This window comes from Nonomuraea antimicrobica, assembly GCF_039536965.1.
Taxonomy (GTDB): domain Bacteria; phylum Actinomycetota; class Actinomycetes; order Streptosporangiales; family Streptosporangiaceae; genus Nonomuraea; species Nonomuraea antimicrobica.
In genome coordinates this window covers 1-56,305 of the sequence record NZ_BAAAZP010000086.1, presented here as the reverse complement: position 1 = coordinate 56,305, position 56,305 = coordinate 1, and the positions used below count along the sequence as shown (strand labels likewise).

The following is a 56,305-nucleotide window of genomic DNA, read 5'->3' as shown; positions in this document are numbered from 1 at the left end:
CTCCTTCTCGAGCTGCCTGATCCGCTCCCGGGTCAGCCCGAGGTGCTTGCCGATCTCGTCGAGCGTGTGCGGCTTGCCGTCCACCAGGCCGAAGCGCAGGGCCATGATCTTCGACTCCCGCGGCGAGAGGTTGTCGAGCACGCCCCTGAGCTGGTCGCCCAGGAGCTGGCGGTCGACGATCTCCGACGCCTCGGGGGAGTCGACGTCCTCGATGAGGTCGCCGATCGTGGTCTCGCCGTCCTCGCCGATCGTCGCGTTGAGCGAGATCGGCTGCCGGCTCGTGCGCAGCAGCTCCTCGATCTGGTCGGGCGTCTTGTCGAGCTCGACGGCCAGCTCTTCCGGCGTGGGCTCGCGGCCCAGCCGCTGGTGCATGTCACGCTCGACCCGCGACAGCTTGGAGAGCATCTCCAGCACGTGCACGGGCAGCCGGATCGTACGGGCCGAGTCGGCGAACCCGCGCTGGATGGCCTGCCTGATCCACCACATGGCGTACGTGGAGAACTTGAAGCCCTTGGTGTAGTCGAACTTCTCCACGGCCCTGATGAGCCCCAGGTTGCCCTCCTGGACGACGTCCAGCAGGGACATGCCGCGATCGGTGTACTTCTTGGCCACCGAGACCACCAGGCGGAGGTTGGCCTCCAGCATGTGGTCCTTGGCCTCCTTGCCGTCCTCGACCACCAGGCGCAGCTCGTCCTGGACGGCTGACGAGAGGTCGGGCTGGCTGTCCAGCTTGTACTCGGCGTAGAGCCCGGCCTCGATGCGCCTGGCCAGCTCCACCTCCTGCGCCGCGGTGAGCAGCGTGCGGCGGCCGATGGACTTGAGGTAGGTGTGCACCGAGTCACCCATGACGGACTGGGTGTCGTCGAGGTCGATCGGCTCGTCCTCGGCGTCGTCGGCGGCGGTGACGGCGAGGTCGTCGGGGACGTCCTCCATGTGCTCCGGCTTGGGCTCGGGCGGCGTGACCGCCCTGGCCGCCTCGCTCGCCACGGGGGACGACACGGACGACGACACGGACACAGTGGAGGTTTTTGCCTCGCCCGCCTTGCGGCGGGTAGTCTTTGCCCGCGAGTCCTTCCTGGCGGAAGTCTCCTTTTTCGGGGTGTTCTTCTTGGGGGCGGTGGTGCTGAGAGACGGCTTGTTCTCGGCGGCCAGGCTCACGCCGGTCTCCGACAGCTCACGCAAGATAGTGCGGCCTTCAGAGGGGCTGATACCGGCCCTCGCGAATGCGTCACGCAGCTCCGCCAGAGAAAGGTGACCCTGGGCTCGCCCTCGTTCAATGAGTTGGTCGAGAGTCGCGGGTGGGGTCGCCACGGCGGTTCTGGGCATGAGGACACCTCCTCCGTACGGAGTGGAAGCGATCAGGCAGGTTGTGGTGGGCGGCTTCGCGTCCGCACGGCGCACCAGTATCAATAACGCCCATCGCCGTCATTTGTTCCCGGGTGTCCATGCGAGATGAAAAAGGGGCGGATCCGCCCTACAAGAGCTGAACCGCCCCGGGACACGTCCTATTCCCGCACCTCGACATCGCCCGACCCGACCGCGTAGTCGCCGGGCGACACCTCGGGCATCGGCATCGGCTGGGCGTCTTCCATGCGATGGTCCGTCCAGTAGTCGACGACCGCGTCCGGATCGGGGTTGACCTCCTTGGAGACCACGAATCCGTCGTCATCGCCCTGATTGGGGCTCGGCGTCTGCTGCTGCGGTGACTGGCCGGACAGTGGCGCCTTCTCCACCTCTGCTCGGGTCTCCCTCGCGACCTCGTCGAGCTTTCCCGCCGAGGCAGCCGCCGCGACCGAGGCGCCGCCGACGACGATGACGCCGACGACGGCCGCGGATGCCCACATCTTGCGGGTCTGGTTCATGAAGGCTCCCTCCTTCTCCCCACTATGACGCAGCGGCAACTCGTCAGGTTCCTGCCTTCAGCCGGACCAGGTCGGTCTTGCCGTTGGGCAGCAGTGGCAACCGGGAGACGAGCCGCAGCCCGCGCGGGGCGGCGTAAGTAGGCAGCCTATCGCGGCAGTATGCCCGCAATTGCGGAAGCGTGAGGGGCGTGTCGGGGTCGGCGGGGACCACGACGGCGGTGACCAGTTCGCCCCACTCGGGGTCGGGCACGCCGATCACGGCCGCGTCGGCGATCTCGGGATGGGTGCCCAGGACGCCGGCCACGGACCCCGCCACCACCTTCTCGCCGCCGGTGATGATCACGTCGTCGGCCCGGCCGAGCACGCGCAGCCGGCCGCCGCTCAGCTCGCCCAGGTCGGAGGTGACGAACCAGTCGCCGTCGAGCGGGGCGGGCGGGTCGTCGAAGCGGTAGCCGCTGAACAGCACCGGGCCCGCGACGCGGATCAGGCCGTCCGCGCCGATCTTGAGCTCCACGTGGTGGAGGGGCCGGCCGTCGTAGACGCAGCCGCCGGACGTCTCGCTCATCCCGTACGTCGTCACGACCCTGGCGCCGAGGTCGCGCGCCTGTTCGACCAGCCCGGGCCGGGGCGCGGCGCCGCCGAGCAGGATCGTACGGAACACCGAGAGGTCCGCGCCCAGCTCGACCAGCCGGTGGAGCTGGGTGGGCACCAGGGAGACGTGGTGGGCGCCGGAGGCCAGGACCGCGTGCGGGTCGAAGGCGGGGTGGATGATCGGGTCGCTCTCCGACAGCAGGGCGCGTACCAGGACCTGCAGGCCGGAGACGTGGGAGACGGGCAGGCAGCACAGCCAGCGCTCGCCCTTGGACGCCTCCACGCGGCGCAGCGAGGCCGCGGCCGAGGCGCGCAGGGCGGTGGCCGAGAGCAGCACGCCCTTGGGGGCTCCGGTGCTGCCGCTGGTGGCGATCACGACCGCCACGTCGCCGGGGACGCCGGCGCCGTCGCTGCGCGGCTCGCCGTCGACGTGGGTGGGGCGCAGGGCGGCCAGGGCGGTGGCGGCGGAGTGGCCGGGAGACAGTGGGAGCACCGCGGGGCCGTCGCCCGTGAGCGCGTCGCGGATCGCCGTGAACAGGGCGGGGCCCGGAGGCTGCACAATGGCGTGCAGCGGACGGTCCGGATGCGACGGGTTCCTCCACATGCTCGTAAGGTTAATGGCGACAGGTCGGACAGCGGCGCAGGGAGGGTCGTGAGGCGTTCCCCCATGGCTCGCATGGCTCCCGTGACTTGCGTGCCGCCTTCGGCTCGCGTGCCCTCTGTGGCTTCGGTGCCTCCTGCGGCTCCCGTGACCTTCGTGGCTTGTGTGCCTTCTGTGGCTCGCATGCCGTCTGGGGCCGTCGTGTCTTTTGCGGTTTCCGCGTCTCGTGTGACTCCCGTGGTTCGGGCGCTCCCCGCGCGCGCGTGGTTCCGGGGGCGGGCCGCCGGGGAAGGGGTGCTGCTGGGCGGCCCGGCGGGGCGGGGCGAGCCCTTTCCGCCTCCCGACCGGCGCCCCGTAGTGAATTTTCAGCATTTGTCGGCATTTGAGATTGAATCTCCCCAGTGGCTTCGCCGGATGCAGGAGGCGTCACGTTGAACCCCGCTACCGCGCTGGCCACCGTACTGGTCGACGAGCTGGTGCGCTGCGGCCTGACCGACGTGGTGCTGGCCCCCGGCTCCCGCTCCGCCCCGCTGGCGCTGGCGCTGCACGCCGAGTCGCGGGTGCGCCTGCACGTGCGCATCGACGAGCGTTCCGCGTCGTTCCTGGCGCTGGGGCTGGCCAAGCGGTCCGAACGGCCGGTCGCGCTGATCTGCTCCTCCGGCACCGCGACCGCCAACTTCCACCCGGCCGTCATCGAGGCCGGCGAGTCGGGCGTGCCGCTGCTGGTCCTGACCGCCGACCGCCCGCCCGAGCTGCGCGGCACCGGCGCCAACCAGACGATCGACCAGGTCAAGCTGTACGGCACCGCGATCCGCTGGTTCGCCGAGGTCGGCGTGCCTGAGGAACGTCCCGGCCAGGTCGCCTACTGGCGTTCGCTGGCCGCCCGCGCCTACCAGCGCGCGGCCGGCGCGGGCAACCCCGGCCCCGTGCACCTCAACCTCGCCTTCAGGGAGCCGCTGATCCCCGACGGCGACGCCACCTGGTGCGAGCCGCTCGACGGCGGCGCCGGCGGCCCGTGGGTACGCACCAGGGTGGCGCCCCCGCCGATCGCCCTGCACATCCCGCCCACCAGGCGCGGCGTCCTCGTGGTCGGCGACGGGGCCGCCAACGTGCGCCGCTACGTGGCCGCGGCGGGCATGGCGGGCTGGCCGGTGCTGTCGGAGCCGAACGGCGGCGCCCGCTACGGCGACCACGCCATCTCGACCTACCACCACCTGCTGGGCACGCCGGAGTTCGCCGACGCGCACCGGCCCGACGTGGTGGTCACGCTGGGGCGTCCCGGGCTGTCGCGGCCACTGCTGTCGTGGCTCAGGCGGGCCGGTGAGCACATCGTGGTGGCCCCCGACCTCGACCGCTGGCCCGACCCGACCCGCTCGGCCACCCAGGTGGCGCAGGCCGTGGAGATCCCGGTGGCCTCGGGCGACGACACCTGGCTGCACGACTGGCGGCAGGCCGACCAGGCGGTCAGAGCGGCGCTGGACGAGGTGCTCGACGTGTCGGGCACCAGCGAGCCGCGCGTGGCCAGAGACCTGGTCGACGCGCTGCCGAACGGGGCGCTGCTGTTCTGCGGGTCGTCCATGCCGATCCGGGACCTCGACCAGGCGATGCGGCCCAGGCGCGGCATCCGGCTGATGGCCAACCGGGGCGCTTCGGGCATCGACGGGATCGTCTCCACGGCGATGGGGGCGGCGCTGGCGCACAACGGCCCCTCGTACGCGCTGATCGGCGACCTGTCGTTCCTGCACGACCAGAACGGGCTCATCCTCGGGCCCAGGGAGCCGCGGCCCGACCTGTGCCTCGTGGTGGTCAACAACGACGGCGGCGGCATCTTCTCGCTGCTGCCGCAGTCGGCGGTGCGCGACCCGTTCGAGCGGGTCTTCGGGACGCCCCACGGGGTGGACCTGGGCTATCTGGCGGCGGCGACGGCGACGCCGTACACGCTGGTGGGGGACGTCGGCGACCTGCCCAAGGCGCTGCGCGGGGAGGGGCCGCGGGTGGTGGAGGTGCGTACGGACCGGGAGGAGAACGCGCTCGTGCACGCCCGGCTGCGCGACGCCGCCCAGGACGCCGTACGGGCCCTCATGACCGTCTGAGGCCCTCCGCGACCGGGCGGCGGGTCGTCAGCCCCGCGAAGCGTCCGGGCGAATCAGCCCTTCAGGCCCGCGAAGCTTCCGGGTGGCTCAGCCCTTCAGCGCGTCCATGAGGCGGTTGAGCGGGCCGTCGAGGCCGTAGCGGTCCGCCAGGGCGACCAGGGCCTCGGGGGAGCGGGGCTTGTCCGGCAGTGTGAGGTCGGCGGCGGGCAGCGGCGCGTCGGGGGCCACCTCCACCACGGCGGGGGCGGCGCGCAGGTAGTCGCGGGCGGCGGCCAGACGGGTGCGCGCCCCGGCGGCGAAGCCCTCGGTGGCGCCCGCGTCGAGGGCGTCGAGCAGCGCCCCCAGAGAGCCGAACCGGGTGATCAGGGCGGCGGCGGTCTTCTCGCCGACCCCGGGCACGCCGGGCAGGCCGTCGCTGGGGTCGCCGCGCAGGGTGGCGAAGTCGGCGTAGGCGCGGCCGGGGATGCCGTACTTGCCGGTGACGAACGCCTCGTCCACGATCTGCAGGTTGCGGATGCCGCGCGCGGTGTACAGGACGCGGACCGGGCGGGAGTCGTCGACGAGCTGGAACAGGTCGCGGTCGCCGGTCACGATGTCGACCGCGCCGCCGGCCCGGTGGGTGAGCGTGCCGATCACGTCGTCGGCCTCGTAGCCGGGCGACTCCAGGCGGGCGATGCCGAGGGCGTCGAGCACCTCGTGGATGACCGCGATCTGCGGGACGAGCGCCTCGGGCACCTCCTCGATGTCGCCGTGCGCGACGCGGTGCGCCTTGTACGTCGGGATCGCCGCGACCCGGAACGCGGGCCGCCAGTCGGCGTCCATGGTGGCCACCAGCTCGTCGGGGGAGTGCCCGCGCACGAGGGTGGCGATCATGTCGATGAGGCCGCGTACCGCGTTGACGGGCGAGCCGTCGGGAGCCTTGATCGACTCGGGCACGCCGTAGAAGGCGCGGAAGTAGAGCGACGGGGTGTCCAGGAGCATCAGCACTAGGCCAGTATGCCCACCGCCAGCAGGCACGCGTCGTCCTCCGGGTTGGGGCCGCCGATGTCGGTGAGCAGGCGGTCGAGACCGGCGTCGAGGTCGTGGCCGCGGATGCGGCGGGCGGCGGCCAGGGTCAGGTCGAGGCCGACGTCGATGTCGCGGGTGCGCCGCTCGACCAGCCCGTCGGTGAACAGCAGCAGCAGGTCGCCGGGCTGCAGCCGGGTGGTGGCCAGCTCGTACGGGCTGCCGGACGCGGCCCCCAGCAGCACGCCCCTGGGCTTGACGAGCTGGCTGGCCACCCCGTCGCGCACCAGGATCGGCGCCAGGTTCCCGGCCTGGCCCCAGGCGAACACGCGCGTCTCGGGGTCCAGGTGCCCGATGATCGCGGTGGCGGTGGTGTCCTTGAGCTGGTGCATGACCAGCTCGTTCAGCCAGTCGAGCAGCCGGTTGCCGGCCTGCCCGGTCATCGCCAGGCCGACGAGGGCGTGGCGGAGCTGGGCCATGCGGGAGATCGCGGGCAGGCCGTGGCCGGAGACGTCGCCGATGGCCAGCAGCAGGCGCCCGTCGGGGGAGGGCGCGGCCTCGAACCAGTCGCCGCCCAGGTTCGCGGTCTTCTCGGCCGGGACGTAGCGCACCGCGACCCGGGTGTGCGGCAGGTCGAGACAGCCGGCCGGCTCGGGCAGGATGGCCTCGCGCAGGGCCAGCATCACGTGGCGTTCCTCGGCGGCCTGCTCGCGGGCCTCCAGGAGCTGGCGGCGCGACTCCGTCACCATGCGCTCGGCCCGGCGGCGTCCGGTGATGTCCTGGATGACGCCGTGCATGCCGATCGTGCCGCCGGGCCCGGCCAGTGGTTCGAGCACGACGCGCAGGTCACGCAGGTCGCAGGAGCCGGCGCCCCGGCGGATGCGGAACTCGGCCTGCACCGGCTCGACGCCCTGCACCACCGACCACAGCAGGCGGTCGAGCGTGGCCACGTCACCCGGCTCGACGTGCTCGGCCAGGTCGGGCAGGGCGATCGGGCCGTCGCCCGGGTCGCGGCCGAAGATCACGTACACCTGGTCGGACCAGATCGTCTCGCCGGAGTGCAGGTGCCACTCCGCCCAGCCCATGTTGCCGAGCCGCTGGGCGTGTGCCAGCCGTACGGCGAGGATCTCGGCCTCGCCCTCGTGCCCGAGCAGCTCGGCTGCGCCTATGACGTCGACCATGGTCTCACTCTCGAAGCGCAGTGGAACTGGACAATTGGCCCCACAATACGTGATCGATCGTGAACGGTGTGTAGTGCGGGCTTGCGGCGTGGTGAGACCTTTCCGCGGATTTTAGGACGGGTGGTCCGAGTAGATTGTCGGCTGTGACGTCCTCTGATCTGTACCCCGTGTCCCGGCTCGCCGCCGCCCAGGAGGCCACCGCCAAGGCCGGCCTCGACGCCCTGCTGCTCACCCCGGGCCCCGACCTGCGCTATGTCAGCGGTTACGACGCCAAGCCGCAGGAACGGCTGACGTGCCTCGTGGTGCCCGCCTCCGGCGAGGCGTACATGATGGTGCCCCGCCTGGAGCTGCCCGCCGCCCAGGCGTCGCCGGCCGCGCGACTGGGTCTGGAGTTCGTGGCATGGGACGAGACCGACGACCCGTACGCGATCGCGGCGGCCCGGCTCGGCCAGGTGGCCAAGGTGGGCCTGGCCGACCGCATGTGGGCCATGGCGTCGCTGCGCTTCCGCGAGGTGCTGCCGAAGGCCGGGCAGGTGCTGGCCGGAAGCGTGCTGCGGGAGCTGCGGATGCGCAAGTCGCCCGCCGAGGTGGCGGCGTTGCGGCAGGCCGGAGAGGCGATCGACGCGGTGCACCGGCAGGTGCCCGACCTGCTGCGGGCCGGGCGCACCGAGCGCGAGGTGGGCCGCGACCTCGCCGAGGCGATCCTGGCCTCCGGGCACGAGACCGTCGACTTCGTGATCGTCGCCGCCGGCCCGAACGGCGCCAGCCCGCACCACGACGTGTCCGACCGGGTCATCCAGGCCGGTGAGCCGGTCGTGGTGGACATCGGCGGGCAACTGCACAACGGCTACTGCTCCGACTCCACCCGGACCTACAGCGTGGGCGAGCCGCCGGCCGAGTTCGCCGCCTACTACGAGGTGCTGCGCAGGGCCCAGGACGCGGCCTGCCGGGCGGTGCGGCCCGGTGTGTCGTGCGAGTCGATCGACGCCGCCGCCCGCGACGTCATCGCCGAGGCCGGGTACGGCGACCACTTCATCCACCGCACCGGCCACGGGATCGGCATCGAGACGCACGAGGAGCCGTACATCGTGGCGGGGAACGGGGAGGCCATGGAGACCGGGTTCGCGTTCTCGGTGGAGCCGGGCATCTACCTGGCGGGCCGCCACGGGGCCAGGATCGAGGACATCGTGGTCTGCACCGAGGACGGCGCCGAGCGGCTCAACCACACGCCGCGCGAACTCGTGATCGTCTGATCGCGGCCCCGCCCCTGGCGGGGTGCCGGTGTGACACAGTCGCTGTCATGTTCGCGGAGATCACGTACGCCACCAGGCCCGGGTCCGGGCGGCCCAACGAGGATCTGGTGATCGCCGGGCCGTCCTGGATCGTCGTCCTCGACGGGGCCACGGCGCCGCCCGGGGTCGACAGCGGCTGCGTGCACGACGTGGCCTGGCTGGTGGGGCGGCTCGGGGGCGCGCTGGCCGAGCGGCTGGCCGCCGGTGACGGGGCTCCGCTGGCGGCGCTCCTCGAGTCGGCGATCGAGGCGACCGGGGCGGCGCACGCGTCGTCCTGCGATCTCGCCAACCCCGACTCGCCGTCGGCGACGGTGGCCATGGTGCGCTCCCGTGAACGGCTGGAGTACCTGGTGCTGGGGGATTCGCCGGTGGTGTTCTCGCTGGTGGGCGGTGGGACGCGGGTGGTGTGCGACGACCGGCTGGAGCGGTTGCCGGGCGGGCGGCCGTACTCGCTGGAGCTGGTGCGGCGGCTGCGGAACGCGCCGGGCGGGTTCTGGGTGGCCGGGGCGCGGCCCGAGGCGGCCCGCGAGAGCGTCACCGGCGAGGTGGACCCGGACGGGGCCGGGGCGCGCGGGAGCGCGGTGCGCGGAGTCGGGGTGTTCACGGACGGGGTGGGACGGCTCGCCGACTGGTACGGCTGGAGCTGGGCGGACGTCCTGGAGCTGCTGTCCGGGCGCGGGCCGGGAGCGTTGATCGCGGCGGTGCGGGAGCTGGAGACGGCGCGCGGGCCCGTCTGGGGCAAAACTCACGACGACGCCACGGCCGCCTGGGGACGCCTGGGAGACTGAACCGCCGTCACCTGGGGACGGGCTCACGCCGCCTGCGCCGAGGTGTATGCCGAGGGGTATGCCGAGGTGTATCAGGCACGGCCTGCGCCGCTCTGGGATTTCGAGGGCGGCGGAGGGAGTGCGCATGTTCGTCGGCAGGACACGAGAGGTCGCCCTACTGCGCACGGAGCTGCGTGCGGCGGCCGGTGGTGCCGCGCGGAGGGTGCTGGTCGAAGGGCCGGAGGGCATCGGCAAGACGGCGCTGGTGCACCGCGCGCTCGACGGGGAGGCGGGCGCGCGGGTGCTGACGGTCAGCGGCGAGGAGGGCGAGCGGGACCTGCCGTTGGGGGTGCTGCGGCAGATCGCGGAGGAGGCGGTGCGGCTGGGGCTCGGCGCGACGGGGGCGCCGACCGGCCGCCGTTCCGGCCGGGGTTCCTGTTGCGATTCCGGTCGCGATTCCGGACGGGGTTCCGGACGGGGGCCCGGCGGCGGTTCCGGCTGTGGTCCCGGCTGTGGTCCCGGCCGGGACGATCGGCTTGTCGAAGCCGTGACGGGGCCGGTGGGGGAGCCGGACGCGTGCGCTGCCGGGCAGGCGATCTGCGAGGTCGTGGCCCGGGTTCCGGAGGGGGAGACGCTGGCGCTGGTCGTCGACGACGCGCAGTGGGCGGACCGGCCGTCGCTGCGGGCCCTCGGTTACGCGCTGCGGAGGGTACGGTCGGGGCGGGTGCTCGTCCTGGTCGTCTGCCGGGACGCGGCCGATCCCTGGCTGCCGGAGGGGCTCAGGCGGCTGCTTCGCGGTGACGGCACGCTGCGCGTCGCGCTCGCGGGGCTGAGCGCGTCCGAGCTGGCCGCGCTCGTCGCAGGGCTCGCGCCGTCCGCTCACGGGCCGGGTACGGACGGGGCGACCGCGGTGGTGACCCCGTTCATGGCCCCGTTCGTGACCCCGTTCGTGGCCCCGTTCATGGTCACGGCAAGGGCGGAGGTCGTGGTCACGGCGACGTCGGGGATGGAGGCGGCGGCGCGGACGACGTTGGGGGCGGAGGCGGCGGCGCGGTTGCGGGAGCACACCCTGGGGAATCCGCTGCACGCCCGTGCCCTGCTGGACGTGCTGCCCCTCGCGGTCCTCGACGACTCCGGCGCCCGTCTCCCGGCGCCCGCGACGTACCAGCGGCCCTTCGCCCGCCGCCTGCACGCCTGCGCCCCCGCCACCAGGCGGCTCGTCGAGGCGTGCGCCGTGCTGGGCGGACGGTGCCCGCTGCACGTGGCCGCCGCCGTCGCCACCGGGATCGACGAGCCGCTGAACGCCCTGGAGGAGGCCGTCGCCGCCGGGCTGCTGCGCGAGCTGCCCGGCCGCCTGATCGGCTTCCCCGAGCCGCTGGCCGTGGCCGCCGCGTACGACGGCATCGGCGTGGGTGCGCGGGCACGGCTGCACCTGGCCGCGTCCCGGCTGGCCGAGGACACCGGCGCCGGGCTGCGCCACCGCGCGGTCGCCGCCGGAGGGCCCGACGAGGTGCTGGCCGAGGAGCTGGCCAGCTTCGCCGCCAAGGCCGCACAACACGGGCAGTGGCAGGAGGCCGCCGCCCATCTGGAGCTGGCCGCCGGGCTCACCGAGTCGGCGGGGCGCCGCGACGAGCTGCGTACGGCCGCGATGGAACACGTCCTCGTCGGGGGCGACGTGATCCGCGCGGCCGCGCTGGCCGCCGTGCACAACGCCGACCCGCGCCCGGTACGCCGGTACGTGCTGGGCCGGCTCGCCCTGGCCGCCGGGCGCTTCGACGAGGCGTACGAGCTGCTGGCCGAGGCGTGGCGGCACGCCGAGCCCGGGTTCGCCGCCGACGTGGCCGAGCAGCTCGCCTGGCTGCACCTGGTCACGGGGGACCCGGTGGCGGCGGCGGACTGGGCGCGGCTGGCGATCGAGCAGCCCATCCAGGGCGCGGTAGCCCGGCCGTACGACGTCCTGGCCCTGTCCGGGGCACTCGGCAGCCCTCGGGCGGGCGGCGCGGTGGCGATGGGCGGGGCACCCGGAGCCGCCAGTCCACGGCCGGACGGCGTGGTGGCAGCGGGTGGGGCACCCGGAGCCGCCAGTCCCCGGCAGGGCGGCGTGGTGACGGTGGGCGGGGCATCCGGTGCGGCCGGTTCTCAGGACGGCGACAGCCTCGCCGACGCCCTGGCGCACCTGGCACGGGACGAGCCCGGCCTCGCGTACGCCGTGCTCAAGCGGGTCGTGGCCGCGGCCGGGACGGCGGGCCTGCCGCACCACCGGCTGCCGGCCGAGGCGCTGCTCGCCGTCGCCGAGCACGGCCTGGCGCGCTGGGACGAGTCCGCGGCGCGTGCGGAGCGGGCACTGGCCGAGGCGGTGGCGCTCGGGCAACGGTGGCTGCTGCCGTGCCTGGCGGTGGCGTGCGTGGCCCCCCTGGCCGCCCGCGGAGATCGGGAACGTGCCCTCGCCCACGCCACCGCCGCAGGAGAGGCCGCCCGGCGGATGGGCCACGCGATGGGCGAACGTCAGGCGGACCTCGCCATGGAGCTCCTGGGCGCGGGGCACTGGGCCGAGGGAGGCAGGTCCGTGCCGGGTGGGCTGGTGGTCCCGGTGTTCGTGCCCGACCCGCGTCCGGCCAGGATCGAGGCGCTGGTCGCCGACGGGCGGCTGGAGGAGGCGGCGGCGTTCCTGGCCGCGTACGAGGGTGGGGCGTCGGCGGAGGGCGATGACGGGGACGGGGACGGGGACGGCGATCGGGCGGTGGCACGGCAGGACGTGGCGGAGCGGACAGGCGAACAGGGGACGACGGAGTGGCGGCGGGCCGAGCGGCTCAGGCTCGGCGGGCTCCTGCTGGCGGCCAGGAACGTTCCAAACCAGGCCGAGGAGCGGTTCGGGCGGGCGCTGGCGCTGGTGGGGGCGGGGGTGTGCCCGCTGGAGGAGGCGCGGGTGCTGCTGGACCTGGGCAGGCTGCTACGCCGTACGGGACGGCGTAAGGCGGCGGCCGAACGGCTCGGGGCGGCGCGGGCCATCTTCGAGCGGCTGGGGGCGCGGCCGCTGGTCGAGCGGTGTGTTCACGAGCTGGAGGCGTGCGGGCTGGAGCCGGTCGCGACCGTACGGCTCGGGCTCACCCCGCAGGAGCTCAGCACCGCCATGCTTGTGGCCGGAGGCCTGACGAACCGGCAGATCGCCAGGGAACTGCTCATCAGCGTCAAGACCGTCGAGTATCACCTCGGGAAGATCTACACCAAGCTCGGCATCGGCTCCCGCGTCGCCCTGGCCGCCAAGCTCGCCGCCCACACCGGGCCGACCTGACCACCGCCGCGGGCCCGGTTCCGCAGCCGTCACGAGCTGGGCGACGGCCGGTCCCGAGATTCGCCCGCGTCCGTGACGCCGGATCCGACGACGGCCCACAGGCTTGTCAAGACGCAGAGAACATCACTGAATCGACCCTTTCTCGCCTCCTTGAGAACCATTGTCACGCTCCAACACCGGCGATTGGATCTAGAGGTGATCTTCTGCGGTGCGTCACCAACGGGCGTTGAGGCGCACCGCCACGCATCGAGGTCACTCACACCCTTCGGACACCCGCCAGGAGGCCATTCCCCATGCCCAACGCCCCCCTGCTGCACTACACGACCAGCACCGCCCCCCTCCAGGCGGGCACCCCCGACAAACCCGCCGCCAACACCATCGACATCACCGTCTCCAGCCCGGCCGGCCAGAAGATCTACTGCAAAAAGATCGACATCGCCGTCCCGGTCAGCGCACCCGACGACGGAGGCGCGTACTTCACCGAGAACCCGCAGTCCTCGATCACCGGCAAATGGAGCATCGCGTCCGCCCAGGTGCGGACCGGTCTGGAACTCGGCCTCGACCCGGCCACGAACTACTACCACGTCATCTTCCAGGCCCCACCGATACCGGGGTTCGACCTCATCGACACACCGCTGACCATCAACATCACCGGCAACGTCGCCGGCACCCCCGGCAGCACGCTCACCTGCCCGACCACCGAAACCTCCGGCACGACCAGCGGCAAATTACACACCCAAGACACCCCAGGACCTGACCTGGAACACCGCGAAACCCGCCTTCTACCTGCACAACTTCCTGGCCGGCGCCCCGGACGAGCCGACCGTCCCCAGGACCAGGTTCAACGCCGGCGACGTCATCTCGCTCACCTGGGAGAGCAACGGCGACTCCTTCCACCTGTACGGCGGCGACGGCACGGTCCTCCACGAAGGCCCCGAGACCACCTGGACCGTCCCCGCGGGCACGATCGCCAACGACACCACTTTCACCCTGAAGGCGTCCACGAAAAGCGCCACCGGTTTCGAGACGGCCGACCGTTACGCGACCCTCACCATCACCATCGACAACCCCACCCTGAGCGACCTGACAGTCGGCCTGGCGTCCCCGAACAAGCTCACCACCGTCGGCACGAACGGGCTGACGGTCACCGGAACCATGTCCGCCCAATCCTCGCTCTACGTTTACGGCTACCTGAATGCCTACAACGATATGACCGCCGAACAAGGAGTGACGATCAGCCGCGACCTGACGGTCTACGGCAAGGCCAACCTAGAGGCGTTGTTCGAGGGCCAGGCCATTCTCCAACCCGTGTGGAACGGGAACAGCACAGATCCCGTCACCGTCTACAGCGACGGCATCCTGTTCCTCAGAGCCGGAGCCACGGACACCGGTTCGTGGTCATTCCTCACCGTGAAAGAGGGGGGTGAGGAATGTATTCGCATGAGCTTGGGAGGGACGTCCACCAGCTTTACGATTCCCATGCGAAAAGGGCAAGAATGGTACGTCCATGGCCTTTCATACTTCACGTTCGGCTGCCTCACATTTCATTGGTTCAGCTTTCGCTAAGAATGTCTGCCGACGGCCGGCCGCGGATTCCTTTCCCCCGGACGGGATGATGTGGAGATGACGTTGTCGACGGTGTTCACGGAGATGCTCGGTGTGCGGCACCCGATCGCGCTGGCGCCGATGGGTGGGTCGGCCGGTGGGGCGCTGGCCGCGGCCGTCTCCCGGGGTGGCGGGTTCGGGATTCTGGGCGGCGCGTACGGCGACCCCGAGTGGCTGGCACGGGAGGTGCCGATCGTCGCGGCCACCGAAGGGCCGTGGGGCGTCGGTTTCCTGACCTGGGGGATCGATCTCGCCGCGGTGGACCTGGCGCTGAGCTACGAGCCCAGGGCCGTGATGCTGTCCTTCGGCGACCCGGGCCCCTACGCGGAGCGGGTTCGCCGGGCAGGGGCCCTGCTGATCCTTCAGGTGACCGATCTGGACGAGGCCAGGCGGGCCGTCGACCTGGGGGCCGACGTGATCGTGGCGCAGGGCGCCGAGAGCGGCGGGCACGGGGCCGCGCGCGGGCGGTCCACGTTGCCGTTCGTGCCCGCGGTGGTGGATCTCGTGGCTCCGGTGCCGGTGCTCGCGGCGGGCGGGATCGCCGACGGACGCGGTGTGGCGGCGGCTCTGGTGCTGGGCGCCGCCGGAGCGCTCGTCGGCACCCGCTTCCAGGCCACCACCGAGGCCCTGGTCGATCCCGCCATCACCAGGGCGATCATCGAGGGACGCGGCCAGGACACCGAGCGGAGCACCGTGCTGGACATCGCACGAGGCTCTGCGTGGCCGTCGAAGTACCCGGCCCGCACCCTCGGCCACCCCTACCTCGATCGCTGGCGCGGCCGGGAGGCCGAGCTGGCCGCCGATCCCCAGGCCCGTCAGGACTACCGGGACGACGTGGCGCGCGGCGCGATCCCCCCGCTGCCGGTCTGGGCGGGCGAGGCCGTCGACCTCATCACCGACCTGCCCTCGGCGCAGGACCTGGTCACAGCGATGGCCACCCAGGCCGAGGACGCGCTGACCCGAGCCGGACGCCGCTGACCCGCCGACCGGGGGACGCCGTTCCCGCTCGTCCGTCACCCACCGCGCCGGAACCAGTGAGCCGGAACCAGTGAGCCGGGAGCGTCGATGATCGGGAAATGTCGGCGGCGATCGTTACTGTCCCGGCCATGGATCACTGGAACGAGATCAGGAAGCTGATCGAGGGGCGGCACGCCGAACGGCTCACCGAGCAGCTCGTGGCGCTCGGCGGGGAGGCGCGCAAGCAGGTGGCGGCTCGATTGCCGGAGCTGCTGAAAGAGCTGCGGGGCCGCTTCGACCGATGGGACCGCGACCTGGTCGACTATGCCGTCGTGCTGCGCGTGGCGGGCGCGGCCACCCTCGGCGGCGCCGCGGCCGTGGCCTCCTGGCTCTATCGGCGCGACTACGCGCCCCAGTGGGCCGGGCCCGACAACGACGTCGACCTCGTCCTGACCGTGCTCGCCGACCGGCCCGCCGCCTGGCGGGCCGACCTGGCGGAGCGGCTGGTGCTGCGCACGCGCGTCGCCGACGACCGCGGCATGGCGCTCGCCCTGGCCCTGCTGCGCCGGACCGGCATCACGCCGCCACCCCACGACGTGCTCGTCGCGGGCTGGGCGAACGGCTCCCCGTCGCGTCTCGGTGACGATCCGCTGCTCGATCACCTGCTGCCGCGGTTGTTCGAGGCCGAGGGCGTGGGCCGGGTGCTGCAGTGGGACAACGCCCCGGACGCGGGCTGGCTGGGCGCGCTGCTCGACCTGGCCGACGCGGGCCGCGTCGAGCGCGAGGCGCTGATCGTGGGGTGCCTGCGCCGCTTCCTGCGCGGGGGCACGCCCATCGACCTGCGCTTCTTCGTACGCCTGCACGAGGCTCTCGACCCCTCGCCCGCCGAGGTGGCCGGGCACGCCCGCGACTACCTGCGGCTGCTGCCCGCCGCGCCGGGCCCGGTCGCCGACCTGGCCGTCAAGCGGCTGCGCGCCCTCGCGCCCCAGAGCGGCGGCACCCCCGCGGAAGGAACAGGGAGTGCCGACATGCGGGCCACCGGCGGGCTGAGCGCCGATGATCTGGCCGAGGCATGGGAGTCGCTGCTGTTCCGCGCCGAGCGCAAGCTGGTCCGCGCGGGCCTGTCGTGGCTGCGGGCTTCCGTGCGCCGGTCGCCCGAGCTGGCCGACGCGGTGGCCGCGCCGCTGGCCAGGGCGTTCGCCGCCGACTCCGCCGAGCTGCAGGAAATGGCCGTCGAGGTGGCCCTGGCCCACGTGGGCGGCATGGGCGAGGAGAGCCGCGCCGTCATCCGCGAGGCCGTCGAGCTGCTGCCACCCGGCCTCGGCAGGCAGGCCGCGCTGGCCTTCGACGGGGGCACGGTGGCCGACGCCGCGCCCGCGTACGTACCACCGCCACTCCCGCCCGCCCCCGAACGCGCCGGCGCCCTCGAACCCCCTCCCGGCTCCCCGGCGGAGCTGGCCCGGCTGACGAGCCAGGACGGCGGACGGACGTGGCAGGCGTGGGAGCGGCTGCTGGCCGGGTTCGTGACGCTGGCGGGGCGTGACCCGGACGGCGTGGCGGCGGCGCTGCGCCCGCAGCGGCTCGACTGGGCGAGCTGGACGTACCAGGAGGAGAGCTGGCGCCGGGCCGATCAGTGGCTCCAGGGGGCGGTGCTCTCCCTGTCGGGGGCCGCGCCGAAGCGGCGCGTGTGGCTGGACCTGCTGCCGACCTCCCGCGTGGCCGCCCCCGACCTGCTCCTGCTGCACCGCGCGGCCGAGATCCTGCGTGCCGTCGAGGAGGGCGGCCTGCCGCCGCTGCTCCTGGCCACGCCCACGCACGACACGGGGCACGTGGCGGCGGCCGAGCTGGTGCGGCGGCTGGAGGTGCTGGAGGCGGCCGGGGTCAAGCCGCTGGCCGCCGACTTCCAGCAGGCCCTGCTGCGCCTGCCGCGAACGCCGGATCCCGAGGCGGCCGGGCGGGCGGCCCGGCTGACGTCCGCGGCGGGCCGGGTGCTGGCCGCCTGGACCTGCCCGGAACCCGCGGTGGCCATGGAATGGAGGTGCGGCAACGCGGGGCCCGAGCACGACTGGCACGACCGGGGGCACGACCACAACGTACGCCTGACGCCGACGTGCGCGGGCGGGCGTACCGGGTTGCCGCTGGTGGATCTGATGCTGGGCGGGGTCGAGGAGCGCACCGAGGCGGAGCACGTGGCGTGGTGGCCCGCGACCTTGCCCGCGCATCGGGAGGTGGCCGCGGCGCACCTCGCACCCTACGTGCTCATCCGCTATTGGGACGCGAGCTGGGTGGGGCCCGCGCAGGCGCTGGCCGTGGCGCGTTCGGAGGGGCCCGCCGGGGCGGCGTTCGCGCTCCTGCTGGCGCGGGTGCTGGGCGATCCGCAGATGCCCGAGTCGCTGGAGGTGCTGCTGGAGGTGGCCGCGCGGGGCGAGCTGCCGGCGCGGGAGATGGGCCGGCAGGTCGGGCTGCTGCTGGCGACCGGCGAGGTACGGATGATCGACATGGTCGCGGCGCTGGAGTCCGCGGCCCGTCAGGGCGCGCACGCGCAGGTGTGGGAGATCGCCGCGGCGGCGCTGCCGGTGCTGCTGCCCCCGGAGGGCGAGCGGCCCCGCAACGGGCTGGGCGGGTTCGTGGCGCTGGCCGCCTCGGCCGCCGAGTGGTGCGGGGCGCGCGGCGAGATCGCCGAAGTACGAGCGATGGCCGCCCGCAAGGGCAACAGCGGCCTGCTGCGCGAGGTCCGCCGCCTGCACGACCACCTCACCGCGGCCCCAGGCCGTGCCATGGGACAGGAGAGATGATCACTGTGTGGAGACGACCGAGGCGGACCAGGCGTCACCGATCCCGCCATGCTGCGGTGCACGCCAGGCGGATGGAGATCGGCGACCTCGCGCGCGCCGCCGCCGGGCCGACCTGGTCGCGCCTGGAGGTCCGGCGCGACCAGGTCGGGGCGTACGCGCGTACCGTCGTCACCTGCGACGGCCGCGAGATCCCCGTCGAGGGCATGGACGAGCCGTTCCAGCTCATGCGCGAGCTGTCCTACGAGGCCGGCGCCGGCACCTGGTTCACCTGCGAGCTGGAGTTCGCGGCCGGCACCCGGGCCTACGCGGGGCGGGTCCAGTCCGCCGAGCCGCCGTTCGAGGAGGTGCCGCCGGTGGCCGCGCTGGCGGAGCTGACCGCCTTCCCCCGCCTGGAGCCGCCCGCCTGGTTGTCGTCGGCGCTGCCCACCGCCGTGCCCCTCGGGCTGCCCGGTGACCACGACGACAACTACCACTGGCTCTACACCTCCGACGACCGCCCCCCGCCGCCCCCGCCGCCGATCAACGGGGAGATGTCCTACACGCCGGACGCGGGGATGACGGCGGGTGTGCTCCTTTACCAGCAGGACCACGGCCACCAGACGCTCTACCTCGCCGAGCGGGCCGACGATCAGGAGTGCGAGCACTTCTACGTGGGCCGTTACGACCAGGCGTACTGGGTGGCGCGGCAGGGCATGCGCGCCGCCGGCGAAGCGGTGCGGGCACTGACGCTCGACGGCGACCGGCTGGTGGTGGAGGTGACGACGGAGGGGGCCGACGAGCTGGAGACCGAGACGGTCTTCACGATCCGCCTCGACCTGCCGCCGGAGCGGATCGGCACGTTGCGTACGGTGCTGCCGGGCGTGCTGGGCCAGGTCGAGTCGCCTCCCGAGCTGATCGGCTTCTGACCGGGCGGGGGCGGTGGTCAGGAGGCGCGAACGGTCAGCGGTGTCCGGCCGTCTCGGCAGGCCAGGCCGACATGGCCAGGGCGGCGACGCGCAGGAGGTCGGACTCGGTGGCGCCGTCGCGCGACTGGGTGGACATGCCCTGGATCACCGAGGCGTAGAACGTGGCCAGCCCTGCCGTGTCCGTGCCGGGCGCCAGCCGCCCGGCCGCCACGTCGTCGTCGATCCGCCGCCTGAGCGCCGCCTTCGCCTCCTTCCTGAAGCCCCTCAGCAGTTCCTCCACCTCGGCCGACTCGGGCCCGCAGTTGACCGCCGCCGTGATGATCAGGCAGCCGCGCGGGTGCGCCGGGCCGGCGTACTCGTGGGCGGCCTCGCGCAGGACGCGCTCGATGGCGCCGCGCCCGGTCGGCTCCTCGGCGAGCGCGCGGGCGGTGAAGGCGCCGTAGGTGGCCTGGTAACGGCGTACCGCCTCCTCGAACAGCCGCTGCTTGTCGCCGAAGGCCGCGTACAGGCTGGGCGGTCTGATGCCCATCGCGGCGGTGAGCTCCGCGACCGAGGTCGCCTCGTAGCCGTGCCGCCAGAACGCCAGCAGCGCGCTCTCCAGCGCCGCCTCCCGGTCGAATGCCCGCTGTCTCGCCATGCACCGATTCTATAGCGGTCACTATGATATGTTTTCTGTATCGATCACTAAAGAAAGAGAGCGCAAGATGAGGACTGCCCTGGTGACCGGCGGGAGCAGGGGGATCGGCCGCGCCATCGCGCTGCGCCTGGCCGGTGACGGCTTCCACGTGGCCGTCAACTACGCCAAGGACGAGGCGGCGGCCAAGGAGGTCGTCGCGCTGATCGAACGGGACGGCGGCACCGCGTTCGCCGTGCAGGCCGACCTGGGCGTGCCGGAGGACGTGCACCGGCTCGCGGAGCGGGTGGGGAGCGAGACCGGCGTGCTCGACGTGCTCGTCAACAACGCGGGCATCGGCATGTCCAAGCCCATCGCCGACGAGACGCCGCAGGAGTACGACCGGCTGTTCGCCGTCAACGTCAAAGGGCTGTTCTTCCTCACCCGGCAGGTGCTGCCGCTCATCCCCGACGGCGGCAGGATCGTCAACATCACCTCGGGTGTGGCCCGCATCGCCTTCCCCGAGGGGATCGCGTACGCGATGACCAAGGGCGCGGTGCAGGTGTTCACGCTGGCGCTGGCCAAGGAGTTGGGCCCGCGCGGCATCACGGTCAACAACGTCGCGCCCGGGATCATCGACACCGACAACAACGCGAGCTGGCTGCGCGGCAACCCGGAAGGGCAGGCGTACGCGGCGTCCAGGCATGCGCTCAACCGGGTGGGACACGTGGACGAGATCGCCGGTGTGGTCGCGTTCGCCGCCTCGCCGGACGCGAGCTTCGTCACCGGCACCACCCTCGACGCCACCGGCGGCGGAAACCTCTAGAGCCGCCCTGCCGGGCGGGCCGGGCACCTGCCTGAAGGGGCAGCGTGGCGGGCTGATCGGCCACTCCGCTGATGCCTTGATCGGAAGCACGCGATCATGAAACAATTTCCCGGCAGGTATATCCGGGGTGTTAGGAGGTCCCTCGCACATGATCCGCGAGCCGATCGAGCGGCCCTAGGGTGCCGGACGACGAGCTGGACGAGGCGTTCGGGCTCGGCGAGACATGTGCGCTGGCCGCCGAGTGTGGCAGGGATCTGCGGAGATGTGCCCAGATTTATGTGGGTTTGTTCCCGGCGGCCGCCTTCGGTCCCGACTACTTCAACACCCTGACCCTCGCCACCGCCTTCAGCGCCCCCTGGGCCGGAGCCGAACGGCTGAAGGTCGTCAACCGCGCCGCCCTGTGGGTGAGCGCCGTGGACCGGCTCGTCGACCACACCGCGATCACCTGCGCGCAGGTCGACCGCCTGACGGACGAGTGCCTGGAGGTGGCGGAGGGGGCCGCGCCGCGCTCGGCGGTCACCCGGTTCCTCGCCGACCTGCGCGACGAGCTGGGCACCGTCAAGGAGTTCGGCGACCTGCAGCGGATCTGGCTCGACCAGCTCGCCGCCATGCTGGCGGGCATGGCCAGGGCCTGGGTGTGGCGTGACACGCGCGCCCTGCCCTCGCTGGCCGGCTACGTCGGCAACGCCGACTGCCGCGGCTCGTCCTTCGTGGACCTGTCGCACTGGATCTACACGGCCGACGACTGGTCGAGGGCGCATCTGGCGGAGCTGCGCGGGGTCAGCAGGCAGGTGCAGCGCTACCTGCACCTGCTGGGCGACGTCGCCTCCTACCGCCGCGACATGAGCTGGGGCGACCTCAACGTGCTGGCGCTGGGCGTGGAGCGGGCGGAGGTGACGGGGACGATGGCCGAGCTGGCGCGCGAGGCCGAGACGCTCATCGAGCCGGTACGCCTCCACAGCCCCCGTACGGCCTCCTACCTGCGAAGACAGATGGGCTTCCACGCCGGGTTCACCGGCGTTCCCGGCTACGGCCCTGCGACGTGAAGCGTCTGTCGGAATTCATGACAGAAAATCTTGACTCTTCCCGTTAGATCAGCGAATGGCATCGCTTACAGCTACAAACCGTGACATTTTGTTTCTTGTAAAAATTCGCGGTTTGAGTGGAAAATGTGGCGTTGCTAAGGTGTTCTCGTTGCCAGGCATGTGGACCGACCCTCCTCAGCGCGCCTTGACAGGTACCACTGACCACGGCACCTCAGGGGTGGGGTCGCGCATGCGCGGGAAATGTACGGGCGGTGCTGGATGGAGTTCGGTCGCTCAGACCGTTGGCGGCTGCCGACCGCGATCAAGATTCTGATCGCCGGAGGATTCGGCGCGGGCAAGACCACCATGGTGGGCGCCGTGTCGGAGACCAGGCCGCTGCGCACAGAAGAGGCGCTCACCCAGGTCGGGGTGCACGTCGACGACCTGGCGGGCGTGGAGCGCAAGCTCACCACCACCGTGGCGATGGACTTCGGCCGCATCACCATCCGCAACGACTACATGCTCTACCTGTTCGGCACCCCCGGCCAGGAGCGCTTCTGGTTCGTGTGGGACGAGCTGGCGATGGGCGCGCTCGGCGCCGTGGTGCTGGCCGACACCCGCCGCCTGGAAGACTGCTTCCCCGCCGTCGACTACTTCGAGAAGCGCGACCAGCCCTTCATCGTGGCGCTCAACTGCTTCGAGGGCACCTCGGCGTTCACCGTGGGCGAGGTGCGCTCGGCGATCGGCCTGGAGCCGGACGTCCCCATCGTGCGCTGCGACGCCCGCCGCCGCGACTCCGGCAGGGAAGTGCTCATCACGCTGGTCGAGCACGCCATGCGGCGGGGCGTCACCCCCGTCGGGACCATGTTGTGACCATCACCGGCTACCTTTGATCCGATGGAGGAGATCGACCGCCGGATCGTCACGCTGCTGGCCCGCGACGGCCGCATGAGCTTCACCGACCTGGCCAGGGAGACCGGGCTCTCGGTCTCAGCGGTGCACCAGCGCGTACGCAGGCTGGAAAAGCGGGGAGTCGTCCGCGGATACGCCGCGATCATCGACCACGACGCCGTGGGGCTGCCGCTGACCGCGTTCGTGTCGATCAAGCCGATCGACCCCGCCGCGCCCGACGACGCCCCCGACCGGCTGGCCCACCTGACCGCCATCGAGGCGTGCCACAGCGTGGCCGGTGACGAGAGCTACATCCTCAAGGTGCGGGTGGCCTCGCCGGTCGCGCTGGAAGACCTGTTGCAGCAGATCCGCGCCTCGGCCAACGTCTCGACCCGCACCACGGTCGTGCTGAGCACCCCCTACGAGCACCGCGCCCCCGAGGTGGCCGCCGAGCCGTCCCCCGGCTCGGACGACTCGTAGCAGACCACACAGGCGGACGCGGCGGCTCCTGACGGGCGCGAGGGCGAGCGGTCTCAGCGCGGCGGCTCCTGACGGGCGCGGGGGTGAGCGGGGTCAGCGTGGTGGACCGTAGTGGGCGCGCAGGCGCGCGGTGGCCGGGTCCGCCGCGCCCAGCCGCTCCAGGCCCAGCAGCGCCGCCCCCATGACCGGCGGCAGCTCCGCCACCACGAGTTTGGCCCGCGGTGCCCGCAGCGCGAACCCCGTGTCCAGCAGCGCGGTCATCAGCGGGTCGCGGGCCGTCAGCAGGCCGCCGCCCAGCACCACCTCCGCAGGGGTCTCCAGCAGGCCGAGCCGCCGCAGGCACACCTCCGCCAGCACCGTCACCTCCTCGGCCTGCCGCTCGACCAGCGCCCTGGCCACCGCGTCCCCGTCGCCGGCCGCGGCCAGCACGCCCGGCGTCAGCTCGTGCAGGCGGTCGCCGTCCACGCGGCCGAAGTGCAGGCCCAGCACCAGCTCCTCGACCGTCGCCGTGCCAAAGTGGGCGGTGACCACCCCGGTCAGCGCGGTCGGCGCGCCCCTGCCGTCCTCGGCGCGGATGGCGTGCCACAGCGCCTCCTCCGCCAGCCCCTGACCGCCGCCCCAGTCACCGCTGATGCGCCCGAGCGCGGGGAACCGGGCCACCTCACCGGCGGGGGAGACGCCGACCGCGTTGATGCCCGCCCCGCACACCACGGCCACCCCCCACGGGGCCGACGCCCCCGCCCGCAGCAGCGCGAACGTGTCGTTGAGCACCACCACGTCCGCGCCGACGCCGCGGGCGGCGAACTCCCTGGCCAGCGCCTCCTCCTCGACCGGCAGATCGGCGCCCGCCAGGCAGGCCGACACGTGGTCGAAGCCGGCACGCGGCACCCCGGCGGGCAGCGTGGCCAGCGCCGCCGTCACCACGTCCAGCGCCGCGCCCACGCCGTCGCGCTGCGGCGTGAACCCGCCCGAGCGGGCGGTGGCGAGCACGTCCCCGTGCTCCGACACCACCACCACGTCGGTCTTGCTGTTGCCGCCGTCCACGGCGAGCACGAGCCTGGTACGCCCCACTAGCCCACCGTCCACGGAAGGTGCGCCCGGTTGGCCTCCAGCAGCAGCCCGGTCAGCTCCTCGGCGGGCTCGTCCTGCCCGATGAGCGGGTGGGCGAGCAGCGCGTCGCGCACCCGGTCCGCGCCGCCGTGCAGGGCCGCCGCCAGGGCGAGCGACTCGTACGCCGACACGTGCGCGATCAGCCCCGCGTACAGCGGCTCCACGGGCGCCACCGGCAGCGGCACGGCCCCGGAGGCCGTGATGGCGGCGGGCACCTCGATCACCGCCTCCGCACCGAGGAACGGCAGCGTGCCGCCGTTGCGCACGTTGACGACCTGGGTGTCGCCCCGGTCGCCGAGCAGCGAGGCGACCAGCGCCACCGCCGCCTCCGAGTAGAACGCGCCGCCCCGCTGGGACAGCAGCTCGGGCTTGGTCACCACGGCCGGGTCCGCGTACAGCTCCAGCAGCCGCGCCTCCATCTCCGCGACCTCGGCCGCCCGCGACGGCTTCGCGCGCTGCTCGCGCACCACCGCGTCGTGGGCGTAGAAGTAGCGCAGGTAGTAGGACGGGATCGAGCCCAGCCGCCGCAGCAGCTCGGGGCGCAGGCCCAGGCCCTCGGCCAGCTCGTCCGCGTGCTCGCGCAGGAGCGCGGGCAGGACGTCCTCGCCGTCGAGGTGCACCGCCCGCACCCAGGTCAGGTGGTTGAGCCCGACGTGGCCCAGGGAGACGCGCGCCGGGTCCACGCCCAGCCCGGCCGCCATCCGGCGCTGGACGCCGATCGCCACGTTGCACAGGCCGATGGCCCGGTGCCCGGCGTCCAGCAGCGCCCTGGTGACGATGCCGACCGGGTTGGTGAAGTCCACGATCCACGCCTCGGGGGCGACCGAGCGTACGGTGGCGGCGAGGTCCAGCACCACCGGCACCGTACGCAGCGCCTTGGCCAGCCCGCCCGCGCCCGTCGTCTCCTGCCCCACGCATCCGCAGCGCAGCGGCAGCGTCTCGTCCACCTCGCGGGCCGCCTGCCCGCCCACCCTGAGCTGGAACAGCACCGCCCGCGCCCCCGCCGCCCCCTCGGCCACCGAGGAGGTGGCCACCACCCGCGCCGGGTGTCCCGCGTGCGCCAGCATGCGCCGCGACACCCCCGCCACCAGCTCCAGCCGCGAGGGGTCCGGATCGATCAGCACCAGCTCGGTCACCGGCAGCTCGTCGCGCAGCCGCGCGATCCCGTCGACCAGCTCCGGCGTGTACGTCGAGCCGCCCCCGACCACCGCGAGTCTCAACCTTTCACTCCCGTCAACGTCACGCCCTCGATGAACACCCGCTGGGCGAAGAAGAACACGATGATCACCGGTGCGGTCACCAGGAGGGTGGCCGCCATGGTGAGGTTCCACTGCACGCTGTGGAACGCCTTGAACGTGGCCAGGCCGAGCGAGAGCGTCAGGTTCTCCTGCTCGACGCCCGCGTACAGCAGCGGCCCGTAGTAGTCGTTCCAGCAGTAGAAGAACTGGAAGAGCGCCACCGCGGCGACCGCCGGGCGGGCCATCGGCAGGATCACCCTGACCAGCGTCCTGAAGTCGGAGCAGCCGTCCACCTTCGCCGCGTCGGTGTAGTCGCGCGGGATCGTGATCAGGAACTGCCGCAGCAGGAAGATGGAGAACGCGTCGCCGAGCAGCAGCGGCAGGATCAGCGGCCACAGGCTGTCGGTCAGCCCCAGCCGCGCCCACACCAGGTAGATCGGCACCGCGACGACCTGCGGCGGCAGCATCATGGCCGTGACGACCAGGAGGAAGGCCGCCCGCCGCCCCCGGAAGCGGAACCGGGCCAGCGCGTACGCCACCGGCACCGACGACAACACGGTGAACAGCGTGCCGAGCGCCGCGTACATGAACGTGTTGCCCGCCCACCGCAGCAGCAGCGACTTCTCGAACACCTCGGCGAAGTTCGCCCAGTTCCAGCTCCGCGGCCACAGGTCGCTGGTCAGCGCCTGCTGGTCGGTCATCAGCGCGGTCAGCGCGATGAACACGATCGGCGCCAGGAACATCAGCGCCAGCGCGATGGCCAGCGCGTGCGTGGCCACCCACGACAGCAGCCGCCGCCTGCGCGCCCTGGCCCCGTCGAGCCGCGGGCCGCGCGCCACGGCCCGGCCCGGCGGCGCGGTGATCGTGGCGCTCATGCGTCCTCCTCGACCCGGCGGAACTGGCGCAGCAGGATCGACGTGAAGATCATCGACGTGGCGAACAGGAGCAGCGCGAGCACGCAGGCGTAGCCCATCGAGTAGTCGCGGAACCCGGCCTGGAAGAGCCACTGCGGCAGGGTGAGCAGCGACTCGTCGGGGTAGCCGGGGCTGAACGAGCTGCCCGGCGAGTCGGTCACGCCCGAGGCCACCCGGGAGGCGATCATCGCCTGCGTGAAGTACTGCAGGGCGTAGATGACGTTCGTCACCAGGCTGAACATCAGCACGGGCGCGATCATCGGCAGCGTCACGCTGCGGAACTGTCGCCACGGGCCGGCGCCGTCGATGGCCGCGGCCTCGTACAGGTGCCTGGGCACGTCGAGCAGCGCCGCCATGAAGATCACCGCGAGCTGGCCGCAGCCCCACAGCGACAGCAGCGTCAGGCTGGGCTTGGACCAGGCCGGGTCGCCGAACCAGTCGGGCCCCTGGACGCCGAACAGCGCCAGGAACTGGTTCAACGGCCCCGTCGACGGGTTCAGCAGGAACACGAACGTGATCGTCCCCGCCGCCGCCGGGACCAGCGAAGGCAGGTAGAAGATCGTCCGGAACAGCCCGGTTCCCGCCTTGAGCCTGATCACGAGCTGGGCCAGCGCGAGCGAGAACAGCACCGTGGCCGGAACCATGATCAGCACCAGCCACAGCGTGTTGCCCGCCGAGGTGAGCACCCTGGGGTCCTGGAGCAGGTAGCGGTAGTTGTCCAGCCCGATGAACTCCAGGGTGTACATGTCGTAGCGGTGGAAGGAGAAGTACACCGTCGACAGCAGCGGATAGACGAAGAAGACCGACACACCGACCAGCCACGGCGACAGCCAGACGAGGGCCCGCAGGCCGCTCCCGCGCCGCCGCGGCGGTCCAGAGAAAGGCCCGGAGACGGGCCCAGAGACGGATGCGGAGAGCACGGTGGCCACCTCAGCCCCCGGAGAGCTTCAGCTTGTCGTTGATCAGCTTGTCGACGCCTCGCAGCCCGGCGTCCAGGTCCGGCACGTCGCCCTTCTCCCACTTGGTGATGAAGGACGAGAACGCCTCCTGGTTGAAGAAGCTGTTGACGCTGGCGGGCAGGGTCGAGGTCTTGGGATGGGCGAAGATGTCGAGGAAGGTCGCGAAGTTCGCGTCCTTGGCCAGGTCGGGCGAGTCCATCGACGCCTTCGTGGTGGGGACGTTGCGCAGCGCGTTCGACAGCGTCACCAGCGAGCCGGTGTCCATGGTCAGGTGCTTGATCAGCTCCCAGGCGTGCTGCGGATGCTTGGCGCCCTTCGGCACGCCGATCACGGTGCCCGCGGTGAAGCCGCTGCCGTACAGGTCGGGGCTGTCGTCGGCGACGGGCAGGGGAGCGGTGCCGTAGTCGAGGTCCTTCGCCTCATTGGCGATCATGGCGTTGCGCCACTCGCCGTCGAGGACCATGGCCACCTTGCCCTTGTAGAAGGGATGCTCGGCGCTCCACTCGTCGCCCAGGCTCTTGCGGAAGCGTTCGAGCCGGTCGTGGCCGTACCAGTCGATCAGCTCCTTCTGCCAGGTCAGCAGCTTCTTCCAGGCAGGGTCGGAAGCGATGGCCGAGGTGCCGTCGTCGTTGTACCACTTCGCGCCCACCATGGGGCCGAGGTGGCTGGGGCTGTTCTCGTAGTACTGGACGCTCGGGATGAAGCCCGCCACCTCGATCTCGCCGTCGGCGTTCCTGACCGTGAGCTTCTTGGCCAGCTCGGTCAGCTCGCTCAGCGTCTTGGGCGGCTCCTCGCCCTTCATCAGGGCCCTGTTGTAGTAGAGCCCGTACGCGTCGGCCAGCAGCGGCAGCGTGCACTGCCTGCCCTCGAACGCCGTGTACGAACGCGCCACCGCCGGCAGCACCGACAGATCCACGCCGTCCTGCCCGATCACCGGCGTGAGGTCCTGGAACGATCCCGACCTGCACCACTGGGCCACGTTGTCGGTGGTGAACGAGGCCGCCACGTCGGGCGCCCGGCCACCCCGGATCGCCTGGGTGATCTGATCGTCCTGGACGCCCTTGACGGCCTTGACGGTGATCTGCGGGAATTTCCGGTTGAAGCCGGCGATGGCGTCCTCGAACGCCTTGACCTCGGCGTCGGTCGAGAAGCCGTGCCACAGCTCCAGTGTGGCGGCCGGCAGGGCCTGGGAGGCCGACCCTGAGGGTCTGGGCTGGGCGCCGAGCGACGGCCCGGCCTCCCGGTTCGCGGTGCACGCGGTCAGCGCCAGCACGGCGGCGGCCGCCAGGGGGACGAAGCGCACGGGGGGTGCCTCCTGCTCACGATGGAACTGTCGAGCTGAACACCTCGTCGCGGACGGCGGCGAGGGCGAGGTCGAGGGCGCCGGCCAGCACCGGGTTGCCCTCGACGCTGGACAGGCGTACTCGGGGTTGGGGGATGCTGAGCGCGTGCAGCTCGTGTTCGACCAGCTCGCGCAGGGTCTCGCCGCCCGGCAGCACCACGCCGCCGGTCAGCACGATCAGCTCGGGGTCGACGACGGACGTGATGGCGGCCAGGCCCACGGCCAGGCGGGCGGCGATGTCCCGCAGCCCGGCCCTGGCGTCGTCGGCCTTCTGGCCGCCGCCCGCCGCCGCGCGTACGGCGTTGGCGACGGCGTGGCGGAAGTCGGCGCCGCGCACGCCGTACGAGCGCAGCAGCTTCAGCACGACCGTGCCGCCGGTCAGCGCCTGGTAGCCGTGGTTGGCGTAGCGGCCCGACTCGCGGGCGGTCGGCGCGCCCGGGGTCGGCATGTAGCCCACCTCGCCCGCGCCTCCCGTGGCGCCCCGGTGCATGCGCCCGCCCAGCACGATGGCCGCGCCGATGCCCTCGTCGGCCCACAGCAGCACGAAGTCGCGGTGACCGCGCGCCGCGCCGTGCGCCTGCTCGGCCACCGCGGCCAGGTTGACGTTGTTCTCCACGTCGGCGGGGACGCCGAGCCCGGCGCTCAGCGCCGGCACCAGGTCGGGCATCTGCCAGCCGGGCACGTCTTTGGCCGCGGCGTAGCCGAGCCGCCCCGTGGACGGGTCGATGGCGGCCTGCACGCCGATCACCACCCGGCGCAGCTTGTCCGGCGGCCGCGTGCCGAGCAGCGCGGCGTTGAGCCGGTCGACCAACTCCCCGGGGGGACGGCGCGGCGTCGGCAGCGTGTGCTCGCCGACGACCGTGCCGGTGATGTCGGCCACCCTGGCCTCGATCCGGTCGGGGGTGACGTCGAGCGCGCCCACGTACGCCGCCGCCGGGTTGATCCGGTAGACCTCCGCCGTGCGCCCCGGCAGGCCCTCTCTGACGCCGTCCAGCACGACCAGGCCCGCCTGCTGCAGCCGGGACAGGAGCTGGGAGGCCGTGGGCTTGGACAGCCCCGTGAGCGCGCCGATCTCGGGCCTGGTCAGCGGGCCGCGTTCGAGGAGGGCCTGCAATGCGGCGCGATCATTGATCGCACGTAGCAGACTGGGGGTCCCCGGAACCGGACCGCTCACGGCGTTCTCCTCCAATTGAGATGGACATCTAGGTTAGGAAAGTTTCCTAACTCTGGACGACCATAAAAAAGCCCGCGGGTGGCGGTCAAGGGGCGAAACCAAGACGTAACCGAACGCGGGAAAGGGGGAAAGTGGATGGGAGTGCCTCGACAGGCATGCTAATGTCATCGTTTGTCGTAACAACAAGCAGACTGGCCCGGAGTGTCCCATTAACCACATTAACGGTCAGGCGGCAAGTCGTCAAACGGAGCTCGCGAAAGAGCAGGAGTACGTCACCCGTCTGTACGACCGCCTCGACACGCTGCGCGAGCGTACCCAGCGGCAGCTCAAGGAGGTGCTGGCCACGGGCGCCGTCGGCACGATGCAGAACCGGTCCGAGCGTGACACGTTCGCCGACATGTACGCCTCCCGCCTCGCCCGGCTCTGGGCGGTCGAGCGCGGCCTGGTTTTCGGACGGTTGGACGACCTCGACGAGGGTCGCCTGTACATCGGCAAGCTCGGCATCACCGACGACGACCAGCTCCGCCTGCTCATCGACTGGCGGGCGCCGGTCGCGCAGCCGTTCTACCGGGCCACCCCGGCCGCGCCCATGGGCGTGACCAGGCGCCGCCACCTGCAGACCAAGGGCCGCAGCGTGATCGGCGTCGACGACGACCTGCTCGACCTCGACTCGCTCACCGAGGACGACCGCGCCACGCTCAACGGCGAGGCCGCGCTGCTGGCCGCGCTCGACGAGCGGCGCACGGGCCGCATGCGCGACATCGTCGCCACCATCCAGGCCGAGCAGGACCGCGTCATCCGCAGCGACCTCAACGGCGTGCTGGTCGTGCAGGGCGGCCCCGGCACCGGCAAGACCGTCGTGGCCCTGCACCGCGCCGCGTACCTCCTCTACACCCACCGCGAGCGCCTGGAGCGGCGCGGCGTGCTCATCCTCGGGCCCAACCTCACCTTCCTGCGCTACATCGAGCAGGTGCTGCCCTCGCTCGGCGAGACCGACGTGCTGCTGTCCACGGTCGGGGAGCTGTACCCCGGCGTGACCGCCACCGTCAGGGAGCGTCCCGAGGTCGCCGCGCTCAAGGGCGACCTGCGCATGGCCGAGGTGCTCGCCAGGGCCGTACGCGACCGGCAGAAGGTGCCGCGCCGCCCCATCGAGCTGACCGTCGGCCGCATCACGCTCACCCTCGACCGCGCCATGCTGGAGACCGCCAGGAACAAGGCGGCCCGCTCGCGCCGCCCGCACAACCAGGCCCGCGCCGTGTTCGTCCGGTCCCTGCTCAACGGGCTGGCCAGGCAGCAGGCCCGCAAGATCGGCAAGGGGCTCATCGACGAGGAGGAGCTGGGCGACCTGCGGGAGGAGCTGCGTACCGAGCCGGTGGTCAAGTCCGCGCTCAACCGGCTGTGGCCGTACCTGACGCCGCAGCGCCTCCTGCTGGGCCTGTACAGCTCCCCCGAGCGCCTCGGCCACGCCGCCGCCGCGCTCACCCCCGAGGAGCGCCGGCTCCTGCGCCGCGACGGAGGGGAGTGGACCGAGTCCGACGTGCCGCTGCTCGACGAGGCCGCCGAGCTGCTCGGCGACATCGACGAGCAGGTGCTGCGCGCCAGCGCGCTGCAGGCCGAGGAGGAGCTCGCCGCCGCCCGCCAGGCGGAGGAGAGCGAGCGCGAGGCCGAGCTGGCCTACGCCCGCGAGGTGCTGGAGCTGACCGGCCTGTCCGACGTCATGGAGGCCGAACGCCTGGCCGAGCGGCAGCGCGGCGGCGGCCCCTACCTCACCACCGCCGAACGCGCCGCCGCCGACCGCACCTGGGCCTACGGGCACGTGATCGTGGACGAGGCGCAGGAGCTGTCGCCGATGGCGTGGCGGGCCGTCATGCGGCGCTGCCCGACCCGGTCGATGACGATCGTCGGCGACATCGCCCAGACCGGCTCGGCCGCCGGGGCCCGCTCGTGGGCGGAGGTGCTCGACCCGTACGTGGCCGGGCGCTGGCGGCAGGAGCGCCTGACCGTCAACTACCGCACGCCGGTGGAGCTGATGGCGGTGGCGGCCCGCGTCCTGGCCACCATCGACCCGGCGCTGGAGGCCCCCACGTCCGTGCGCGAGCTGGGGGTGCGGCCGTGGTCGGCGCCGCTGCCCGCGCTGTCCGAGCTGGCCAAGGCGGAGGCGGGGGAGGGCGGCAAGGTCGCCGTGGTCGTCCCCGACGAGCTGCTGACCGTCCTCGGGGCCGAGGTGGCCGCCACCGTGTCCGGCGCCGTCGTCGTCGTGCCAGGGGCCGGCCGGGCCAGGGGGGCCGAGGCGCTGGACGCCCCCGTCACCGTCATGGGCGTGGCGGACGCCAAGGGGCTGGAGTTCGACTCGGTCATCGTCGCCGAGCCCGACCTCATCGCCGCCCAGTCGCCGCGCGGGCCGAGCGACCTCTACGTCGCGCTCACGCGTGCGACACAGCGGCTGGGGGTCGTTCACGAACGGCCGCTCTCACCGGCTTTGCGGGGCTTGCCAACCCGGTCCACGAGCACCGCTAATGGGCTTTGACCGGCTTTGGTGGCACCGGCCAAACATGTCCTACCTGCGAAAACTTGATGTTTCTGCTGATCGGGACACGGTTGACATCTGAGGTGGAGTCGGTAGTTTGCTGCGCAGTCCAGCACGGGACTTGGCCGGTTGGCCGTCTCTGACATCGTCGGATCCTGCGTCCGTGACGGAGCGTGACTCCGTCCACACAGCCAGGTGCAGGGCCGTCGGTCCGTCGAGTCGGGGCACCCCAACCGGGCGGGGGGTTGGACCCGGGACGGGCCCGGCAGCCCAGTAGACAACGGAATTCCGCGCTCGCCGCCGACGAGACGGGTCCGGTCCGAAGGGTTTCCGGGCCCTCTTCCCGCTCTCGTGCGCAGGGCCGCCCTTGCGCCGGGTGGTCCCGTTCACTCGCGGGATCACCCTGCCGGCCCCTCCTTCTCGTGTCACTCGCGGCCCGGCCGGGGCCGACGTTCCGATCTTTCCTGGGCCGCGTCGGCCTGAGTGCGGTCCGGGGGCGGTAGCGTTTTCGCAAGCAGGCTTTTGCGAGGTGGCGAGGAGACCCCGGAGTGGTTCAGGATCGAACGAGCCTACCGCCCACGACCGGGCGGGGCCCCGCACACGAACCCGCCCAGGGTGAGGCGCCTCCACCTGTGCCCGACGGCGCCGCCACCCCGCCGCAGGCCCCGTCCGAGCCCGGCGCCACGCCCGAGCCTGGCGGCGTTCCCGCTGCCGATGGCGGTGGTGCCGGTGGGGGAGAGGCGCGTGAGGTCGCCGGGGCGGAGGCCGGGGCCGAGGCGCGGTGGGTGACGGCGGTCAGGGTCGTCGCGGCCGTCGCCGGTGGGCTGGCGCTCTTCACCGCCTTCCCGCCGCTCGACTGGTGGCCGTGCGCCCCCCTGGGCATCGGCCTCGTCGCGGGCTCGCTCTACCGCACCCGTCCCAGGCGGGCCGCCTGGCTCGGCTACCTGGCGGGCGCGGTGTTCCTGCTGCCCACCGTCGCCTGGGTGCGCACGATCGGCGACGACGTCTGGCTCATGCTGGTCGGCACCGAGAGCCTCTTCTACGCCGCCATGGCCGTCCTGGCCTCCTACGTGTACCGGCTGCCCGCCTGGCCCCTGTGGTTCGGCGGCCTGTGGGTGCTCATGGAGTGGGCCCGCGGCCTGGTGCCCATCGGCGGGTTCCCGTGGGCGCGGGCCGGGTTCAGCCAGGGCGAGTCGATGTTCACCTCCTACGCCGCGCTGGGCGGGGTGCCGCTGGTGTCGTTCGCCGTCGCGCTGTGCGGCGCGCTCCTGGCCCACGTGGTGCTGGGCGGGCGGGCCACGGTGGTGCGCAGGGCGGTCCCGCTGGCCCTGGCGCTGGCCGTGCCCGTGCTGGGCGTGATGATCCCGAGGCCGGGCGACGAGGGCCGTACGGTCAACATCGGCATCGTGCAGGGCAACGTCCCCGGCCAGGGCATGTACGCGCTCGGCGACGAGCCCGCCGTCGTCCTCAGGAACCACGCCAACGAGACCAAGCGCCTGGCCCAGGCCGTCCGCGACGGCAAGCTGCCCAAGCCCGACCTGGTCGTCCTGCCGGAGAATTCCACCGACATCGACCCCTACCGCGACGAGACCGCCCGCCGGATCATCCACGACTCGGTCCAGGACGTCGGCGTGCCCACGCTCGTCGGGGCCGTGGTCGCGATCGGCGACGAGCACCGGGCCACCCGCAGCCTCGTGTGGGACCCGGTCACCGGCCCCGGCGACTACTACGACAAGCAACACCTGGTGCCGTTCGGGGAGTACACGCCGTTCAAGGAGATCGTGCTGGCCCTGTGGGAACGGGCGAGCCTGGTCGGCAGGCAGTCGATCGCGGGCGACCGGCCGGGCGACCTGAAGATGGGGCCGGTCACGGTCGGCGCGGTCAACTGCTACGAGGTCGCCTACGACGACACCGTACGCGGCACCGTGCGCGCCGGCGGCACCCCCCTTGTCGTACAGACCAACAACGCCTCCTATGCCCTGTCCAACCTTCCGCCCCAGCAACTGGCCATGTCGAAGCTGCGCGCCGTCGAGCACAACCGGGCCGTCGTGACCGCCGCGACCACCGGTATCTCGGCATATGTCACGCCTGACGGTAAGGTCTCCTGGCAGACCCGCGAGCGTGTCGCTGACATGAACGTGGTCAAGGTGCCCGTACGCACTCAGGAAACGCTTGCCACCAGGGTGGGCGCACTTCCCGAGTGGGCATTGATGGTGATGGGAGCGGCGGCGGCAGGAGTCGCCGCGTGGCGCGGCAGGCGGCGTGTCGATCGGATGAGGAACGGATGATGGAGACTCTCGGACGGGTGCTCGTCGTCGTGCCGACCTACAACGAGCGTGACAACCTGGCGGCGATCGTCGAACGGGTGCGCGCGGCCGTGCCCGACGCCCACGTGCTCGTGGCCGACGACAACAGCCCCGACGGCACCGGTGAGGTCGCCGACGCGCTCGCCGCCGGCGACGACCAGGTGCACGTCCTGCACCGGCCGGGCAAGCAGGGCCTGGGCGCCGCCTACATCGCCGGGTTCCACTGGGGGCTGGAGGAGGGCTTCGACGTCCTGGTCGAGATGGACGCCGACGGCTCCCACCAGCCCGAGGAGCTGCCGAAGCTGCTGGAGGCGCTGGCCGAGGGCGCGGATCTGGCCATCGGCTCGCGTTACGTGCCCGGCGGCAAGGTCGTCAACTGGCCGCAGCGGCGCGAGCTGCTGTCCAAGGGCGCCAACATCTACACCCGGGTCATGCTCGGGCTGCCCGTGCGCGACGCGACCGCCGGTTTCCGCGCCTACCGGGCCGCCACGCTGGAGAAGGTCGGGCTGTCGGGGGTGGAGTCGCAGGGCTACTGCTTCCAGGTCGACCTGACCCTGCGTACGTCGCGGCACGGGCTGCGGGTGGTGGAGGTGCCGATCACGTTCGTGGAGCGGACGGTCGGCAAGAGCAAGATGAGCGGCAAGGTCATGTCCGAGGCGTTGTGGCGGATCGGGATGTGGGGCGTCACCGGCCTGCCCAAGCGCCTCAAGGGCTCGCCGCCCCGCGACTGACGAGGGGCTGAAGGTCGCCGCCCCGCGACCGGTGCGCGGCCCTCCGAAGGGCTCAGGGGCCACGCCGTCCCCGCGGAAGACCGCCTGCCTGGCGGGCCCGGGGGATGCGCGAAATGGCGGCATGCACGGAACGACCGGCGGATCCCGGGCGTTGTTCTTGCTGTAACGCGCGCGTGCGAAACGAGGAAACGATGCGGCTCCTGCTGTTCCTGGCGTTCCTGCTGGTCCCGGTTCTGGAGATCTGGCTGCTGATCCAGGTCGGGTCGGTGATCGGCGCGCCGTCCACCGTCGCGCTGCTCATCGCCGACAGCCTCCTGGGGGCCTGGCTGGTGCGGCGCGAGGGTCGCCGGGCCTGGCGGGCGCTGCAGGAGACGCTCCAGTCGGGCCGCATGCCCGAGCGCGAGCTGGCCGACGGCGGCATCATCCTGGTGGGCGGCACCCTGTTGCTGACGCCGGGCTTCTTCACCGACATCTTCGGCTTTCTGTGCCTGATCCCGTTCACCCGGCCGATGATGCGCCGCCTGGGTTCCTGGTTCTTCAAGCGGCGGATGAAGCGGATGGCCGCCGCCTCCCCCTACGCGAACCTCTTCCCGCCGGCCCCCGGCTTCCCCGGCGCTGACGCGCCCCAGGGCGGCCGGGTGGTACACGGCGAGGTCATCAGGGAAGACCGCGACTCGTAGACGTTCAGCGGATCGCTCAGCGGTCCCTGCGGGCTCGTGGGGCCGCTGAGGGGCACGTGGCGGCGCGCACAGCAGAAACCCCCGGGCACCGGGTGCCCGGGGGTTCACCGTGAGAGGAGGTCAGGCGCTCTTACGACGCTGGGCCCGCAGCACTGCGAGCCGCTCGTTGAGCACCTCCTCAAGGTCTTCGATGGACCGCCGTTCCAGAAGCATGTCCCAGTGTGTCCGTGGGGGCTTGGTCTTCTTCGACTCCGGCTGCTCGCCGTCGACCCGCACCGCCGTCGCACCGCACATGCGGCACTCCCAGGTGGCGGGGATCTCAGCCTCGGCGGCAAGCGGAACCTCGAAACAATGACCCTTAGGACAGGTGTAGGACACCTCCTGGCGCGGGGCCAGATCCGTGTTACGGTCGTTCTCGTAGCTGGTTGCCCCGAGCCGGGTGCCACGAAGCGCGCGCTCGCCCATGTCTCAATGCCTCCTACAGGGCCCCCTTGCGTGGGGGGTCTGTCTCCCACGGTGTCTAACGCTTGGTACCGTGATGGGATTCCCACCCGCGGGGTGATCCAATCGCGCTTGGGGCCTCGGTTCTTCACACGTTCGCAGACCCCGCCCCTGTACTGCGCTTATGCGGCGGAGCCGGCTCGATGATCTGCCGCCCGCCACAGCACGGCGGCCGCCCAGAGCCCGCCGATCATGATGAGGGCACCGTGTACGACGCGTAGCGGATAGGGCCCGAAGAACTGCGGGATGAACAGCGCGAACCCCAGCGCCAGCGGCGTTCCGCTCCACTTCGGCAGGCGGTCCGAGCGCCAGATCGACACCGCCGCCATGATCGCGCCGACGGCCAGCAGCACCAGCCCGGCGGCGAACATGGTGGCCGGGACGAGCCCGAACCTGAACTCCCCGGCCAGCTCCATCAGCTCGGGCGCCCCGTCACGCAGGGAGCGCCGGGCGATGACGTACAGGCCGAAGTCCTCGGCCCCGTAGTACGGCAGCGTCAGGCCCGCGCCGATCCAGGTGACCACGGCGGCCCGCAGCGAGAGCCGGTCGCCGAGCACCTGGTGCAGCCCGAGCACGGCCAGCCCGAGCAGGACGAACCCCAGCATGGCGGCGGCGTGCCCGGCGACCCAGCCGGTGGAGGCCATGGCCGCCGCGTCGTCGCCGGAGGGGCGCAGGGCGGGATAGAGGAGGAAGAGGACGCCGCCACCGGCGAAGGCGGCGGAGGTGAGCCGGGAGGCCATCAGTGCTCCTTGGAGAGGGCGTTGCTCTATTGCGTGAGCAATGCTCTCGTCATGGTGCGCCGATGTCAAGAGCAGTGCTCTCTCTTTGGATAGGTGGTCGCTCTCTACGCCCTGCGGGCGCGGGTGACGAGGGGGCGAGGATCTGGGCTCAGCCTGGCCGAACGCGGGCAAGGCGCGGCCCGGGGCCCTGGCACGATGCTCGTGGGCGCCCGGGCCCGGCCGGCTTCTCCTGTCGGGAGGTCAGACGCGCTCGGGCACCTCGTTGCCGGCCGCGCGGATGGCCTTGGGCAGGTTGGTCAGGGCGAGGAGCACGAACCCGATCACGAAGAAGATCACCATGGACATGATGGCGATGCGGTAGCTGTTGGTGAGCTGCAGCGCGATCGTGACCGTCAGCGAGCCGATGAACGCCGAGCCCTTGTCGCTGATCTGCAGCAGGCTGAAGTATTCGGCCTCGCGCCCTTTCGGGATCACCTGGGAGAACAGCGAGCGCGACAACGCCTGCGTGCCGCCCAGCACGATCGCGATCGCGAACGCCATGAGGTAGAACTGCAGCGCCTGCCCCTCGGCGACGAACATGGCCATCGCCACGATCGCCGTCCACAGCACCAGGCTCGCCAGCACGGTCCGCTTCGTCCCGATCCGGCGGGCCAGCCACCCCAGCAGCAGCGCCCCGAAGAACGCCACGAACTGCACCATCAGGATCGCCGTGATCTGCACCGTCTGCTCCAGCTTGAGCGCCTCGGAGGCGAACGCGGCGCTGTTGCCGATGACGGTCTGCACGCCGTCGTTGTAGACCAGGTACGCCACCAGGAACAGCAGCGTCAGCGGGTAGCGCCGCAGCTCGGCCAGCGTACGCCCGAGCTGACGGAAGCTGCCCCCGACCGAGCGCACCGCCGTGCCCTCGTGGGCCGGCACCCGCCGGTTGCGCAGCCGCAGCAGCGGGATGATCGTGAACGTGGCCCACCACAGGCCCGCCGACATCATGCAGATGCGCACCGCCATGCCCTCGGTCAGGCCCAGGCTCTCGTGCTGGAGGAAGAGCACCAGGTTGAGTGCCAGCAGCAGGCCGCCGCCGAGGTAGCCGATGGCCCAGCCGCGCGAGGAGACGCCGTCGCGTTCCCGGGCGGTGGAGATCTGCGGCAGGAACGAGTCGTAGACCACGACCGAGGAGCCGTAGGCCAGGTTGGCCAGCACGAACAGGACCCCGCCCAGCATGTAGCGGTCGCCCTCGACGAAGAACAGCGCCATCGTGGCCAGCGCCCCGACGTAGGCGAAGCCGCCGAGCATCTCCCGCTTGCGCCCGGTGTGGTCGGCCAGCGCGCCCACGATCGGCAGGAACACGATCTGCAGGAACACCGCGACCGTGGTGATCAGCCCGAAGAACGCGGCCGGGCGGATGTCGGCGCCCAGCACGTCGACGTAGCCGAGCCCGGGGTTGGCGGCGGCCAGTTCGTCGAAGGTCTCCACGCACGTGGCGGAGGCCACGCCGGGGAAGTCTTTCGCGCAGGCCGCGGTCTTGGCGACCGGGATCAGGTACGGGCCGAGGAAGACCGAGATGACCGTGGTGTAGAAGGCGGAGTTGGCCCAGTCGTAGAAGTACCACCCGCGCTGCTCGCGGCGGCGCGCTGCGGGGGAGTCGTCGAGGGCCGCGGGGGGCGCGGGTGCGGGCATGGTGTCGGGTCGCTCCTCTGCGGCGGGGGGCCGGGGGTTTCTATGTACTGCGGCGGTGCCGTACGGCGGTGTCGTGCGGTGTTGCGGTGGTGCGGCGTGTCAGGCGGCCAGGCCCGGATGCCACAGGCCGCGCCGCTCCAGCACGTCGCGCAGGCCGATGACGTTGTCGGTCATGATGCCGTCGACGCCCAGGTCGAGCAGGTGCTCCATGCGCACCGGGTCGTTGATCGTCCACACGTGCACCTGCATGCCGATGGCGTGCGCCGTACGGACCAGGCGCTGGGTGGTGACGCGCAGCCCGCGGAAGCCCACCGGCACCTGCGCGCACGGGACCCCGGCCTGTGACAGGCGGGTCAGCAGGCGGCCGTAGCCGGAGGTGGCGGCGGCGGCCCGCAGCAGCGCCACGCCGCGCGGCCCGAGCGCCGAGCACACCTCCCTGCCCATCGCCCTCCTGGCCGCCGCCAGGCGCTCGTCGGAGAAGGAGGTCAGGCAGACGCGGTCGTGGGCGTTGGTCCGCCGGATCGCCTCGGCCAGCGGGGCGATGGCCGCGCCCTCCTTGACGTCGATGTTGAAGCGGACCCCTGGCCAGGTGCCGAGCAGGTCCTCCAGCAGCGGGATCTCGTGCACCCCGCCGATGCGGGCCTGCCGGACCGCCCGGTACGGCAGCTCGGAGATGCGGCCCCGCTGGTCGGTCACGCGGTCGAGCGTGTGGTCGTGGAAGGCCAGCAGCACGCCGTCGGAGGTGGCGTGCGCGTCGGTCTCCAGGTAGGTGTAGCCGAGCGCGACCGCCCGTTCGAACGCGGCGACGGAGTTTTCCGCGCCCTCGACCGCCCCTCCCCGGTGCGCGAAGGCCAGCGGGACCGGATGGTCGAGGAAGGGGAATCGACGGCTCAGCACGTCCAGAAGTATGCCCTTCTCTGATGAACGGTGCGGTTACGAATCGGCGAGATTCTGCCATTCCTGGCGTCGCGCCTCGGCCAGCGCGATGGCCGCCGCGACCGCGACGTTGAACGAGCCCACCCGCCCCACCTGCGGGATGTAGCAGGCGCCGTCGACGGCGTCGAGCAGGGCGGGGGAGCAGCCGTGGTCCTCGCTGCCGACCACCAGGCACACGTCGCGGCCGAGGTCGGCCCGGTGCAGCGGCACCGCCTCGGCGGTCAGCTCGATGGCCAGCACCGTGAACCCCGCCTCCCTGGCGGCCTTGACCGCCTCGGTGGCGGGAACGCCCTCGTGCCAGGTGACCAGCCGCTCGGTGCCCAGCGCCGTCTTGCCGGCCTTGGGGTTGGTGGGCGGGGTGGCGTTGCCCGCCAGCCAGATCTCGTCGACGCCGAACGCCGCCGCGCTGCGGAAGATCGAGCCGATGTTGAACGGCCCGGTGACCGACTCGATGATCAGGCCCAGGCGGTTTTGGGTGTTCCTGCGCCAGGTGCGGTTGAGCCGCTTGACGTCGGTGGGGCGCAGTTGCCTTCTCATCGGGTCACCTTCAGTATGCGGTAGGCGGCCCGGCTGGCCTCGCGGGAGACCTGCCAGCCCTGCTCGCCGAGCCAGCGCTGCAGGGAGTCGGAGCCGAGGTGTTTCTGGACGACCAGGTAGGCGACGCCGTCGGGGGTCAGCCGGGTGAGCCACCTGGTGAGCATCTCGTGCAGCGCCTGCTTCCCGATCCGGATCGCAGGGTTGGACCAGATGGCTTGAAATCTCACATCATCTGGCACTTCATCGACATGCACTGATTTTACTTTGTAAAGGCGCGCGGCCTGAGCGTTACGCTCGGTCAGCTCCAGGCTACGTCGGTTCACGTCGACGGCCCACACGGTCGCCCCGGGCGCCCGCGTGGCCATGGTCAGCGCGATCGGCCCGTAGCCGCAGCCCAGGTCGAGCAGGTCGCCCTCCTGCGGCGGCGGCGGAACGCTCTCCAGCAGCACCCGCGTGCCGGTGTCGACCCGCTCGGGGGAGAACACCCCGCTGTCGGTCTCCAGCCGCAGGTGCAGGTCGGGCAGGACCAGATCGACGGATCCCGGCCTGCTCGCGGTCTTCGGCTGCTCGGAGAAGTAGTGGGCCACGTCGCCAAACGTTACGGGATCCGCGAACCGAACAGGACAGCCGCGCCCGCCACCAGCAGTCCGGCCAGGATGGCGGCCACGATGAACCACTGGGTGATCTCCTGGCTGACCAGCTTGTAGCCGAGCGAGGTGCCGATCTGCTCGTAGACCTCGCGCAGCTCGCTGCCGGACTCGGCGGCGTAGGCGCGGCCGCTGGTGCCGTCGGAGAGCGACTGGAGTGTCTGCTTGTTGACCGGGACGTTCACGGGCCTGCCGTCGATGTCGACGGTGCCCTCCTGGGTGCCGTACGCGATGGTGGAGACGGGTACGCGGGCCTGCTGGGCGGCCTCGATGGCCTCGTTGACGGAGCGGCCCGAGGTGTTGTCGCCGTCGGACAGCAGCACGATCGCGGCCGGCGGCGGGTCGGTGGCGGCCTGCTGGTCGAAGGAGCGCACCGACTCCAGCGCGTTGAAGACGGCCTCGCCGATGGCGGTGCCGGGGCGGGTGGCGAGGTTGCCGATGGCGGTGACGACGGCCTCGTGGTCGGTGGTGGGGGAGATGACGACGTTGGCCGAGCGGGCGAAGGAGACCACGCCGACGTTGAAGCGGTCGGGCAGCTCGCGGGCGAACGCCTGGGCGGCGGCCTTGGCGGCGCTGATGCGGTCGGGCTGGACGTCGTCGGCCTCCATGGACAGGGAGACGTCGAGGGCGATCATGATGGTGGCGCGGTCGCGGGGGACGCGTACCTGGTCGGCGGGTTTGGCGGCGCCGACGACGAGGAGCGACATCATGACGAGGAAGAGCGCGGGGGCCACGTGGCGGCGCCAGCCGGGGCCGGCGGGGGCGACGAGGTTGAGCAGGGCGAGGTTGGTGAAGCGCACGGTGTAGCGGCGGCGGGCGAACATGGCGGCGATGTAGCCGGCCACGAGCAGCAGCACCAGCGCGAACAACCACAGCCAGCCGGGGGCGAGAAAGGTCATGCGGTCGGTCTCCTGTGCGCGAGGTGGCTCATGCGGCGCTGGCGGAGAACGAACTGCGCGACGTCGAACACCCAGTCGCGGTCGGTACGCAGGACGAGGTGGCCGACGCCGGCGCGGCGCAGGGCCAGGCGGGTGCCCTCGCGCTGGAGGGCGGCGGCCTCCGCGTACGCTTGCCGTACTTTGGGTGAGAGGTGCACTTCGCGTACCTTCCCGGTCTCGGGGTCGGCGAACGCGACGCGGCCCACGTCGGGGAGTTCGAGCTCGCGGGGGTCGATGACCTCGACGGCCAGCACCTGGTGGCGGGAGGCCAGGCGTCTGATGGGGCGTTCCCAGGGGCGTTCTGCGTCGGGGTCGAGGTCGGGGTGGGCGTCGAGGAAGTCGGAGACGATCACGCGCACGCCGCGCTGCCTGCGGGTGGCCGCCAGGATGTCGATGCCCTCGGCCAGGTCGGGCGGGTCGGGCACGACGCTGCCGCGCGGGGCGTCCATGAGGGAGTGGAGCAGGCCGTAGAGCGCGGGGCGGCCGGTGCGGGCGGGCATGCGGTGCACGTACTCGTCGTGCAGGACCAGCGCGCCGAAGCGGTCGCCCAGGCGGCTGGACAGGAACCCGATGGCGCCGACGGCGGCCACCACCAGGTCGCGTTTGTCGGTGTCGGCGGTGCCGAAGTCCATGCTGGGCGACAGGTCGGCCAGGGCCCAGGTCTCGAGTTCGCGGTCGGCGATGAGATCGCGTACGTGGGGGACGGTCGTGCGGGCGGTGACCGCCCAGTCCATGCGGCGCACGTCGTCCTCGCCGGGGACGTAGACGCGGCTGTCGCCGGCCTCGCTGCCGGGGCCGGGCAGCAGGCCCTTGTGCGCGCCGTGCAGCAGGCCGTCGAGGCGGCGGGTGACGGTCAGCTCCAGGCGGCGCAGGGCCTGCTCGGCGGTGCTCATCGGCGGCTCGGTGTGCCGGGTCGGCTGCGGGTGCTCAACGGCCCTGGTTCCAGACGACGAGGGGCGGGGGGACGGCGTGCAGGATCTGCCTGACGACGTCCTCGGGGTCGACGCCGTCGGCGAGGGCGTCGAAGGTGAGCATCAGCCGGTGGGACATGACGTCCACGGCGACGTCGCGTACGTCGTCGGGCAGCAGGTAGTCGCGCCCGCGCAGCAGGGCCAGGGCGCGTCCGGCCGCGACCAGGCCCAGGGTGGCGCGGGGGCTGACGCCGATCTCGACGGTCTCGGCGAGGTCGGTCAGGCCGTATTCGGCGGGGCTGCGGGTGGACATGACGAGCCGTACGACGTAGTCGGCGACGAGCTGGTGCACCGAGACCTCTTCCGCGGCCTTCTGCAGGGTGAGCAGCCTGCCGGGGTCGAGCACCCGCTCGGGTACCGGCGGGGTGACGCTCATGCGGTGCAGGATCTCCAGCTCCTCGTGGGCGCTGGGGTGGGGGACGCGTACGCGGAACAGGAAGCGGTCGCGCTGCACCTCGGGCAGCGGGTAGACGCCCTCGGACTCGATGGGGTTCTGGGTGGCCAGCACGATGAACGGCTTGGGCAGGGGATGGGTGATCCCGGCGAGGGTGACCTGGCGCTCGGCCATCACCTCCAGCAGCGCGGACTGGACCTTGGCGGGGGCCCGGTTGATCTCGTCGGCCAGCAGGAAGTTGACGAAGACGGGACCCAGCTCGACGTCGAACTTCTCGTTGGAGGGGTGGAAGACGCGGGTGCCGACGATGTCGCTCGGCACCAGGTCGGGGGTGAACTGGATGCGGGCGAACGTTCCGCCCACGACGGTGGCCAGGGTGGAGGCGGCGAGGGTCTTGGCGACGCCGGGGACTCCCTCGAGCAGGCAGTGCCCGCGTGCCAGCAGGGCCACGATGAGCCTTTCGACCATGTGGTCCTGGCCGACGATGACACGCCGGACCTCGTCGAGACTCTGACGCAGCAGTGCCGCGTCGTTTCCGTCTGGCAGCTCTTCGGCGACGCTCATGACGCCATTCCACCAAACGCGCCGCAAACGTGCACGACGCCACGTCTGTGCTTTCATGGCAAACGTGGCAAGTCCCCTGCAGTCCCTGCAGTATGGCGATCCGCCCCGGCTGGGGCCCTACGTGGTGCAGGCGCGCCTGCACGCGGCGCCCGCCGGCTTCGTGTACCTGGCCCAGGCGCCGGACGGGCGTGCCGTTTCGCTGGCCGTGCTCACGAGGGGGGCCGCGTTCGACGCCGCGGCGCGTGACCGGTTCGTGACGGCGATCAAGGAGTCCAGGGGCCGGGAACGGTCCGGGATGCTGGGCTGGCTGGGGCGTTCGGGGCGGGCGCGGAGCGCGGTGCTGGAGGGCGCGCCGGAGGTGCTGTCCTTCGACGGGGGGCGGGCGCCGTGGGTGGCGGTGCCGTACGCGCCGGGGCGGCCGGGGGCGGAGCGCTTCCTGGAGCCGGTCATGGTGGGCGGGACGCTGATCGGGCAGGCGCACGGGCCGGACTTCGTACCGTACTGGCTGACCGATCGCGCGCCTGCGCTGCCGGGGCAGGGGCGGCGCCGTCCGCCGCTGACCGAGACGCGCAAGCGGGTGCTGCTGGCGGCGCTGGCGGTGGTGCTGCTGCTCCTGCTGGTGATGGCGATCTTGTTGTTGCTGGTGTTCGGGCGGAGTGACACCGAGGTGCAGCCGCGGCAGTTGCCGCCGACGGTGTTCGTGCCGACGCCGCCGCCGACGCCGGAGACGCCGGTGCCGCAGCCCTCGCCGTCGCAGTCGCCCTCGCCGACGGAGAGCGGGCAGAGCACGCCGGGGCGGACGCCCGGCGAGGACCCGGGCGACGAGGCCCGCCTGTAAGACCCTTCGCGCGGGAGTCCGGGGCTTGAGTCTCACGTAACGGGAGGCTTTAGCGTCCGCAGGCATGGAATTCATCGTTCACGACACGCTCACGGCGATGGCCGCCCTGCTCCAGGAGCCGCTTGAACGGCGGCCCGACGCGCTGCGGGAGCTGCTGGCGCCCATGCGCCAGGCGATCCCCATGCCGGGCGACATCGTCGACCTCCACCACCGGGGCGGCGGGTTCCGGGTGGACGCCGACGACCCGCGTTACCTGCCCGCCGTCCGGCGGATGATCGAGGCCGACGTGCTCGGCCAGGTGCGGCACGAGCTGGACCGTGCGTCCCGGCTGCTGAGCGGCGCCGCGCAGGCCGAGACGTTGCGGGTCATGTTCGTGCTGGGCAACCCCGACGACGAGCAGCTGATGACCACGGTCGGGGGCTACTACGGCATGGGCGGCGCGCCCGGGTGGCTCTACCTGCTGGCCTGGCCGTCGGAGGAGGTGATCGGCCGGATCGCGCACCTCGCGGTGCACGAGTTCCACCACAACGTGCGGTACACGAACGTGGAGTGGAACCCGGCGACCGTGACCGTCGGGGAGCACGTGGTGGCCGAAGGGCTGGCCGAGGCGTTCGTCAGGGAGTCGTCGGGGCCGCGGGCGATGGGGCCGTGGTCGTCGATGGTGACCGGGGAGGCGTTCGAGCGGGCCCTTGAGCTGATCATGGCGGACTTCGAGTTGGCGGGGATGCAGCACACCTCCGCGTACGTGCTGGGGGACAGCGCGACGCGGAACTTCGGGCAGGAGCCGCGCGGCATTCCCGACATGGCGGGCTATGCGGTGGGGCTGCACCTGGTGGACAGGGCGCTGGCCGCGACCGGGCTGAGTGCCGCCGAGGCGACCCTGGTGCCGGCCGCCGAGCTGATGCGGCGCGGAGGCGTGCGCCCGTAGTGGTTCCTGGATGGCCGGTGGCCGCTCGTGGCCGGGCGGTCGCCGGTCCTCCGCGCGAGGGGCGCGTGCGGCGGTGTGGGGGCCATCTCACATTCGGGATTGCCTGTCGATAAAAATTCGCTCTCGGAGTAATGCGCTTTAAGAGAAATGCGCCGCCAGCGAAAACTTTCTGGAATTGCGGTCGCCCGGGTCTAGCGTTTTTCGCAGAAATACCCGAACAGAAAGGCGTCCGTCATGACGGAGACCCAGCGCGCGGCGTGGCCTGATCAGCTCAGTCAGCGCCTGCTCAAGGAGCGCATCGTCGTCCTCGGTCAGGAGGTCGACGACGACATTTGCAACCGGCTCTGCGGCGAGCTGCTTTTGCTGGCGGCCGAAGATCCCCGGCGCGACATAACGCTTTACATCAATTCGCCGGGCGGCTCCGTGCACGCCGGCATGGCGCTCTACGACATGATGCAGTTCATTCCGTGCGACGTGCAGACGGTGGCGATGGGCTTCGCCGCGTCGATGGGCCAGGTGCTGCTGTCGGCGGGCGCGAAGGGCAAGCGCTACGCCCTGCCCAACGCCCGCATCGTGATGCACCAGCCGCTGGGCGGCATCGGCGGCTCGGCCAGCGACATCCAGATCCAGGCCGAGAACATGCTCTACACCAAGCGGCGGATGGCCGAGATCATCGCCCGCCACACGGGTCAGCCGCTGGAGCGCATCCAGGCCGACTCCGACCGCGACCGGTGGTTCACCGCCCAGGAAGCCCTCGACTACGGCATCGTCGACCACATCGCAGAAGGGATGAACTGAGATGAGCGGGCGTTATGTGCTGCCCTCGTTCACGGAGCGCACCTCGTACGGTTTCAAGGAGATGACGCCGTACAACAAGCTGTTCGAGGACCGGGTGGTGTTCCTGGCGGCGCCGATCGACGACACCGTCGCCAACGACGTGATGGCGCAGTTGCTCACGCTGGAGTCGCTCGATCCCGACCAGGACATCAACCTCTACATCAACTCGCCGGGCGGGTCGTTCACGGCGATGACGGCCATCTACGACACGATGCAGTACGTCCGGCCGGAGATCCACACGGTCTGCATCGGCGAGGCGGCCTCGGCGGCGGCCGTGCTGCTGGCGGCCGGGTCGCCGGGCAAGCGGGCCGCGCTGCCGCACGCCCGGGTGCTGCTGCACCAGCCGCACACCGAGGGCGGGCGCGGGCAGGGCAGCGACCTGGAGATCCATGCCAGGGAGATCCTGCGGATGCGTGACCAGCAGGAAGAGATGCTGGCCCGGCACACCGGCAAGGGGATGCTGGAGATCAGGAAGGACATCGAGCGCGACCGCATCTTCACCGCCGAGCAGGCGCGGTCGTATCGGCTGATCGACGACATCTACGCGTCGAGGAAGCGGACGCTCGCGGTGACCCGCTGACCCTCTCGCGGGCGGATCGGGGGTGCGGCGCGACTCGTTCCCTGGCGGCACGCCGCCACCCCCTTCCGCACGTCGGGACGCTCGCGACGGTCCGCCCGGCCGCCCCGTCGGGCGACCGAGGACCGGTTCACGTTCGGCGGCTCACCTGCCGGACGTGAATCGGTCCGACGTGACCTGGTCGGACGTGAACCGGTCGGACGTGACCTGGTCGGACGTGAGGGAGTCGGACGTGAGGGAGTCGGGGGTGAGGGAGTCGGGGGTCCGGCGGGCGCGGGGGCGGCGGGCGACGTAGACCCGTGCGGGTGGCAGGTTTCGCCACACCGTCATGGTGGTGACGACCTCCTCGAACTGCGCCCGCAGGCCACCGTGCAGCCGCCGTGCCGGGGCGGCCCAGCGCGTCCAGTTGTAGGCGAACTGCGTGTAGACCCCTTCGGGCGAGAGCACCCGGGCGACCGACTCGATCAGCGGCGGCTCCCCGGCGTAGGCGACCCACGGGAGCCCGCTGACCACGACGTCCACCCTCCACACGCCGAGTCCGGCCAGCAGGGCGGGCAGGCGTACGGCGTCGTCGCACACCACCTCGACCGACGGGTACGCCTGGGCGATCTCCGCCGCGAACCGTTCGTTGAGCTCCACCACGACGTGCCTGCCACGGCCGTTCAGCCGCCGTTGGATGGCGGAGGTGAACGCGCCCGTGCCCGCGCCCAGCTCCACCACCACCGGTTCGCCGCGCTCCGCGACCCCCACCACCATGTGTTCCGCCAGCTCCGCCGAACTCGGCAGCAGCGCGGCCGTACGCAGGGGCGACCTGATGAACTCCCACAGGAACCGGCCGCTGCCGGTGCGCCGCTGATCCGTCGTCACAGTTCCCACTCCCCGTGCCCGCTCTGCCGTCTCACAGGCACCCTTGCGTACGCGTGGATGGTGCAAATGGCAGGAAGACAACTCACGGGTTAACAAGAGGGCATCTCGCCGCTCGCCCCGGGCCTGACCGCGGGAACCCGCAGGAGACCTGTGGTCAGAGGGCCAGGGCGGGCGGTTCGCCGGGGAGGGTGCCGGGGTCGGGGGCGCGCAGGCCGTCAAGGACGACCTGGAGGTTGCGGTCCCACTGGCGGGCGCCCGCCTGGAGGCCCAGGGTGTGGGGTCCGGTGGAGGACGCGGCGACCATGAGGAACGCCACGTCCTCCCAGGTCACGTCCGTACGCATCACCCCGGCCCGCTGGGCTCGCTCCACCAGGAGCCGGATGCGGTCGCGCAGCTCGGCTCGGGAGTGGTCCAGAACGTCGCCGAGGCGCTTGTTGACATCGCACAGCTCGTTGCGGAGGTGAATGTAGGACAGGGCGAAGCTCGTGAAGCCCGCCCAGGGGTCCGGATCGGCCATCCCCTTGTCGCCCTTGGCGATGATCTCCCCCAGCACCTCGCCGAGGACCGCCTCGAGGAGGGCCTCGAGGGAGCCGACCCGGCGATAGAACGTGCCGATGCCCACTCCGGCGCGGCGCGCGATCTCATGGGCGGTGATCTCGCCGCCCTCTGTGGCGGCCTGACGGGCGGCGACGACGAGGCGTTCCAGGTTGCGGCGGGCGTCGGCGCGCGGGCGTCGCCCCGTGCCGTCGTCCAGGAGCCGGTCCACCGCGGGTGCCGTTGCCGTCATGCGGCCAGCCTAGCAATAAGTGGACGGATCCAGTCCGATTAAACTGGACGGGGTGCGTCCGGTTGCGCTAGCGTGCCAATTCGGACGCGCCGCGTCCACTTAGCTTCAGGGGTCGGAGGTCGATCATGTCCAAGGTTCCGCCGGGCCCGATGAAGATCACGGCGCTGGCCGCCGGGTTCGTCATGGCGAGCCTGGACGCCACGGTGATGCAGGTCGCCGGAGCCACGATCCAGGAACGCCTGCACGCCTCCCTCTCCCAGCTCACCTGGGCCGTGGACGGCTACGTCCTCACTTTCGCCGCCCTGCTGATGCTGGCCGGCGGCCTGGCGAACCGGTTGGGCGCCAGACGGGTCTACATGTGGGGCATGGCGATCTTCGGTGGCGCGTCGCTGGCCTGCGCGCTGGCGCCGGGCATCGAGACCCTGATCGCGGCGCGGTTCCTGCAAGGGGTCGGGGCGGCGCTGTTCATGCCGAGCTCGCTCGCGCTGTTGGTGCGGGCCTTCCCCGACACGCGCGAACGCGCCAAGGTGCTGGGCGTCTGGTCGGCGATCGTCTCCTCGTCCATGGCGCTGGGCCCGACGGTCGGCGGCATCATGGTCGGCGCGTTCGGCTGGCCGAGCATCTTCCTGGTCAACCTGCCGGTCGGCATCGCGGGCATGCTCCTGACCCGCCGGTACATCACCGAGTCGGAGGGGGACGCCCGGCCGCTGGCGGCTGCCGGGCACGCCGCCGTCATCGTCGGGCTGGCCGGCATCAGCTTCGCACTGATCGAGGGGCCGCAGCTCGGCTGGAACTCGGCCCCGGTGATCGGCGCCGTCGCCGCCGCGGCGCTCGCCGTCGTCCTGCTCGTCGGCCGCGAGCGCCGCACCGACAACCAGGTGATGCCCTGGACGCTGTTCCGCGGCGCTCGCTTCGCCGGCGCCAACGCCGTCGGGTTTCTGTTCAACGCCGCGTTCTACGGCTCGCTGTTCATGATCGGCCTGTACGTCCAGCACGCCCGCGGCGCGAGCCCGCTCCAGGCCGGGCTGGAGATCCTGCCTCTGACGATCTTCATCCCGATCAGCAACATCGTCTTCGCCCGCGTCTCCGGACGCGTCGCGGCCGGTCCGCTGCTGGCCGTCTCCTTCGTGGTCGCGGGGGCCGCCTCGCTGGCCCTGGTCGCGCTCTCGCCATCCACCCCGTACTGGATGCTGGCCGTCGCCCTCGGCCTGACCAGCATCGCGGGCGGCTTCATCTCCCCCGCCATGACGGCGGCCACGGTGAACGCGGCGGGCACCCGGCACGCCAACATCGCCGGTTCGGTCCTCAACGCCAACAGGCAGATCGGCTCCCTCGTCGGCATCGCCTCCATCGGCGCCGTCCTGGCCGTCACCCCCGGCTGGACCGCCGGGGCGGCCCTGTCGTTCCTCCTCGTCGGTGCTGCCTACGTCGCCGGGGCGCTGATCGCCTGGCGCCTCATCCACCTGCCCGACCGGCGCCAGGCCATCGCCGCGACCGCGGCCGCCGCGTCAGGAACGGCCCCCATGCCGCAGCCCGACCCCGCCCGGGAGGCGTCCCGGCCGGGTTAGTGCTCTTGCTGACCTCGGTGTGTCCTCCGTGGTCGTTCTCCACCGGCCTTCCGTGTCGCCCAAGACGGCTCAGATCGGTCACCCGGTGGGATCCGGGCGCGGGCATGTGTGCTGCAAGTGCGGTGAAGGCGGGGCGGGCTATCTGTGGGGGAAGGAGCCCCGCGGCATCGCAGGGGCATCGTGCTCGCCACAGGAGATCCGATGATCAGTCTCATTGCGCACGCTCGGCGCCTGGTGCTGCTCGCCCTGGCAGTGTCCACGGCGACCGCCACCGTCACCGCCACCGTCACCGTTGCCGTGCCCGCCGCTGCCGCCGTGCCCGCCGCTGCCGCCGTGCCCGCCGTGGCCGGGAGTGCCGCCGGGGGTGCCGCCGGGGCCGTGTCCGCCGCCGCTCAGGCTCCCGTACAGGACCGTATCCACGCCGCCTTCCGATCCTGGCTGTTCGACAACAAGATCAGCAACGCCGGTCTGGCCGTGATGCGGGACAACCAGCTCGTCGGCTCCTACGGCTCCAACGAGATGTCGGCGGAGACGCCCGCGCCCGTGGCCTCGCTCTCGAAGGCGATCACCGCGGTGTGCGTCATGTCGCTCATCGACAACGGACGCCTCCGCTTCGACACCCGCCTCAGCTCGCTCGGTGCGCGTTTCCGCCGGGCGACCGGGCCGTGGTCGAGCCGGGCCGTTGGTGACATCACCATCGAGCAGTTGCTCCGGCACCGCAGCAGGATCTCCGCCGACCCCTCCCAGAAGGGGCTGGGCGACGTGCCGAACTCCGCTTCCGCCGACCTGACCCTCATCCGCCGCGCGCTGGCCCAGCCGCTGCTGACGATGCCGTCGGGCGACGTCTACAACAACATCAACTACGCCCTCCTGGGGTATGTGATCAGGACGGTCACCGGTGAGTCGTACGAGAGCTACTGCCGCCGGGTGGCGCTGGCGCCGCGCGGTGCGGGCCAGGCGAGGATCGGGGCCGGCACCCGGGCGATGGGGGCGTTCGGCGGGTGGGAGATCTCGGCCGTCGACTACGCGATGTTCGCCCGCGCCTTCGACCCCCGTACGCGGCTGCTGAGCCCGGCGGCGCACCGGTTCATCGACGCCAAGGCCAACTCGCGGTCGCCGAGTGCGGCGCTGGGGGTGTTCGTGGTCGCGACCCCGCAGGGCCGCAATGTGTTCCACCACGGGAGCTGGCAGTCGTCGGCGACCACGCCGAAGCAGTTCGGCGCGTTCTTCGCCATGTGGAACAACGGGATCTCGGTGGTCGCCACCTACGACAGGAACGTGACGGACGCCGCCCGCCTGGCGCTGGACAACACCCTGCGCAAGGCGGCCTACAGCCGCGGTTAGGCGATCGGCCGAGCCACGGCCGGGATGCGGTCGCCGACCGTCCGCAAGGGTGACGCGGCTGCCCTTGGACGGCTCCCGCGGCGGCGTCCTGGGCCGGAAGCCGGAAGGGGGCATCGGACGAGGCCGGGCGCGGTTCCTCGACCTCGGCCGATGCCCGGCAAGGAGCCCCGGCCCCGTCCGGTGCGCGGCTCCTCGCCCCGGCCGGATGCCCCGCCCGGCCCTCGGCAGGGCAGACCGTCAGCGGGGCAGACTCGGCGGGTGGAACCCGGCGGGGAACCCTAATGGGGCGGGCCCTGGCCGGGCCCGCAGGTGGTCATCGGCGGTGTACGGGCGTTAGACGCGCTTCCACAGGGCGGGCACGTTCGGGGGCTCCCAGCCGGTGAGGGAGGTGTGCGGCTGCGTGCACTCGTACGTCAGGCCGCCGTAGGTGACCCGGTCACCGGTCCTGTAGGCCGTGCCCGCGCTCCACGTGCCACCCGGCTGGGTCGGGGTCGGCGTGGGGGTCGGCGTCGGGGTGGGGGTTGGCGTGGGGGTGGGCGTCGGGGTCGGGGTGGGGGTTGGCGTGCCGCCGCCGAAGTCCACGTCCGAGCAGGTGTAGAAGGCCTCGTTGCTGCCCACCACGCGCTGCCAGATCGAGTAGAGGATGTGCCTGCCGCTGCGCTGGGGCAGGTTGATGGTCCAGTTCGTGAACGTGGTCGGGTTCTGGTTGTTGAACGTCTGGATGTGCACGAGGTCGGACCACTTGAGCGGCATGGTCGGGTCCCAGCCGGCTCGCGTGATGTAGAACTCGAAGTTGCTGTTCGCGTGCGGCGCGGACGCGTGGTAGGTCAGCGTGAAGCTGCCCGGCCGCACCTGGGTCGCGGGCCAGTCGGCGCGCTGCAGGTCGAGCCCGCGGTACTTGTCGCGGCCCGCGCTGCAGAGCTTGCCGTCGGGGATCAGCTCGCGGTGCCGTCCACCGGCTTCGAGGAGCGAGACCTCGTTCCAGTCGTAGTAGGCCTGGGTGCCGCCGGCGGCCACGGCGGCCTTGCAGGCGGCGGACTTCGGCGTTTCCGGACCCTCGTTCTTGCAGACGTAGACGCGGCTCGGCGGATTGGACATGGTGCCGTGGGCGTTGGCCGCGGACGCCGGCAGGAGAACCAGCATTCCGGTGGCAGCCGTCACGGCGGCGATCGTGCTCTTGCGCACCTGTGCTCCTGGGGGGATGAAGACAGGAATAAAAAGGAAACCTTCCTAAGAATTAACGATTATCGACGGCTGCGCAACCCGCCCAGGTCAGGGGTTGCTCCTGCTCGCCGGCAGGAGCCGGGCGGAGAGCTGGGGGAGAGGCGGGGGGAGAGCTGGGGGGAGAGGCGGGGGAGAGGCGGGGTTCGAACGATCACGGATGCGGGGCGAGGGGGAGGCAGAGGACGAAACGGGCTCCGCCGGCGCCCGGAGCGGGGTCGTGGGCGGTCAGCGTGCCGCCGTGGCTCTCGGCGATCAGGCGGGCGATGGGCAGGCCGAGCCCGAACCCCCCGGCGTCCCTGCTGCGCGCCGCGTCCAGCCGGGTGAACCGTTCGAAGACCGTCTCGCGCTGGTCCGGCGGGATGCCGTCGCCGTCGTCGAGCACCTCCAGCACGGCGGTGCCGCCCGCGAACCCGCCGTCCAGCTCCGCCTGGTCCACCTCCCGCCGGACGACGAGGGTGATGGTGGTACGCGCGTGCCGCTCGGCGTTGTCGAGCAGCCGGCCGACCAGATCGCGCAGCTTCGACGGCTGCCCCGCGACGAGCACGCCGGGCGCGAGGTGGGCGACGACGTTCTTCGTCCAGAGCCGGTCGCCCCGCACCGAGGTGACCACCTCCGCCAGGTCCACCGCCTGCGCGGGCTCGCGGGCGCCGAAGTCCATCCCGCTGAGCATCAGCAGCCCGGTGGAGACCGCCTCCAGCCGGTCCAGGCTGGGCAGTACGGCGTTGCACAGCGTGGGCACGTCGGTGTCCTGCGGCGCCATGAGCGCGTCCTCCAACTGCACGCGCATCGCGGCGATCGGGGTGCGCAGCTCGTGGGAGGCGTCAGTGCTGAAACGCCGCTGCTCCGCGATCGCCCGTTCCAGCCGGTTGAGGCAGAGGTTGACGCTGCCGGCCAGGTAGTAGATCTCGTTCTTGACCTCCGGGACCGGGACCCTGCCGCTCGGGTCGGTGCTGCGGATGTCGTCGAGCCGCCGCTGGATGTGCGCCACCGGGGCCAGGCTGCGCGCCATCAGTACGCGGGCGCAGACGGCCGCGGCCCCGGTGAAGACGGCCGTCCCGATGAGGAGCACCGTCGCGAGCCCCGTGTGGACGTAGAACGGCAGCGACGGCGACGCGGCGTAGACGGTCCAGAAGTCGTTGTCGCGGTAGACCCGCTGCGCGACCACGATGTCACAGCGGCCGGGGCCGAACACCGTGCCGCAGATGACGCCGCTGGCGGTGCGCTCAGGCGACGGCATCTGCGCCGTCAGCGCGGGCTTGCCGCGCAGCTCGCGGCTGGCGGCGACCACGTGTCCGTGCGCGTCGACCACCTGGATGGGATGGATCAGGCCGGTCGGGATGGTGGTGGGCAGCGGGGCGACGTGGTCGTTCCGCTGGACGTAGTACGCGGCCAGCTCGACGTCGGCGCGTACCTCGTCGGTGAGGCTCAGTGTGGCCGCGCGGTGGTCCACGCCCAGCAGGATGGCGGAGAAGCCGAGGCAGAGCAGGCAGACCGCGATGCCCGTGAAGAGCGCCAGCCGGTTTTGCAGGCTCATCGCGCCGCCATGCCTGGCGCTTCGGGTCTCACAGCGTTTTCCTCCGGCCTCCCCGAGGTGACGTGTCAGCCGTACCGGATCGGTCGGCTGCGACGGCCGCGTTCGGGCCGCATCCGGGCGAAGGTGCTCCCGCGGGGACCCGGTGGCATGGCGAGTACATCGGCGCGGCTCCCCATGCCACCGGGCCGTGAACGGCCGCCGACCTCCACACTGCCACCCAGTTCCTCCAAAGAAGGTCAGAGAGGTGGCAAATGGATATTTCAATATGACAAGCGCAAAAGTGTTATTACGCTACGGCGCATGGAGCGCGGGGCCGCGCAGAAGGCGCCACATCAGGTACGCCTGCAGCAGCCCCGCCACGGCGAGCGCCACGAGGAGCCACACCGGGTCCACGGAGTCGGGAGGGAGAAAGCCCCAGCCCCACCAGATCAGCGGCCCGAGGGGGAACGTGACGACCATGAGGGCCACGGCGGACACCAGGATGGGATCGTGCACGGTGAGCAGGATCACCATGGAGACGACGCCGAGGGTCGCCACCAGGCAGGCGTACACACCGGCCAGAGCCGCCGCGACGCGGCCGTTGCGGTAGCGCCTCATCCCGTCATCGCCCCTCCGGCATCTCGCGATTGTCCCGCCCGGGGCCGCGCGCTCGGTCGCGAGGAGCCGAACGAGCGATCGCCGGGCCACAAGAGGTCTCTACCCCGACCGTTCACTCCTATGATCATTCAGGCTGGGCAAGATCGCCAGAGCCGGACGGGTCGGGGGCCGATTCTCCTCGAAAACTGGCCAAATTCTGGCCTATGGGGCTCGTGAGGTTAAATCATCGTTCCCCGCGGTTCCCGGCGCGCACCGGTTTACCCTACGGGCGCACGCACTTTGCGCTCCGGAGGGGAAGTGGGCGTCATGAGTACCGAACAACAGGACAGAAGGCTCATCCTCGACGGTCTCCGGGCCCGGCCGGACGGCGCCGCCGCCCTGCGGTACTACGACTCACTCGACCCCGTCGCCGTCGAGGAGCTGTTCGGCGTGTGGCGCGGCAGCGAGGTCAGGTCCGACCACCCGCTCGACGGGCTGCTAAAGACCTTCGGCTGGTACGGCAAGCGCTTCGACGGCCCCGACGACGTCCATCCGCTCGTCTTCACCAGGGGCGACGGGCGGCCGGTCGCGGTCAGTCCGTCGTTCCTGCCCGTCAATCTGCTGCTGGACCGCCCGCGCCTGGCGCGCCTGCCCGTGGCGGCGCTGCTGTTCAGGCTCGCCCTGCCGCTCACCCGCACCACCAGGCCGCAGGCGCGCCTGCGGATGACGGAGTACCGCGGCGTGGTGACGGCCACCATGTGCTACGACGCGCTGCCCGTCCACGACGCGTTCCGCAAGGTGGACGACGACCTGGTGATGGGGGCGATGGAGCTGCGCGGCTCCCCGCGGCCGTTCCTGTTCCTGCTGAGCAGGGTCCGCGGCACCGGATGAGGCGCCCGGGCCCGGCGGCGATCAGCCCGCCCGCCGCCCGCCCGTCGTGGCGGGGTCGAAGAGGGCGGGGTTGAAGGTCTCCCGGACGAAGAGGGCCGGGCTCGCGCCGTCGGCGATGAGGTACCACTTGGCGACGGCGGCGCGTCCGGGGGCCCACACGTCCAGGCCGTGGCCCAGCGGGTGGCGCTGGTGCGGCACGGGCAGGTGCCGTCCCAGCGGCCCGGCGCAGGAGCGCAGCAGGAGGCCGGTCCAGGGCGGCCCGTCGGGCGAGGCCAGGACGAGGTTGCGGGAGACCTCCCGGTGCGCGGTGCCCAGCGTCGTACGGCGCACCAGGACGGGCGCGCCGACGGGCAGTCCGAGCGGCGCGGCGGCCTCGGGGCACGTCTCGTCCACGGTCGCCTCCGACAGGGCCAGGGCGTGGACCTGGACGGGCTCGTTCATGAGGTGGTCGAGCAGGCTCGTGGTGGAGCCCGCGTGGGTGAGCAGGGTCCGGGTCAGGGGATCGGTGAAGGCGGCGGCGCTGACGGCCCGCGGCACGATCCTGGAGAGCGTCATGACAACCTTCCGGGGGGCGAACGTTCAGTAGAGGCTGCCGGGGATCCCGGCGTCGCCCGGCCCGTAGGGGCGGGCGTCGAGCCAGGCCCCGGCGCGGGGCAGCACCCGGGCGGCC

52 protein-coding genes (1 of these 52 cut by a window edge) are annotated in these 56,305 nt (G+C 72.0%); 23 read left to right on the top strand and 29 right to left on the bottom strand.

Going from position 1 to position 56,305, the window contains the following annotated elements:
* From ABD844_RS22665 to ABD844_RS22655, 3 genes are all read right to left on the bottom strand, one after another.
* A protein-coding gene (locus tag ABD844_RS22665) for an RNA polymerase sigma factor (protein ID WP_344881224.1) crosses the window boundary here: on the bottom strand, positions 1-1,326 show its 5' portion. Its footprint begins 60 nt before the window's first position; the window shows 1,326 of its 1,386 coding nt (coding positions 1-1,326); its start codon is at positions 1,324-1,326; the stop codon falls past the left edge of the window.
* Between the two features lie 179 nt (positions 1,327-1,505).
* A complete protein-coding gene (locus ABD844_RS22660; protein WP_344881221.1) occupies positions 1,506-1,862 on the bottom strand; it encodes a hypothetical protein in 357 nt (118 codons plus the stop codon).
* Positions 1,863-1,905: 43 nt separating this feature from the next.
* Positions 1,906-3,057 carry an AMP-binding protein gene (locus ABD844_RS22655; RefSeq protein ID WP_344881218.1) on the bottom strand — a complete coding sequence of 384 codons (1,152 nt, stop codon included), beginning with the start codon at positions 3,055-3,057 and terminating at the stop codon, positions 1,906-1,908.
* A gap of 428 nt (positions 3,058-3,485) precedes the next feature.
* On the opposite strand from ABD844_RS22655, the gene menD reads away from it, so the two are divergent.
* Complete coding sequence (gene menD, locus ABD844_RS22650; RefSeq protein ID WP_344881215.1) at positions 3,486-5,147, top strand: 2-succinyl-5-enolpyruvyl-6-hydroxy-3-cyclohexene-1-carboxylic-acid synthase; 1,662 nt, start codon at positions 3,486-3,488, stop codon at positions 5,145-5,147.
* An 87-nt stretch (positions 5,148-5,234) separates the two neighbouring features.
* On the opposite strand, the gene ABD844_RS22645 is transcribed toward menD, so the two are convergent.
* Both ABD844_RS22645 and ABD844_RS22640 read right to left on the bottom strand, forming a co-directional pair.
* Positions 5,235-6,128 (bottom strand): 5'-3' exonuclease, encoded by an 894-nt coding sequence (locus ABD844_RS22645; RefSeq protein WP_344881245.1) that lies wholly within the window; start codon positions 6,126-6,128, stop codon positions 5,235-5,237.
* Positions 6,129-6,133: 5 nt separating this feature from the next.
* On the bottom strand, positions 6,134-7,333 hold the full coding sequence (locus ABD844_RS22640) for a PP2C family protein-serine/threonine phosphatase (RefSeq protein ID WP_344881211.1): 1,200 nt from the start codon (positions 7,331-7,333) through the stop codon (positions 6,134-6,136).
* 143 nt (positions 7,334-7,476) lie between these two features.
* Between ABD844_RS22640 and ABD844_RS22635 the strand changes: the two genes are divergently transcribed.
* The 3 genes from ABD844_RS22635 (at position 7,477) to ABD844_RS22625 (ending at position 12,684) form a co-directional block, all read left to right on the top strand.
* On the top strand, positions 7,477-8,586 hold the full coding sequence (locus ABD844_RS22635; RefSeq protein ID WP_344881209.1) for a M24 family metallopeptidase: 1,110 nt from the start codon (positions 7,477-7,479) through the stop codon (positions 8,584-8,586).
* A gap of 47 nt (positions 8,587-8,633) precedes the next feature.
* Entirely contained in the window at positions 8,634-9,413 is a 780-nt protein-coding gene (locus ABD844_RS22630) for a protein phosphatase 2C domain-containing protein (RefSeq protein ID WP_344881206.1), read from the top strand.
* 124 nt (positions 9,414-9,537) lie between these two features.
* On the top strand, positions 9,538-12,684 hold the full coding sequence (locus ABD844_RS22625; protein ID WP_344881203.1) for a helix-turn-helix transcriptional regulator: 3,147 nt from the start codon (positions 9,538-9,540) through the stop codon (positions 12,682-12,684).
* 577 nt (positions 12,685-13,261) lie between these two features.
* On the opposite strand, the gene ABD844_RS22620 is transcribed toward ABD844_RS22625, so the two are convergent.
* Positions 13,262-13,411, bottom strand: a complete 150-nt coding sequence (locus ABD844_RS22620; protein ID WP_344881200.1) for a hypothetical protein — start codon at positions 13,409-13,411, stop codon at positions 13,262-13,264.
* A gap of 55 nt (positions 13,412-13,466) precedes the next feature.
* A complete protein-coding gene (locus ABD844_RS22615) occupies positions 13,467-13,664 on the bottom strand; it encodes a hypothetical protein (RefSeq protein WP_344881197.1) in 198 nt (65 codons plus the stop codon).
* Positions 13,665-13,839: 175 nt separating this feature from the next.
* Between ABD844_RS22615 and ABD844_RS22610 the strand changes: the two genes are divergently transcribed.
* The 4 genes from ABD844_RS22610 to ABD844_RS22595 all read left to right on the top strand — a co-directional run bounded on the left by ABD844_RS22610 (position 13,840) and on the right by ABD844_RS22595 (position 18,946).
* Positions 13,840-14,250: a hypothetical protein gene (locus ABD844_RS22610; protein ID WP_344881193.1), complete on the top strand. Its 411-nt coding sequence runs from the start codon at positions 13,840-13,842 to the stop codon at positions 14,248-14,250.
* A 57-nt stretch (positions 14,251-14,307) separates the two neighbouring features.
* Positions 14,308-15,267 carry an NAD(P)H-dependent flavin oxidoreductase gene (locus ABD844_RS22605; protein WP_344881190.1) on the top strand — a complete coding sequence of 320 codons (960 nt, stop codon included), beginning with the start codon at positions 14,308-14,310 and terminating at the stop codon, positions 15,265-15,267.
* A 128-nt stretch (positions 15,268-15,395) separates the two neighbouring features.
* Positions 15,396-18,041 carry a DUF7824 domain-containing protein gene (locus tag ABD844_RS22600; RefSeq protein WP_344881187.1) on the top strand — a complete coding sequence of 882 codons (2,646 nt, stop codon included), beginning with the start codon at positions 15,396-15,398 and terminating at the stop codon, positions 18,039-18,041.
* 56 nt (positions 18,042-18,097) lie between these two features.
* On the top strand, positions 18,098-18,946 hold the full coding sequence (locus ABD844_RS22595) for a hypothetical protein (RefSeq protein ID WP_344881184.1): 849 nt from the start codon (positions 18,098-18,100) through the stop codon (positions 18,944-18,946).
* A gap of 34 nt (positions 18,947-18,980) precedes the next feature.
* Here the strand turns inward: ABD844_RS22595 and ABD844_RS22590 are convergent, their stop codons facing one another.
* Positions 18,981-19,583 carry a TetR/AcrR family transcriptional regulator gene (locus tag ABD844_RS22590; RefSeq protein WP_344881180.1) on the bottom strand — a complete coding sequence of 201 codons (603 nt, stop codon included), beginning with the start codon at positions 19,581-19,583 and terminating at the stop codon, positions 18,981-18,983.
* A 67-nt stretch (positions 19,584-19,650) separates the two neighbouring features.
* Here ABD844_RS22590 and ABD844_RS22585 point away from each other — a divergent pair, with 67 nt between their 5' ends.
* The 4 genes from ABD844_RS22585 (at position 19,651) to ABD844_RS22570 (ending at position 22,781) form a co-directional block, all read left to right on the top strand.
* Positions 19,651-20,385, top strand: coding sequence for an SDR family NAD(P)-dependent oxidoreductase (locus tag ABD844_RS22585; RefSeq protein ID WP_344881177.1), 735 nt, complete (start codon positions 19,651-19,653; stop codon positions 20,383-20,385).
* Between the two features lie 179 nt (positions 20,386-20,564).
* On the top strand, positions 20,565-21,431 hold the full coding sequence (locus tag ABD844_RS22580) for a terpene synthase family protein (RefSeq protein ID WP_344881174.1): 867 nt from the start codon (positions 20,565-20,567) through the stop codon (positions 21,429-21,431).
* A 258-nt stretch (positions 21,432-21,689) separates the two neighbouring features.
* Entirely contained in the window at positions 21,690-22,283 is a 594-nt protein-coding gene (locus ABD844_RS22575; protein WP_344881171.1) for a GTP-binding protein, read from the top strand.
* A gap of 24 nt (positions 22,284-22,307) precedes the next feature.
* Positions 22,308-22,781 carry an Lrp/AsnC family transcriptional regulator gene (locus ABD844_RS22570; protein ID WP_344881168.1) on the top strand — a complete coding sequence of 158 codons (474 nt, stop codon included), beginning with the start codon at positions 22,308-22,310 and terminating at the stop codon, positions 22,779-22,781.
* A gap of 93 nt (positions 22,782-22,874) precedes the next feature.
* Here the strand turns inward: ABD844_RS22570 and ABD844_RS22565 are convergent, their stop codons facing one another.
* The 6 genes from ABD844_RS22565 to ABD844_RS22540 are packed head-to-tail and all read right to left on the bottom strand — an operon-like array spanning position 22,875 to position 29,518.
* Positions 22,875-23,852 (bottom strand): N-acetylglucosamine kinase, encoded by a 978-nt coding sequence (locus tag ABD844_RS22565; RefSeq protein ID WP_344881165.1) that lies wholly within the window; start codon positions 23,850-23,852, stop codon positions 22,875-22,877.
* Complete coding sequence (locus ABD844_RS22560) at positions 23,852-25,111, bottom strand: 6-phospho-beta-glucosidase (RefSeq protein ID WP_344881162.1); 1,260 nt, start codon at positions 25,109-25,111, stop codon at positions 23,852-23,854. The genes ABD844_RS22565 and ABD844_RS22560 overlap by 1 nt, the downstream gene beginning before the upstream one ends.
* Positions 25,108-26,004 (bottom strand): carbohydrate ABC transporter permease, encoded by an 897-nt coding sequence (locus ABD844_RS22555; RefSeq protein WP_344881159.1) that lies wholly within the window; start codon positions 26,002-26,004, stop codon positions 25,108-25,110. The genes ABD844_RS22560 and ABD844_RS22555 overlap by 4 nt, the downstream gene beginning before the upstream one ends.
* Positions 26,001-26,963, bottom strand: coding sequence for a carbohydrate ABC transporter permease (locus ABD844_RS22550; protein ID WP_344881156.1), 963 nt, complete (start codon positions 26,961-26,963; stop codon positions 26,001-26,003). Before ABD844_RS22550 ends, ABD844_RS22555 begins: the two co-directional genes overlap by 4 nt.
* A gap of 10 nt (positions 26,964-26,973) precedes the next feature.
* On the bottom strand, positions 26,974-28,305 hold the full coding sequence (locus tag ABD844_RS22545; protein ID WP_344881153.1) for an ABC transporter substrate-binding protein: 1,332 nt from the start codon (positions 28,303-28,305) through the stop codon (positions 26,974-26,976).
* 16 nt (positions 28,306-28,321) lie between these two features.
* Entirely contained in the window at positions 28,322-29,518 is a 1,197-nt protein-coding gene (locus ABD844_RS22540; RefSeq protein WP_344881150.1) for an ROK family transcriptional regulator, read from the bottom strand.
* Positions 29,519-29,852: 334 nt separating this feature from the next.
* Here ABD844_RS22540 and ABD844_RS22535 point away from each other — a divergent pair, with 334 nt between their 5' ends.
* The 4 genes from ABD844_RS22535 to ABD844_RS22520 all read left to right on the top strand — a co-directional run bounded on the left by ABD844_RS22535 (position 29,853) and on the right by ABD844_RS22520 (position 35,762).
* Positions 29,853-32,045, top strand: a complete 2,193-nt coding sequence (locus ABD844_RS22535) for a HelD family protein (RefSeq protein ID WP_344881147.1) — start codon at positions 29,853-29,855, stop codon at positions 32,043-32,045.
* A 632-nt stretch (positions 32,046-32,677) separates the two neighbouring features.
* Positions 32,678-34,333: an apolipoprotein N-acyltransferase gene (lnt, locus tag ABD844_RS22530; RefSeq protein ID WP_344881144.1), complete on the top strand. Its 1,656-nt coding sequence runs from the start codon at positions 32,678-32,680 to the stop codon at positions 34,331-34,333.
* Positions 34,330-35,082 carry a polyprenol monophosphomannose synthase gene (locus ABD844_RS22525; protein ID WP_344881141.1) on the top strand — a complete coding sequence of 251 codons (753 nt, stop codon included), beginning with the start codon at positions 34,330-34,332 and terminating at the stop codon, positions 35,080-35,082. Before lnt ends, ABD844_RS22525 begins: the two co-directional genes overlap by 4 nt.
* 191 nt (positions 35,083-35,273) lie before the next feature.
* Positions 35,274-35,762, top strand: coding sequence for an FxsA family protein (locus tag ABD844_RS22520; protein ID WP_344881138.1), 489 nt, complete (start codon positions 35,274-35,276; stop codon positions 35,760-35,762).
* A gap of 120 nt (positions 35,763-35,882) precedes the next feature.
* Here the strand turns inward: ABD844_RS22520 and ABD844_RS22515 are convergent, their stop codons facing one another.
* From ABD844_RS22515 to ABD844_RS22475, 9 genes are all read right to left on the bottom strand, one after another.
* Positions 35,883-36,227, bottom strand: a complete 345-nt coding sequence (locus ABD844_RS22515) for an RNA polymerase-binding protein RbpA (RefSeq protein ID WP_132639740.1) — start codon at positions 36,225-36,227, stop codon at positions 35,883-35,885.
* Between the two features lie 158 nt (positions 36,228-36,385).
* On the bottom strand, positions 36,386-37,003 hold the full coding sequence (locus ABD844_RS22510; protein WP_344881132.1) for a hypothetical protein: 618 nt from the start codon (positions 37,001-37,003) through the stop codon (positions 36,386-36,388).
* Between the two features lie 240 nt (positions 37,004-37,243).
* The gene (locus tag ABD844_RS22505; RefSeq protein WP_344881129.1) at positions 37,244-38,677 is read right to left on the bottom strand and encodes an MFS transporter; all 1,434 of its coding nucleotides are present in this window, start codon (positions 38,675-38,677) and stop codon (positions 37,244-37,246) included.
* 99 nt (positions 38,678-38,776) lie between these two features.
* Positions 38,777-39,571: a glycerophosphodiester phosphodiesterase family protein gene (locus ABD844_RS22500; protein WP_344881242.1), complete on the bottom strand. Its 795-nt coding sequence runs from the start codon at positions 39,569-39,571 to the stop codon at positions 38,777-38,779.
* 39 nt (positions 39,572-39,610) lie between these two features.
* Positions 39,611-40,150 (bottom strand): TrmH family RNA methyltransferase, encoded by a 540-nt coding sequence (locus ABD844_RS22495; RefSeq protein WP_344881126.1) that lies wholly within the window; start codon positions 40,148-40,150, stop codon positions 39,611-39,613.
* Positions 40,147-40,737 (bottom strand): class I SAM-dependent methyltransferase, encoded by a 591-nt coding sequence (locus ABD844_RS22490; RefSeq protein ID WP_344881123.1) that lies wholly within the window; start codon positions 40,735-40,737, stop codon positions 40,147-40,149. The genes ABD844_RS22495 and ABD844_RS22490 overlap by 4 nt, the downstream gene beginning before the upstream one ends.
* Positions 40,738-40,748: 11 nt before the next feature.
* The gene (locus tag ABD844_RS22485) at positions 40,749-41,696 is read right to left on the bottom strand and encodes a VWA domain-containing protein (protein WP_344881120.1); all 948 of its coding nucleotides are present in this window, start codon (positions 41,694-41,696) and stop codon (positions 40,749-40,751) included.
* On the bottom strand, positions 41,693-42,628 hold the full coding sequence (locus ABD844_RS22480; protein ID WP_344881117.1) for a DUF58 domain-containing protein: 936 nt from the start codon (positions 42,626-42,628) through the stop codon (positions 41,693-41,695). The genes ABD844_RS22485 and ABD844_RS22480 overlap by 4 nt, the downstream gene beginning before the upstream one ends.
* 34 nt (positions 42,629-42,662) lie before the next feature.
* Positions 42,663-43,664, bottom strand: coding sequence for an AAA family ATPase (locus tag ABD844_RS22475; protein ID WP_344881114.1), 1,002 nt, complete (start codon positions 43,662-43,664; stop codon positions 42,663-42,665).
* Positions 43,665-43,719: 55 nt separating this feature from the next.
* Here ABD844_RS22475 and ABD844_RS22470 point away from each other — a divergent pair, with 55 nt between their 5' ends.
* The 4 genes from ABD844_RS22470 (at position 43,720) to ABD844_RS22455 (ending at position 46,847) form a co-directional block, all read left to right on the top strand.
* Positions 43,720-44,502 carry a hypothetical protein gene (locus tag ABD844_RS22470; RefSeq protein ID WP_344881111.1) on the top strand — a complete coding sequence of 261 codons (783 nt, stop codon included), beginning with the start codon at positions 43,720-43,722 and terminating at the stop codon, positions 44,500-44,502.
* 64 nt (positions 44,503-44,566) lie between these two features.
* Positions 44,567-45,430, top strand: coding sequence for a DUF2268 domain-containing putative Zn-dependent protease (locus tag ABD844_RS22465; RefSeq protein WP_344881108.1), 864 nt, complete (start codon positions 44,567-44,569; stop codon positions 45,428-45,430).
* Between the two features lie 234 nt (positions 45,431-45,664).
* Positions 45,665-46,228, top strand: a complete 564-nt coding sequence (locus tag ABD844_RS22460) for a ClpP family protease (protein WP_344881105.1) — start codon at positions 45,665-45,667, stop codon at positions 46,226-46,228.
* Position 46,229: 1 nt separating this feature from the next.
* Entirely contained in the window at positions 46,230-46,847 is a 618-nt protein-coding gene (locus tag ABD844_RS22455) for an ATP-dependent Clp protease proteolytic subunit (RefSeq protein ID WP_344881102.1), read from the top strand.
* A gap of 141 nt (positions 46,848-46,988) precedes the next feature.
* On the opposite strand, the gene ABD844_RS22450 is transcribed toward ABD844_RS22455, so the two are convergent.
* Positions 46,989-47,711 carry a class I SAM-dependent methyltransferase gene (locus tag ABD844_RS22450; RefSeq protein WP_344881099.1) on the bottom strand — a complete coding sequence of 241 codons (723 nt, stop codon included), beginning with the start codon at positions 47,709-47,711 and terminating at the stop codon, positions 46,989-46,991.
* Between the two features lie 154 nt (positions 47,712-47,865).
* Positions 47,866-48,498, bottom strand: coding sequence for a TetR/AcrR family transcriptional regulator (locus ABD844_RS22445; RefSeq protein ID WP_344881096.1), 633 nt, complete (start codon positions 48,496-48,498; stop codon positions 47,866-47,868).
* A gap of 125 nt (positions 48,499-48,623) precedes the next feature.
* Here ABD844_RS22445 and ABD844_RS22440 point away from each other — a divergent pair, with 125 nt between their 5' ends.
* Entirely contained in the window at positions 48,624-50,066 is a 1,443-nt protein-coding gene (locus ABD844_RS22440; RefSeq protein ID WP_344881093.1) for an MFS transporter, read from the top strand.
* Positions 50,067-50,267: 201 nt separating this feature from the next.
* Complete coding sequence (locus tag ABD844_RS22435) at positions 50,268-51,410, top strand: serine hydrolase domain-containing protein (protein WP_344881090.1); 1,143 nt, start codon at positions 50,268-50,270, stop codon at positions 51,408-51,410.
* A 333-nt stretch (positions 51,411-51,743) separates the two neighbouring features.
* Here ABD844_RS22435 and ABD844_RS22430 read toward each other — a convergent pair whose 3' ends face one another.
* The 3 genes from ABD844_RS22430 to ABD844_RS22420 form a co-directional block, all read right to left on the bottom strand.
* A complete protein-coding gene (locus ABD844_RS22430; RefSeq protein ID WP_344881087.1) occupies positions 51,744-52,595 on the bottom strand; it encodes a lytic polysaccharide monooxygenase in 852 nt (283 codons plus the stop codon).
* A gap of 190 nt (positions 52,596-52,785) precedes the next feature.
* Positions 52,786-54,168, bottom strand: a complete 1,383-nt coding sequence (locus ABD844_RS22425) for a sensor histidine kinase (protein ID WP_344881084.1) — start codon at positions 54,166-54,168, stop codon at positions 52,786-52,788.
* Positions 54,169-54,459: 291 nt separating this feature from the next.
* Positions 54,460-54,765, bottom strand: coding sequence for an SCO4225 family membrane protein (locus ABD844_RS22420; protein ID WP_344881081.1), 306 nt, complete (start codon positions 54,763-54,765; stop codon positions 54,460-54,462).
* Positions 54,766-55,071: 306 nt separating this feature from the next.
* Between ABD844_RS22420 and ABD844_RS22415 the strand changes: the two genes are divergently transcribed.
* Positions 55,072-55,635 carry a DUF4334 domain-containing protein gene (locus ABD844_RS22415; protein ID WP_344881079.1) on the top strand — a complete coding sequence of 188 codons (564 nt, stop codon included), beginning with the start codon at positions 55,072-55,074 and terminating at the stop codon, positions 55,633-55,635.
* 21 nt (positions 55,636-55,656) lie between these two features.
* Here the strand turns inward: ABD844_RS22415 and ABD844_RS22410 are convergent, their stop codons facing one another.
* Positions 55,657-56,190, bottom strand: coding sequence for a hypothetical protein (locus ABD844_RS22410; RefSeq protein WP_344881076.1), 534 nt, complete (start codon positions 56,188-56,190; stop codon positions 55,657-55,659).
* Positions 56,191-56,305: the final 115 nt, after the last annotated feature.

Excerpts from the sequence above, each read along its gene's own strand:
- ABD844_RS22660 (WP_344881221.1), bottom strand. The coding sequence starts at position 1,862 with ATGAACCAGACCCGCAAGATGTGGGCATCCGCGGCCGTCGTCGGCGTC.
- ABD844_RS22655 (WP_344881218.1), bottom strand. The coding sequence starts at position 3,057 with ATGTGGAGGAACCCGTCGCATCCGGACCGTCCGCTGCACGCCATTGTG.
- ABD844_RS22645 (WP_344881245.1), bottom strand. The coding sequence starts at position 6,128 with ATGCTCCTGGACACCCCGTCGCTCTACTTCCGCGCCTTCTACGGCGTG.
- ABD844_RS22640 (WP_344881211.1), bottom strand. The coding sequence starts at position 7,333 with ATGGTCGACGTCATAGGCGCAGCCGAGCTGCTCGGGCACGAGGGCGAG.
- ABD844_RS22630 (WP_344881206.1), top strand. The coding sequence starts at position 8,634 with ATGTTCGCGGAGATCACGTACGCCACCAGGCCCGGGTCCGGGCGGCCC.
- ABD844_RS22625 (WP_344881203.1), top strand. The coding sequence starts at position 9,538 with ATGTTCGTCGGCAGGACACGAGAGGTCGCCCTACTGCGCACGGAGCTG.
- ABD844_RS22610 (WP_344881193.1), top strand. The coding sequence starts at position 13,840 with ATGTCCGCCCAATCCTCGCTCTACGTTTACGGCTACCTGAATGCCTAC.
- ABD844_RS22605 (WP_344881190.1), top strand. The coding sequence starts at position 14,308 with ATGACGTTGTCGACGGTGTTCACGGAGATGCTCGGTGTGCGGCACCCG.
- ABD844_RS22600 (WP_344881187.1), top strand. The coding sequence starts at position 15,396 with ATGGATCACTGGAACGAGATCAGGAAGCTGATCGAGGGGCGGCACGCC.
- ABD844_RS22590 (WP_344881180.1), bottom strand. The coding sequence starts at position 19,583 with ATGGCGAGACAGCGGGCATTCGACCGGGAGGCGGCGCTGGAGAGCGCG.
- ABD844_RS22585 (WP_344881177.1), top strand. The coding sequence starts at position 19,651 with ATGAGGACTGCCCTGGTGACCGGCGGGAGCAGGGGGATCGGCCGCGCC.
- ABD844_RS22575 (WP_344881171.1), top strand. The coding sequence starts at position 21,690 with ATGGAGTTCGGTCGCTCAGACCGTTGGCGGCTGCCGACCGCGATCAAG.
- ABD844_RS22570 (WP_344881168.1), top strand. The coding sequence starts at position 22,308 with ATGGAGGAGATCGACCGCCGGATCGTCACGCTGCTGGCCCGCGACGGC.
- ABD844_RS22555 (WP_344881159.1), bottom strand. The coding sequence starts at position 26,004 with ATGAGCGCCACGATCACCGCGCCGCCGGGCCGGGCCGTGGCGCGCGGC.
- ABD844_RS22525 (WP_344881141.1), top strand. The coding sequence starts at position 34,330 with ATGATGGAGACTCTCGGACGGGTGCTCGTCGTCGTGCCGACCTACAAC.
- ABD844_RS22520 (WP_344881138.1), top strand. The coding sequence starts at position 35,274 with ATGCGGCTCCTGCTGTTCCTGGCGTTCCTGCTGGTCCCGGTTCTGGAG.
- ABD844_RS22515 (WP_132639740.1), bottom strand. The coding sequence starts at position 36,227 with ATGGGCGAGCGCGCGCTTCGTGGCACCCGGCTCGGGGCAACCAGCTAC.
- ABD844_RS22510 (WP_344881132.1), bottom strand. The coding sequence starts at position 37,003 with ATGGCCTCCCGGCTCACCTCCGCCGCCTTCGCCGGTGGCGGCGTCCTC.
- ABD844_RS22505 (WP_344881129.1), bottom strand. The coding sequence starts at position 38,677 with ATGCCCGCACCCGCGCCCCCCGCGGCCCTCGACGACTCCCCCGCAGCG.
- ABD844_RS22495 (WP_344881126.1), bottom strand. The coding sequence starts at position 40,150 with ATGAGAAGGCAACTGCGCCCCACCGACGTCAAGCGGCTCAACCGCACC.
- ABD844_RS22485 (WP_344881120.1), bottom strand. The coding sequence starts at position 41,696 with ATGACCTTTCTCGCCCCCGGCTGGCTGTGGTTGTTCGCGCTGGTGCTG.
- ABD844_RS22480 (WP_344881117.1), bottom strand. The coding sequence starts at position 42,628 with ATGAGCACCGCCGAGCAGGCCCTGCGCCGCCTGGAGCTGACCGTCACC.
- ABD844_RS22475 (WP_344881114.1), bottom strand. The coding sequence starts at position 43,664 with ATGAGCGTCGCCGAAGAGCTGCCAGACGGAAACGACGCGGCACTGCTG.
- ABD844_RS22470 (WP_344881111.1), top strand. The coding sequence starts at position 43,720 with ATGGCAAACGTGGCAAGTCCCCTGCAGTCCCTGCAGTATGGCGATCCG.
- ABD844_RS22465 (WP_344881108.1), top strand. The coding sequence starts at position 44,567 with ATGGAATTCATCGTTCACGACACGCTCACGGCGATGGCCGCCCTGCTC.
- ABD844_RS22460 (WP_344881105.1), top strand. The coding sequence starts at position 45,665 with ATGACGGAGACCCAGCGCGCGGCGTGGCCTGATCAGCTCAGTCAGCGC.
- ABD844_RS22455 (WP_344881102.1), top strand. The coding sequence starts at position 46,230 with ATGAGCGGGCGTTATGTGCTGCCCTCGTTCACGGAGCGCACCTCGTAC.
- ABD844_RS22445 (WP_344881096.1), bottom strand. The coding sequence starts at position 48,498 with ATGACGGCAACGGCACCCGCGGTGGACCGGCTCCTGGACGACGGCACG.
- ABD844_RS22440 (WP_344881093.1), top strand. The coding sequence starts at position 48,624 with ATGTCCAAGGTTCCGCCGGGCCCGATGAAGATCACGGCGCTGGCCGCC.
- ABD844_RS22435 (WP_344881090.1), top strand. The coding sequence starts at position 50,268 with ATGATCAGTCTCATTGCGCACGCTCGGCGCCTGGTGCTGCTCGCCCTG.
- ABD844_RS22425 (WP_344881084.1), bottom strand. The coding sequence starts at position 54,168 with ATGAGCCTGCAAAACCGGCTGGCGCTCTTCACGGGCATCGCGGTCTGC.
- ABD844_RS22420 (WP_344881081.1), bottom strand. The coding sequence starts at position 54,765 with ATGAGGCGCTACCGCAACGGCCGCGTCGCGGCGGCTCTGGCCGGTGTG.
- ABD844_RS22415 (WP_344881079.1), top strand. The coding sequence starts at position 55,072 with ATGAGTACCGAACAACAGGACAGAAGGCTCATCCTCGACGGTCTCCGG.
- ABD844_RS22410 (WP_344881076.1), bottom strand. The coding sequence starts at position 56,190 with ATGACGCTCTCCAGGATCGTGCCGCGGGCCGTCAGCGCCGCCGCCTTC.